47 protein-coding genes and 2 pseudogenes (1 of these 49 running past the window's edge) are annotated in these 57671 nt (G+C 65.7%); 14 read left to right on the forward strand and 35 right to left on the reverse strand.

Annotated features, from left to right (window positions below; genetic code table 11):
* Nucleotides 1-213 precede the first annotated feature (213 nt).
* Both JQ592_RS16825 and JQ592_RS16830 read right to left on the reverse strand, forming a co-directional pair.
* Complete coding sequence (locus tag JQ592_RS16825) at nucleotides 214-810, reverse strand: DUF2147 domain-containing protein (RefSeq protein WP_211403938.1); 597 nt, start codon at nucleotides 808-810, stop codon at nucleotides 214-216.
* 157 nt (nucleotides 811-967) lie between these two features.
* Complete coding sequence (locus JQ592_RS16830) at nucleotides 968-1996, reverse strand: NAD(P)/FAD-dependent oxidoreductase (RefSeq protein ID WP_211403939.1); 1029 nt, start codon at nucleotides 1994-1996, stop codon at nucleotides 968-970.
* Nucleotides 1997-2178: 182 nt separating this feature from the next.
* Between JQ592_RS16830 and JQ592_RS16835 the strand changes: the two are divergent.
* A pseudogene (locus JQ592_RS16835) lies at nucleotides 2179-2647 on the forward strand (acyl-CoA thioesterase).
* Between the two features lie 6 nt (nucleotides 2648-2653).
* Here JQ592_RS16835 and JQ592_RS16840 read toward each other — a convergent pair.
* Both JQ592_RS16840 and JQ592_RS16845 read right to left on the reverse strand, forming a co-directional pair.
* Nucleotides 2654-2974 carry a 2Fe-2S iron-sulfur cluster-binding protein gene (locus JQ592_RS16840; protein ID WP_018642875.1) on the reverse strand — a complete coding sequence of 107 codons (321 nt, stop codon included), beginning with the start codon at nucleotides 2972-2974 and terminating at the stop codon, nucleotides 2654-2656.
* A 174-nt stretch (nucleotides 2975-3148) separates the two neighbouring features.
* Entirely contained in the window at nucleotides 3149-3523 is a 375-nt protein-coding gene (locus tag JQ592_RS16845; protein WP_211403940.1) for an Hpt domain-containing protein, read from the reverse strand.
* A 398-nt stretch (nucleotides 3524-3921) separates the two neighbouring features.
* On the opposite strand from JQ592_RS16845, the gene JQ592_RS16850 reads away from it, so the two are divergent.
* Nucleotides 3922-9636 (forward strand): negative regulator of septation ring formation, encoded by a 5715-nt coding sequence (locus JQ592_RS16850; protein WP_211403941.1) that lies wholly within the window; start codon nucleotides 3922-3924, stop codon nucleotides 9634-9636.
* A 236-nt stretch (nucleotides 9637-9872) separates the two neighbouring features.
* On the opposite strand, the gene JQ592_RS16855 is transcribed toward JQ592_RS16850, so the two are convergent.
* The 3 genes from JQ592_RS16855 to JQ592_RS16865 are packed head-to-tail and all read right to left on the reverse strand — an operon-like array spanning nucleotide 9873 to nucleotide 12668.
* A complete protein-coding gene (locus tag JQ592_RS16855) occupies nucleotides 9873-10745 on the reverse strand; it encodes an MlaD family protein (protein WP_211403942.1) in 873 nt (290 codons plus the stop codon).
* 16 nt (nucleotides 10746-10761) lie between these two features.
* On the reverse strand, nucleotides 10762-11532 hold the full coding sequence (locus JQ592_RS16860; protein ID WP_211403943.1) for an ABC transporter ATP-binding protein: 771 nt from the start codon (nucleotides 11530-11532) through the stop codon (nucleotides 10762-10764).
* 2 nt (nucleotides 11533-11534) lie between these two features.
* Nucleotides 11535-12668, reverse strand: a complete 1134-nt coding sequence (locus tag JQ592_RS16865) for an MlaE family ABC transporter permease (protein WP_211403944.1) — start codon at nucleotides 12666-12668, stop codon at nucleotides 11535-11537.
* A 143-nt stretch (nucleotides 12669-12811) separates the two neighbouring features.
* Between JQ592_RS16865 and dgcA the strand changes: the two genes are divergently transcribed.
* Nucleotides 12812-13807 carry an N-acetyl-D-Glu racemase DgcA gene (gene dgcA, locus JQ592_RS16870; RefSeq protein WP_211403945.1) on the forward strand — a complete coding sequence of 332 codons (996 nt, stop codon included), beginning with the start codon at nucleotides 12812-12814 and terminating at the stop codon, nucleotides 13805-13807.
* Here dgcA and JQ592_RS16875 read toward each other — a convergent pair.
* On the reverse strand, nucleotides 13777-14973 hold the full coding sequence (locus tag JQ592_RS16875) for an MFS transporter (RefSeq protein WP_211403946.1): 1197 nt from the start codon (nucleotides 14971-14973) through the stop codon (nucleotides 13777-13779). The two genes, dgcA and JQ592_RS16875, sit on opposite strands and share 31 nt — an antisense overlap.
* A gap of 75 nt (nucleotides 14974-15048) precedes the next feature.
* On the opposite strand from JQ592_RS16875, the gene JQ592_RS16880 reads away from it, so the two are divergent.
* Nucleotides 15049-16449 carry a hypothetical protein gene (locus JQ592_RS16880; RefSeq protein ID WP_211403947.1) on the forward strand — a complete coding sequence of 467 codons (1401 nt, stop codon included), beginning with the start codon at nucleotides 15049-15051 and terminating at the stop codon, nucleotides 16447-16449.
* Between the two features lie 114 nt (nucleotides 16450-16563).
* On the opposite strand, the gene JQ592_RS16885 is transcribed toward JQ592_RS16880, so the two are convergent.
* Both JQ592_RS16885 and JQ592_RS16890 read right to left on the reverse strand, forming a co-directional pair.
* The gene (locus JQ592_RS16885) at nucleotides 16564-16959 is read right to left on the reverse strand and encodes a hypothetical protein (protein WP_246820465.1); all 396 of its coding nucleotides are present in this window, start codon (nucleotides 16957-16959) and stop codon (nucleotides 16564-16566) included.
* A gap of 101 nt (nucleotides 16960-17060) precedes the next feature.
* The gene (locus tag JQ592_RS16890; RefSeq protein WP_211403948.1) at nucleotides 17061-17504 is read right to left on the reverse strand and encodes an RbsD/FucU family protein; all 444 of its coding nucleotides are present in this window, start codon (nucleotides 17502-17504) and stop codon (nucleotides 17061-17063) included.
* A gap of 184 nt (nucleotides 17505-17688) precedes the next feature.
* Here JQ592_RS16890 and JQ592_RS16895 point away from each other — a divergent pair, with 184 nt between their 5' ends.
* Nucleotides 17689-19479, forward strand: coding sequence for a caspase family protein (locus JQ592_RS16895; protein WP_211403949.1), 1791 nt, complete (start codon nucleotides 17689-17691; stop codon nucleotides 19477-19479).
* Between the two features lie 74 nt (nucleotides 19480-19553).
* On the opposite strand, the gene JQ592_RS16900 is transcribed toward JQ592_RS16895, so the two are convergent.
* The 4 genes from JQ592_RS16900 to thiD form a co-directional block, all read right to left on the reverse strand.
* Nucleotides 19554-20537 carry a threonine/serine dehydratase gene (locus JQ592_RS16900; protein ID WP_183240052.1) on the reverse strand — a complete coding sequence of 328 codons (984 nt, stop codon included), beginning with the start codon at nucleotides 20535-20537 and terminating at the stop codon, nucleotides 19554-19556.
* Between the two features lie 63 nt (nucleotides 20538-20600).
* Nucleotides 20601-21644 (reverse strand): glycosyltransferase family 4 protein, encoded by a 1044-nt coding sequence (locus JQ592_RS16905; RefSeq protein ID WP_211403950.1) that lies wholly within the window; start codon nucleotides 21642-21644, stop codon nucleotides 20601-20603.
* A 13-nt stretch (nucleotides 21645-21657) separates the two neighbouring features.
* The gene (locus JQ592_RS16910) at nucleotides 21658-22470 is read right to left on the reverse strand and encodes a UDP-2,3-diacylglucosamine diphosphatase (protein WP_183240050.1); all 813 of its coding nucleotides are present in this window, start codon (nucleotides 22468-22470) and stop codon (nucleotides 21658-21660) included.
* A gap of 217 nt (nucleotides 22471-22687) precedes the next feature.
* Nucleotides 22688-23488 (reverse strand): bifunctional hydroxymethylpyrimidine kinase/phosphomethylpyrimidine kinase, encoded by an 801-nt coding sequence (gene thiD, locus JQ592_RS16915; protein WP_211403951.1) that lies wholly within the window; start codon nucleotides 23486-23488, stop codon nucleotides 22688-22690.
* A gap of 273 nt (nucleotides 23489-23761) precedes the next feature.
* On the opposite strand from thiD, the gene JQ592_RS16920 reads away from it, so the two are divergent.
* Nucleotides 23762-25741, forward strand: a complete 1980-nt coding sequence (locus JQ592_RS16920) for a PAS domain S-box protein (protein ID WP_211403952.1) — start codon at nucleotides 23762-23764, stop codon at nucleotides 25739-25741.
* A 197-nt stretch (nucleotides 25742-25938) separates the two neighbouring features.
* Nucleotides 25939-26184, forward strand: coding sequence for an Lrp/AsnC ligand binding domain-containing protein (locus tag JQ592_RS16925; protein ID WP_018642903.1), 246 nt, complete (start codon nucleotides 25939-25941; stop codon nucleotides 26182-26184).
* Between the two features lie 9 nt (nucleotides 26185-26193).
* Here the strand turns inward: JQ592_RS16925 and JQ592_RS16930 are convergent, their stop codons facing one another.
* On the reverse strand, nucleotides 26194-27126 hold the full coding sequence (locus tag JQ592_RS16930) for a c-type cytochrome (RefSeq protein ID WP_211403953.1): 933 nt from the start codon (nucleotides 27124-27126) through the stop codon (nucleotides 26194-26196).
* Between the two features lie 154 nt (nucleotides 27127-27280).
* On the opposite strand from JQ592_RS16930, the gene JQ592_RS16935 reads away from it, so the two are divergent.
* The gene (locus JQ592_RS16935) at nucleotides 27281-27700 is read left to right on the forward strand and encodes a CHRD domain-containing protein (RefSeq protein WP_211403954.1); all 420 of its coding nucleotides are present in this window, start codon (nucleotides 27281-27283) and stop codon (nucleotides 27698-27700) included.
* A gap of 111 nt (nucleotides 27701-27811) precedes the next feature.
* Here the strand turns inward: JQ592_RS16935 and JQ592_RS16940 are convergent, their stop codons facing one another.
* From JQ592_RS16940 to JQ592_RS16985, 10 genes and pseudogenes are all read right to left on the reverse strand, one after another.
* Nucleotides 27812-29095, reverse strand: coding sequence for a cystathionine gamma-synthase family protein (locus JQ592_RS16940; RefSeq protein WP_211403955.1), 1284 nt, complete (start codon nucleotides 29093-29095; stop codon nucleotides 27812-27814).
* Between the two features lie 379 nt (nucleotides 29096-29474).
* Entirely contained in the window at nucleotides 29475-29924 is a 450-nt protein-coding gene (locus JQ592_RS16945; protein ID WP_211403956.1) for a cytochrome c, read from the reverse strand.
* Nucleotides 29925-30051: 127 nt separating this feature from the next.
* Entirely contained in the window at nucleotides 30052-32361 is a 2310-nt protein-coding gene (locus JQ592_RS16950; RefSeq protein WP_211403957.1) for a xanthine dehydrogenase family protein molybdopterin-binding subunit, read from the reverse strand.
* Between the two features lie 105 nt (nucleotides 32362-32466).
* Entirely contained in the window at nucleotides 32467-33402 is a 936-nt protein-coding gene (locus tag JQ592_RS16955; protein ID WP_211403958.1) for a DUF1152 domain-containing protein, read from the reverse strand.
* Between the two features lie 26 nt (nucleotides 33403-33428).
* Nucleotides 33429-33704 carry a DUF1127 domain-containing protein gene (locus JQ592_RS16960; protein WP_211403959.1) on the reverse strand — a complete coding sequence of 92 codons (276 nt, stop codon included), beginning with the start codon at nucleotides 33702-33704 and terminating at the stop codon, nucleotides 33429-33431.
* A gap of 304 nt (nucleotides 33705-34008) precedes the next feature.
* The gene (gene murJ / locus JQ592_RS16965) at nucleotides 34009-35535 is read right to left on the reverse strand and encodes a murein biosynthesis integral membrane protein MurJ (RefSeq protein ID WP_211403960.1); all 1527 of its coding nucleotides are present in this window, start codon (nucleotides 35533-35535) and stop codon (nucleotides 34009-34011) included.
* A 214-nt stretch (nucleotides 35536-35749) separates the two neighbouring features.
* Nucleotides 35750-36901 (reverse strand): DegT/DnrJ/EryC1/StrS family aminotransferase, encoded by a 1152-nt coding sequence (locus JQ592_RS16970; protein WP_211403961.1) that lies wholly within the window; start codon nucleotides 36899-36901, stop codon nucleotides 35750-35752.
* A 39-nt stretch (nucleotides 36902-36940) separates the two neighbouring features.
* Entirely contained in the window at nucleotides 36941-37945 is a 1005-nt protein-coding gene (locus JQ592_RS16975) for a Gfo/Idh/MocA family protein (RefSeq protein WP_211403962.1), read from the reverse strand.
* A gap of 183 nt (nucleotides 37946-38128) precedes the next feature.
* On the reverse strand, nucleotides 38129-39541 hold the full coding sequence (locus tag JQ592_RS16980) for a mannose-1-phosphate guanylyltransferase/mannose-6-phosphate isomerase (RefSeq protein ID WP_211403963.1): 1413 nt from the start codon (nucleotides 39539-39541) through the stop codon (nucleotides 38129-38131).
* A 7-nt stretch (nucleotides 39542-39548) separates the two neighbouring features.
* A pseudogene (locus JQ592_RS16985) lies at nucleotides 39549-39959 on the reverse strand (NAD-dependent epimerase/dehydratase family protein); the annotation flags it as partial.
* A gap of 340 nt (nucleotides 39960-40299) precedes the next feature.
* Between JQ592_RS16985 and JQ592_RS16990 the strand changes: the two are divergent.
* Nucleotides 40300-41259 (forward strand): lysylphosphatidylglycerol synthase transmembrane domain-containing protein, encoded by a 960-nt coding sequence (locus JQ592_RS16990; RefSeq protein WP_211403965.1) that lies wholly within the window; start codon nucleotides 40300-40302, stop codon nucleotides 41257-41259.
* Nucleotides 41256-42275, forward strand: coding sequence for a glycosyl transferase (locus JQ592_RS16995; protein ID WP_211403966.1), 1020 nt, complete (start codon nucleotides 41256-41258; stop codon nucleotides 42273-42275). The genes JQ592_RS16990 and JQ592_RS16995 overlap by 4 nt, the downstream gene beginning before the upstream one ends.
* On the opposite strand, the gene JQ592_RS17000 is transcribed toward JQ592_RS16995, so the two are convergent.
* The 6 genes from JQ592_RS17000 to rfaD form a co-directional block, all read right to left on the reverse strand.
* Complete coding sequence (locus JQ592_RS17000) at nucleotides 42263-43210, reverse strand: NAD-dependent epimerase/dehydratase family protein (protein ID WP_211403967.1); 948 nt, start codon at nucleotides 43208-43210, stop codon at nucleotides 42263-42265. The genes JQ592_RS16995 and JQ592_RS17000 overlap by 13 nt on opposite strands.
* The gene (locus JQ592_RS17005) at nucleotides 43207-44427 is read right to left on the reverse strand and encodes a glycosyltransferase family 4 protein (protein WP_211403968.1); all 1221 of its coding nucleotides are present in this window, start codon (nucleotides 44425-44427) and stop codon (nucleotides 43207-43209) included. Before JQ592_RS17005 ends, JQ592_RS17000 begins: the two co-directional genes overlap by 4 nt.
* Before the next feature lie 2 nt (nucleotides 44428-44429).
* The gene (locus tag JQ592_RS17010; RefSeq protein ID WP_211403969.1) at nucleotides 44430-46343 is read right to left on the reverse strand and encodes an SDR family NAD(P)-dependent oxidoreductase; all 1914 of its coding nucleotides are present in this window, start codon (nucleotides 46341-46343) and stop codon (nucleotides 44430-44432) included.
* Between the two features lie 84 nt (nucleotides 46344-46427).
* Nucleotides 46428-47714 (reverse strand): O-antigen ligase family protein, encoded by a 1287-nt coding sequence (locus JQ592_RS17015; protein ID WP_211404179.1) that lies wholly within the window; start codon nucleotides 47712-47714, stop codon nucleotides 46428-46430.
* A gap of 20 nt (nucleotides 47715-47734) precedes the next feature.
* On the reverse strand, nucleotides 47735-49219 hold the full coding sequence (gene rfaE1 / locus JQ592_RS17020) for a D-glycero-beta-D-manno-heptose-7-phosphate kinase (protein ID WP_211403970.1): 1485 nt from the start codon (nucleotides 49217-49219) through the stop codon (nucleotides 47735-47737).
* A gap of 12 nt (nucleotides 49220-49231) precedes the next feature.
* On the reverse strand, nucleotides 49232-50212 hold the full coding sequence (rfaD, locus tag JQ592_RS17025) for an ADP-glyceromanno-heptose 6-epimerase (RefSeq protein WP_211403971.1): 981 nt from the start codon (nucleotides 50210-50212) through the stop codon (nucleotides 49232-49234).
* Between the two features lie 172 nt (nucleotides 50213-50384).
* On the opposite strand from rfaD, the gene waaF reads away from it, so the two are divergent.
* On the forward strand, nucleotides 50385-51449 hold the full coding sequence (gene waaF, locus JQ592_RS17030) for a lipopolysaccharide heptosyltransferase II (RefSeq protein WP_211403972.1): 1065 nt from the start codon (nucleotides 50385-50387) through the stop codon (nucleotides 51447-51449).
* Nucleotides 51450-51510: 61 nt separating this feature from the next.
* Here the strand turns inward: waaF and JQ592_RS17035 are convergent, their stop codons facing one another.
* Both JQ592_RS17035 and JQ592_RS17040 read right to left on the reverse strand, forming a co-directional pair.
* On the reverse strand, nucleotides 51511-51894 hold the full coding sequence (locus tag JQ592_RS17035) for a helix-turn-helix domain-containing protein (RefSeq protein ID WP_349630466.1): 384 nt from the start codon (nucleotides 51892-51894) through the stop codon (nucleotides 51511-51513).
* Nucleotides 51895-52121: 227 nt separating this feature from the next.
* Nucleotides 52122-53159 carry a glycosyltransferase family 4 protein gene (locus tag JQ592_RS17040; RefSeq protein WP_211403973.1) on the reverse strand — a complete coding sequence of 346 codons (1038 nt, stop codon included), beginning with the start codon at nucleotides 53157-53159 and terminating at the stop codon, nucleotides 52122-52124.
* A gap of 126 nt (nucleotides 53160-53285) precedes the next feature.
* Between JQ592_RS17040 and galE the strand changes: the two genes are divergently transcribed.
* The 3 genes from galE to JQ592_RS17055 all read left to right on the forward strand — a co-directional run bounded on the left by galE (nucleotide 53286) and on the right by JQ592_RS17055 (nucleotide 56957).
* On the forward strand, nucleotides 53286-54299 hold the full coding sequence (gene galE, locus JQ592_RS17045) for a UDP-glucose 4-epimerase GalE (RefSeq protein WP_211403974.1): 1014 nt from the start codon (nucleotides 53286-53288) through the stop codon (nucleotides 54297-54299).
* A gap of 116 nt (nucleotides 54300-54415) precedes the next feature.
* Nucleotides 54416-56218: an ABC transporter ATP-binding protein gene (locus tag JQ592_RS17050; RefSeq protein ID WP_211403975.1), complete on the forward strand. Its 1803-nt coding sequence runs from the start codon at nucleotides 54416-54418 to the stop codon at nucleotides 56216-56218.
* A 37-nt stretch (nucleotides 56219-56255) separates the two neighbouring features.
* Nucleotides 56256-56957, forward strand: a complete 702-nt coding sequence (locus JQ592_RS17055; protein ID WP_211403976.1) for a fumarylacetoacetate hydrolase family protein — start codon at nucleotides 56256-56258, stop codon at nucleotides 56955-56957.
* Between the two features lie 58 nt (nucleotides 56958-57015).
* Here JQ592_RS17055 and JQ592_RS17060 read toward each other — a convergent pair whose 3' ends face one another.
* Entirely contained in the window at nucleotides 57016-57474 is a 459-nt protein-coding gene (locus JQ592_RS17060) for a YybH family protein (protein WP_211404181.1), read from the reverse strand.
* 141 nt (nucleotides 57475-57615) lie between these two features.
* Nucleotides 57616-57671 carry the 3' portion of a sulfite exporter TauE/SafE family protein gene (locus JQ592_RS17065; protein ID WP_211403977.1) on the reverse strand. It continues 676 nt past the right edge of the window, so only the last 56 of its 732 coding nucleotides appear in the window; its start codon lies beyond the right edge, outside the window; it ends in the stop codon at nucleotides 57616-57618.

Consider the following 57671-nt stretch of genomic DNA (forward strand, 5'->3'; position numbering starts at 1 on the left):
CATCGATCGACTTGACCAATGACCAACCTGTCAGTGATGTGTCCGAACAGGTGTCAGCCATGTCTCCGGTCTAAACAGAAGGCGGGCAATCCAGTATTCCAGAGAAAGTGCGGGGATACGGAGGAGCCGGGGCGTACTGGATTCCCCGCCTTCGCGGGGAATGACGGTAGTGTCCACGGCAACAGCCGTGACGACTACAGCAGTCGCGCAGCGCTACTGCTTCGGCGCCGGCGCCATCATCGCGCCGCCCTTCTTGGCTGCGGGCGCGGGTGCGGGCTTGGTCGCGGCGGCCTGGGCCGGCAGATACTTCGCGACGATAGCGGGATCGACCTGGGCGATGTTGGCGTCGGGCAGGCGCGTCCAGGTTTCGTCCTTGCCGAGCAGCGCGATGCCGAGATAGCCGCGCAGCGTCAGGGTCTGGCCATCAGGACTGACCTTCATGTTGGCCTTCCAGATCTGGCCGTCGCGCGGATTGAGCACGTTGCCGCCTTCGTACTTCAATCCCTCGCGCTTCATGTTGCGGACGAAGGAGATGCCGAGCACCGGTGCATTCTTGCGATCGTCGGTGCACTTGCTGCAGACCTCGTTCGGATCGTCGCCGGGCCGCGGGAAGGTCTTGGCGATCACGCCTTCGAAGACGCCGTTGTGGTCGATGAAGAGGAACCACCCGACCGTCTTGCCGTCCTCGACCTTCTGCCAGAGGCCCGCAGCCGTCGGCTCCGCGGTCTGCGCGGCAGCCGGGCTCACCACGCCGAGCAGCGCAAGCGCGAGGAAGGGAAGCAGCCGAAAGCTGGAAATGAGAGTCCGCATTATCATCACCTTGCTGAGCCAATCGCCTTTGCCAAGCCAACCGCCTTCCAAGCCGATCGCCTTCCAAGCCAAGTCGGGGATGGCCGCACACTACGGCGATTTCGCGAACGGTTCCAGCACCAGAAACATGGGGCATCGCCTTGCCGCCCCCTCGGCGTCAGTTGACTCCGAGTTTCTTTTGCAGGCTGGACGACGAGGTCGTGTACTGGAACACGAGCCGCTTCTCCGGATAGACATAGCGATGGGCTTTTTGCGACATCAGCGCGCCCTCGTGGAAGCCGCACAGGATCAGCTTGATCTTGCCGGGATAGGTGTTGATGTCGCCGATGGCGAAGATGCCTGGCACGTTGGTCTCGAACGCTGACGTCTCGACCGGCACGAGGTTGTTCTCGAGCGCAATGCCCCAGTTCGCGACCGGACCGAGCTTCATGGTCAGCCCGAAGAACGGCAGCATGGTGTCGCAGGCGACCTCTGTGATGCTGTTGTCGTTGCCCTTGACGGTCGCACCGGCGAGCTTGCCATCGGCGCCGGAAAGCGCGGTGACCTGGCCGAGCCGCAGATCCATCTTGCCGCCCGCGACCAGCGCCCGCATCTGCTCGACGCTGTGGGGCGCGGCGCGAAACTCGTCGCGCCGGTGCAGCAGCGTGATGCGCTTGGCCAGCGGATGCAGATTGAGCGTCCAGTCGAGCGCGGAATCGCCGCCGCCGACGATGAGCACGTTCTTGTCGCGGAACGTCTCCATCTTGCGCACGGCGTAGTGCACTGAGGTGCCTTCATAGGCCTCGATCCCCGGCACCGGCGGGCGCTTGGGCTGGAACGAGCCGCCGCCGGCCGCGATCACCACCACCTTGCATTCGAACACCTTGCCGGTGTCCGTGGTGCAGCGGAATGCGGGATCGCCGATCTTCTCCACGGTCTCGATCATCTCGCCGAGATGGAAGGTCGGGTGGAACGGCTTGATCTGCTCCATCAGCGCGTCGGTGAGCCCCTGCCCCGAAACCTGCGGAATGCCGGGAATGTCGTAGATCGGCTTTTCCGGATAGAGCTCGGCGCACTGGCCGCCGACCTTGTCGAGGATATCGACGAAATGCACCTTCATGTCGAGAAGGCCGAGTTCGAAGGCGGCGAACAGACCGCAGGGGCCGGCGCCAATAATCAGCACATCGGTTTTGATCACGTCGCTCATGTCGTCTCTTTATCGGTCGTTATCGGTTGGACGGCGCCCGTTGGGCAGAGGTGACCCTGCCTGTCTAGCCAACGGGGATGGAACAGGGAAGGCATAAAAGCGGGATCGCCCCGCAGCCGCACCCACTTGCCGGGCCAAAATAACTGGGCTGTAACGAGGGTGGATATGACGGAGATCAATCGGTGAACGCACCAGCCCGCCTCGACACGACGCCGCGCCTTGAGGACTTTCCGTTTCGCCTCAGCGACAACGTGCGCTTCGGCGATCTCGATCCCAACCAGCACGTCAATAACGCGGTCTACGCCACCTATTTCGAGACCGGCCGTGTCACGCTGATGAAGCTTCCCGAATACGGGCTGACCCCGCCCGGCCTCGCCTGGATCATGGTGCGGCTCGACATCCATTTCCGCGCCGAGCTGCACTGGCCGAACACGATCGAGCTCGGCCTTGGGGTCGTGAAGCTGGGACGAACGTCCGTGACCTTCGAACAGGTCGTGTTCTCGAACGGGAAGTGCATTGCGTCAGCGACGTCGGTCGGCGTCCTGCTCGACGAGGCGGCCGGCGCCGCTGACCCCAGAGGTGATCGAGAAGTTCAGCCCCTGGCACAAGCGCGGCATCGAGGTCGCGCCGCCGGTTATCCAAGCTATTTAGAGACGATCAGGCCTGACGTTCCGGCGTCGCCACGACCAGCCCGTCGAGGTCGTCGGAGACCTTGATCTGGCAGGACAGGCGCGAGTTCGGGCGCACGTCGAAGCCGAAATCGAGCATGTCCTCTTCCATCGGCGTCGGGCTGCCGACCTTCTCGCGCCAGGCTTCGTCGACATAGACATGGCAGGTCGCGCAGGCACATGCACCGCCGCATTCGGCTTCGATGCCGGGAATGCTGTTGCGGATGGCGGCTTCCATCACGGTCGCGCCGTTCTCGATTTCCACCGTGCGGGTTTCGCCCTTGTGGTCGACAAAGTGAATCTTGGCCATGTGTGCTCGTGCTGCCGCGATGTTGGGAATGAAGGAGGGTCCGGGCTGTCCTATAACGGGTCGGTTAGCCCGGCGCCATAGCGTTTTCGAGCGGCCTGGATCCCGGTTCGCGCGCAGAAAACGCGTCAAATCAAACGACTAGTGCGCAGGCCCCATATTTGTGGGGGCGTCGGCCTAATGCTTCAGGATCGCCGCGATCGCGGCACGGACCTCGGCCACCGCCTCTTTCAGCGCGGCAAGTGCATGGAGCCGGTTGTGGCCGGTCCGAACCGCCGTCTCGAGGCTGGCGGCAGCATCGGCCACCGCGAAGGCGCCGATCCCGCGGGCCGAGCCCTTGAGCGTGTGCGCGAGCGCGCCGGTCTCGGCCGGCAGCGCCGCCATTGCGGCGAGCAGGCGGACCGCCTGCTCGGCGAACATCGCGAGCACTTCCTGTTCCAGCTCAGTGTCGCCGAGCGTCATCCGGGAGAGGTGGTCGAGATCGAGCGGGCTGTCGATGGGCGCAAGCGGGGGCGAAGGCATCCAGTCCATCCGTTGCAGTTCAGGCGTCATGGCGCAGGCCCCGGCATCGCGCGACGGTTCCGCCGGTCCGGCGGGTACGGTTCGCCTCAGCCAAGCACGAAAATGGTTAACGAAATGTTTGGGCTGTTTTACGTAATTCCGCCCGTTTATTGACGAAAAGTCGCCGCAATTGGCCGGGTTCCGTGGAGAATTTCATTTATTGCTAAGGCGTTACGGCCCGATCCTGTTAACGATGATTAAGATTGTCTTAATCGCAGGCATTTCATTCGCGACGCTCTGCCAATAGGATGTTGCGGAAATTAGCGGACAAGCCGTCCGGGTGGGGACGGCTCGGAGATCCGCATAAGCGGCATGATCCGGTCTGTGGGCTTGCGTAGCGCGCAGGGCTCGCGGGGGGCGTGTACAAGTAACGAGGGCTCGGACTGAACATGGCGAACACTCCCAAAAAGGTCAAAGACCCCACAGAAGTTGCGCTTTCTGCGATCCAGGAAGCCCTGAACATCAGCGACACCGCTGCGGACACCAGCCGCAACGCCTCGATGCGGAGCGAAACGGCGCCTCAGGTGGAGCCTCCGCCGCCCCCGGTCTTCGACGATCCGAGCTTCGAGCCGCGCCCCGCTGCCAACGAACGGTCGACCGTGTTCGATCCGATCGAGGAGCCGCGCACCACACGCCGCGCCGCCAATGACGACCGCGAGACCATCGGTCAGCTGCTCCAGGCGCTTCAGAGGGGCCGCCCTGCCCGCAGCGTCTACACCTTCGCCACCATCTTCGCCGGCGTCTGGCTCGCCGCCTGTGCGGCGCTGACGGTCGGCTTCCTGCCCTCGATCCAGGCCGCCATGGGCCAGAGCGGCGGCGTGCTCGTCATCGCCGGCCTGATCGCGATGTTCTTCGCGCCGATCATGCTGTTCTACTTCCTGGCCAGCCTCGTCTGGCGCGGCCAGGAAATGCGCATGATCGCGCAGGCGATGGCGCAGGTCGCGATCCGCTTCTCCGAGCCCGAAGGCTCGGCGTCCGATTCCATGGTCACCGTCGGCCAGGCCATCCGCCGCGAGGTCGCGGCGATGGGCGACGGCATCGAGCGCGCGATTGCGCGCGCCGGCGAGCTCGAGACGCTGGTCGCCAACGAGGTCGCCGCGCTCGAGCGCGCCTATAGCGACAACGAAGTGCGCATCCGCGCCCTGCTCCAGGACATCGCGCATCAGCGCGACAATTTGGTCGGCCAGGCCGAGCAGGTCCGCAGCGCCATCTCCGGCGTGCAGATCGATCTGCGCCACGACATCGCGCTGATCTCGGACGCGATCGCCTCGCGCGTCGACGAGGTCGCCAAGTCCATCACCGGCGCGCTCGAAGAGCGCGGCGCCCACATCACCCAGGCGCTGAGCAATGCCGGCGACAACATGATCCTGGCGCTCGGCGAGCGCGGCGGCGACCTGCTCGACCGCCTCGAGGAAGCCAGCAACGAGACCACGCGCGCCGTGCTCGACGCCAGCGAGCGGCTGACCACCAGCCTCAACTTCAAGACCGGTCACGTCCACGACGAGTTCGTCGACCTCGCCGACCGCGTCCACGAGATGCTGAACGAGCGCATCGACCGCATCACCGGCGAGTTCGAGCAGCGCTCCGCCGCGATCGTCGACGGCATCTCCGAGCGCACCGAGCAGGTGCACGACAGCTTGAAGAACTCGTCGGACTCGCTGCTGCTCGAGCTCGAGCTGCGCTCCAGCGACATCTCCGCCAAGATCGACGACGCCGGCAGCCGCCTCGCCAACCAGATCATGACGAGCGGCGACAAGGCGAGCGAGGCGCTCGACGCCACGGTCAACACCCTCGTCGCCAAGGTCGTGAGCCAGACCGAGACCGCGCACGACTCGCTGTCGCTGCAGATGAGCGCCTTCGACGAGCTGGTGAAGAACCAGGGCACCGAGCTGGTCGAGAAGTTCGCCCGCGACTCCGGCACGCTCGGCGCGCTGATCACCCGCCACATCTCCGAGTTCGACCGCACCGTGAAGACGTTCGGCGGCGAGATCGTCGAGCGCATGGGCCAGCGCACCCAGGACATCCATGAGTCGCTGAAGACCTATGTCGACAATTTCGACACCCGCTTCACCTCCAACGGCGGCGAGATCACGGCCCTGCTCGACCAGCGCCTCGTGCAGTTCGAGACCACGATCGGCGAACGCGTCAACCATCTCGATGCCTCGCTGAACGGCAAGATCGCCGGCCTCGACGGCACGATCGAAGGCCACATCAAGACCTTCGACGACCAGCTCAGCGGCCGCGTCGCCGCGCTCGAACAGTCGTTCGACAGCCGCGCGAAGTCGATGACCGAGACCATCGACGGCCGCCTCAACACGCTCGCCACGTCGCTTACCGACGGTGCCGCACAGGCGATCCAGTCGGTCGATTCCCGCCTCACCCACCTCACGACGTCGCTCACCGACGGCGCTTCGCAGGCCATCGAGACCATCGATGCGCGCCTCAACCACCTGACGTCCTCGTTGACCGATGGCGCGTCGCAGACCATCCAGTCGATCGACACCCGTCTGACCCACCTCACGACGACGCTGACGGGCGGCGCGACGCAGGCGCTCGAATCCATCGATACCCGCCTCACCTACCTCGCCACCGCCGTGACCAACGGCGCCTCGCAGGCCGTGCAGTCGATCGACACGCGCCTCACGCTGCTGACCTCGACGCTCACCGACGGCACCGCGCAGGCGATCGAGGCGGTCGACCGCCGCATCACCGGCGTCACCGAGATGATCGACGGCCGCAGCACACACCTGACCGACACGGTCACGGCGCGCTTCCAGGACATCCACCAGACCATCGAGACCAAGGTCGGCTCGGTCGCCAACGACATCGACGTGCGCGTGGCGCAGTTCGAGGACCTGCTCGGCTCGCGCGTCGAGGCCGTCGCCGGCCGCATCGAGAGCAGCGGCCGCCAGGCCAGCGAGGACATGATGTCCCGCGCCGAGATGATCTCGACCGCGATCCGCTCGCATGTCGAGGACGCCGAGCGCTCGCTCACCAACCTCGTGGTCAACACCAGCGAGACGATCCAGACCGGTGCGCGCACCGCCCAGCAGTCGCTGATGACGGTCTCCTCCGACGTCAACGCCCAGCTCAAGATGACCGCGACCGAGGTCGAACACGCGCTGACCTCGGTCGGCACGGGTGCCGCCAACGCGATCCTGTCCAGCGCCCGCGAGGCGCAGTCGACCCTGGTCGCGGCCTCGGGCGATGCCTCCACCCAGATCAAGGGACTCGCAGCCGACGTCGAACGCACGCTGTCGGCGGCCGGGTCTGCGACCGCAGCCTCGATCCTGGCCGGCGCCCGCGAGGTGCAGACCACGCTCGTCACGGCGTCCTCGGACGCGGCCAACCACGTCAAGACGCTCACCGCCGACGTGCAGCGCTCGCTGTCGATGGCCGGCGTCACCACGGCGGAATCGATCACCGCCGGCGCCCGCGATGCGCAGTCCGCGCTTGTCGCGGCCTCGACCGAGACCGCCAACCAGATCAAGGCGCTGTCCTCGGACGTGCAGCGCTCGCTCACGATGGCGGGCACCGCGACGGCCGAGACCATCATGTCCGGCGCCCGCGAAGCCCAGAGCTCGCTGGTCACGGCGTCCTCGGATGCGGCAAGCCAGGTCAAGTCGCTCGCGGCCGAGGTGCATCGTTCGCTCTCGCAGGCCGGCCAGACGACCGCCGAGACCATCACGACCAGCGCCCGCGACGCCCAGAGCACCCTTCTTGCTGTCTCCGCAGAGCAAACCGGCCAGGTCCGCTCGCTCGCGGCCGAGATGCAGCGCGCGCTGGCGACCGCCGGCGGCGCCACCATCGAGGCGCTCACCAGCGGCGTCCGCGAGGCCCAGGGCACGCTGATCTCCGCCTCGACCGATGCGGCCAGCCAGATCAAGTCGCTGACCACGGACATCGAGCGCACGTTGACCGCAGTCGGCGCCGACACCGCCTCGACCATCCTCAACAGCGCGCGTGAGGCCCAGACCTCGCTGACCTCGACTTCGGCGGATGCCGCGAGCCAGATCCGCACGATCTCGACCGAGATCGAGCGCGCCCTGAGCACGGCCACGACGAACGCGACCAGCGAGATCCAGACCAGCGCGCTCAACGCCCAGAACGCGCTGATCTCCGCCTCGAACGAGGCGAGCTCGCGGGTCAAGTCGAGCTCGGCCGACGTCGAGCGCTCGGTGCTCGCCGCCAGCTCCAGCTTCGGCCAGGCCATGACCGGCAAGACCGACGAGATCGTCACCTACGTGCAGCAGCAGGCCGACCGTCTGTCGAACATGATCGACGCCAAGCGCGGCGCGCTGGTCGATGCGATCGGCTCCAAGACCAGCCAGCTCACGCTCGACATCGACCGCGTCACCTCCGACGCGCTGAAGTCGATCGAGACGCGCGGCCATGCCTTCTCGCAGACCATGATGGGCAACGGCTCCGAAGTCGCCCGCACCATCAATGCGGCGAGCGAGATCGCCACGAGCGCGGTCGGCAAGTCGCTCAAGGACCTCGAGCAGTCCTCGCGTTCCGCGATCGACCAGTCGCGCCAGGTCTCGATCGCGGCCGTCACCGAGATGCAGGAGACCAGCAAGATCCTGCGCACCGATACGGTCGCCCTGTTCGAGCGTCTGCGCGAAGGCAACATCCTCCTCCAGGAGGTGCTGACCGGCGCGCACGACAACCTCAACTCGCTGGAGCGGGCGCTGGTGACGCGCGTTGCCGACTTCGTCTCGGCGATGAACGACGTCACCTCACGCAACGGCGCGGCGACGCAGAACCTGGAAGACCAGCTCAACGTGTTCAACAGCAAGACCACGAAGGCGCTCCAGGATCTCGGCGAGCTGTCGACCCAGTTCGACAAGCACGGCAAGGCGCTGGTCGATGCCGCGCAGGTCGTGGAGCAGAGCAACAAGAACACCACCGCCTCGCTCGCCGAGCGCAAGCAGGCGCTGGAATCGCTCGTCACCACGATCGACCTGCGCACGGCCGACCTCGACCAGCGGCTGTCGCGCTTCACCGGCCTGCTCGATGAATCGCTGGCCGCGGCCGAAGAGCGTGCCCGCGACATCGCCCGCGTCGTCGCCGAGACCGCCGGCGCAGGCTCGGCCGCGATCACCCGCCAGTTCGAGGCGGTGCGCGCGGCGTCCGAGGAGGAGCACCGCCAGACCATCGAGGCGATGCACGACATCTACCGCCAGACCACGGACGAGGCGGATACGATGTTCAAGCAGTCGACCGAGAAGTTCACCAACCTCGTCTCCAGCATGAAGCAGATGGCGTTCGAGATGCACAACGAGCTCGAAGCCACCCGCAACGAGCTGCGCCGCGGCGTGCTCGAAATGCCGCAGGAGGCCGCCGAGAGCACTGCGCAGATGCGCAAGGTGATCGTCGACCAGATCGAGGCGCTCGCCGAGCTCAACCGCATCGTGGCCCAGCACGGCCGTGGTCTCGACGTCTCGACGGCGGGCCGCGCTTCTGTCGCCGTCCAGCGTCAGGAAGAGCCGATGATGGCGACCGTCGGCGGTCGTGGTGCCGAGACCCGCATGCGCGACACCGGCAGCGCCTCGACGCTGCCGCCGCCGGACCTCGGCATGCCCGCTCCCTCGCGCCGCACCGAAGCGCCGCCGGTCGCGCCCGGCGGCAACGACCAGGGCCGCGACGGCTGGCTGTCGGACCTCTTGAACCGCACGGACGCCAACCAGGGCGCCCCGGCCGGACGTGAGGCTCCCCGTGCCCGCCAGGCACCTGCACCGCAGCCGCAGGCCCCGCAGGCGAGCAGCAATCCGCTGGAATCGCTGTCGCTCGACATCGGCCGGCTGATGGACCGCAACCTCGCCGCCGAGATGTGGGACCGCTACCAGCGCGGCGAGAACAAGGCCTTCACCAAGCGCCTCTACACGCCCGCCGGCCAGAAGGCCTTTGACGAGGTCGCCCGCAAGTACCGCGCCGACCGCAACTTCAAGGGTACCGTCGACCGCTACGTCGCCGAGTTCGAGCGCCTGCTCGACGAAGTCGCCCGCGACGGCCGCGGCCCGCAGGAGCTGCGCGGCCACCTGACCTCGGAGACGGGTCTGGTCTACACGCTGCTCGCACACGCGGCGGGCCGGCTGGGGTGAGCGACGGATAGCGAATAGCGAATGAAAACGGAGGCCTCGCGGCCTCCGTTTTTGTTTGGACTTGTCATCAGGAGCGAAACGCTCGACCACAAATTCGCTGTCGTCCTGGCGAACGCCAGGACCCATACCGCGAGGTCCATCGATCGCGCTCGGTGGGCGTACCGAACGACCGGTCTTCGCCAAACTCCTCCCTGGGGTAATGGGTCCTGGCGTTCGCCAGGACAACAGCGGAGAAGCTACTGCCGCCTGCGCTCCTGCGCCGCCGGCTTCGGCGGCTCGGGCGGCGGGGCCGCTTGCGAGGAGTTGCTGGCGCCGAACAGCACGCGGGTCGGATTGCGATCGAAATTGTTCACGGCGCGGCTGATGTCGCCGAGCGTACGGCGGCCGTCGCTGATCAATGCGCCGGAGCGCTTGTCGAAATCGTCGGCGAGTTCGCGGATCGACTTCACCGCCTGGAACAGCTCGCCGCCGTCCTTGCCGCCGGCCAGCGTGTTGAGACCGAGCATGAGGCTGTCGGCCTTGAGCATGACGCCGTCGACCTTGGCCATCACGCCGTCGATCTTTTCGGAGTTGCGCGCCAGTGAGTTGGTGAAGGTCTCCAGATTCTTCAGCGAGTTCTTCACCGATTCCTGATTGTCGGCGACGATCTTGTTGATGTTCTGCAGCGTGCCGCGGATCGCCTCGGTGACGTCCTGAAGCTTGTTGGGGTCGGCGGTCAGCGTCGGGATGCCGTCCTCGTCGAGCGGCGGCGGCGGTGCCGCCTCCTCGCCGCCCTTGAGCGAGATCGCGGCAACGCCCGTGAGGCCCTGGAATTCGAGGCCGACCAGGGTGTCCTTGCGGATCGGGGCGTTGTTCTCGACCATGGCGAGTGCGACAACCCGCCGCGGGTTGTCGAGTTTCACCGAGACCACCTCACCTACCCTGATACCGTTGAAATTGACGCTGCCGCCGTTGCGCAGGCCCGCCGCCGGGCCTTCGAACACGACGCGCAAGGGGCTGCGCTGCTTGGTGGTGTGCAGCGACTGGAACCAGAGCACGAAGCCGATCGCCGCGGCGATCACCGCCAGCGTGAACGATCCGATCAGGACGTAATTCGCCCGCGTTTCCATCAAGTGCTCCGGCTACTCAACTCATGACCGCGCGGGCGCGCTTGCCATGGAAATACTGCCTCAGCCAGGGATGCTGCGAGGCCTGCATGTCGGCGATCGACCCTGCCGCAATGATCTTACCGTTCCCTAAAACGGCGATGCGGTCGCAAGCGGTGTAAAGGCTGTCGAGATCGTGGGTTACCATGAAAACGGTCAGACCCAAAGTGCGCTGGAGCGTCCGCACCAGTTCGTCGAAATCACCGGCGCCGATCGGATCGAGCCCCGAGGTCGGCTCGTCCAGGAACACGAGGTCCGGATCGAGCGACAGTGCGCGCGCCAGCGCGACGCGCTTGATCATGCCGCCTGACAGTTCCGACGGGAAACGCTCGGCGACTTCGGGCTTGAGCCCGACCATGGTCAGCTTGGCCATGGTGATCTCGTCCATCAGCCGCTGCGACACGCGAAGATATTCGCGCATCGGAAACTGGATGTTCTGCCGAACGGTCAGCGAGGAGAACAGCGCGCCCTGCTGAAACAGCACGCCCCAGCGCCGCTCGACGTTGCGGCGCTGCGACGTGCTCGAGGAATCCAGATCGACGCCGAACACTTCGATGCTGCCCGCGACCTTCGGCACGAGACCGATGATGGTGCGCGTCAGCACCGACTTGCCCGCGCCCGAGGGGCCGACGAAGCCAAGAATCTCGCCGCGCTTGACGTCGAGGTTGAGCCCGTCGAGCACGCGCGTTGCGCCGAACTGCACAGTGATGTCGCGGACGCGGATGATGGGATTTTGAATCTCGCCTGCCATCGTCACATCCCGATCGAGGCGAAGAAGATGGCGAACACGCCGTCCATGACGATCACGAAGAAGATGCCCTTCACCACCGATGCCGTGGTGTGCTGCCCCAGCGATTCCGCGCTGCCCTGCACGGCGAGCCCCTCGACGCAGGCGACGATGCCGATCACGGCGGCCATCACGGGCGCTTTCACGATGCCGACGATGAAGTGGTCGATCGAGATGGCGTCGCGCAGCCGCAATAAAAACGCTTCGGGATCGACGCCGCCATAGAGCCAGGCGACGAGGCCGCCGCCATAGAGCGCGGCCATGGCGCCGAGGAAGGCGAGGATCGGCAGCGCCAGCACCAGGGCCAGCATGCGCGGCAGCACCAGCACCTCGATCGGGTCGAACCCCATCGTACGCAGCGCGTCGATCTCCTCGCGCATCTTCATCGAGCCGAGCTCGGCGGTGTAGGCGCTGCCCGAACGGCCCGCGACCATGATCGCGACCAGCAGCACGCCGATCTCGCGCAAGACCAGCACGCCGAGCATGTCGACCACGAAGATGTCGGCGCCGAAGCGGCGGAAGTGGAAAATACCCTGTTGCGCGATGATGCAGCCGATCAGGAAGGTGATCAGCACGATGATCGGCACCGCGCGCCAGCAGACCTGCTCCATGTGGTGCACGGTCGAGGTCAGGCGGAACGCGCGCGGGTGGATCAGCACGCGAAAGCCCGCCGCCAGTACCGCGCCGAGCATGTCGATCAGGCCGGCCACGGTGCCGCCGACGCCGGCCACGGCGCGGCCGATCTGCTCCAGCATGCCGGTGATGGTGATCGTTGAGGTCTCGACCACGGGCGTCGCCCGGACCCGACGCACCTCGTCGACGAGGCTCGAATAATTGGCCGACAGCCCCGCGATCTGCGCCTCGACCGCGCCTTGCGTCAGGCTGCGGCGCAGCCGCTCGATCAGCCAGGCGCCGAACGTGTCGAGCTTGGCGACCTCGGAGACGTCGATGAAGATGCTCTGCGGACCGCCGGCGAGCTTCTCGGCATCCGCCACCATCCGCTCCAGGACCGGCGCGAAGCTCGCGGTCCAGGTTCCGGTGGCGCAGAGTGCCAGCGCGTTGCCCTTCGCAATCCGCTCCAGCTTCGGATCGCTGTTCAAGATGTCCGCTCCCGCGCCGGGGCGCAAGAAACAGATGAATTCAGATAGTTGCGCACGCGCCCTTACCCAGAGAAGGTATCCCCAAGTGGTTAATGTTAGTTGCTACAGGTAACCAGCAGGTTCAGATTTCGCCAGAGTTCAAAATGACTTCCAGCAAAGTTCCGGCCCTCCTGGCGCGAATCGAGCGCTTTCCCATCGCCGGCAGTTTCACGATCAGCCGGGGCGCCAAGACCGAGGCGGTGACGGTTGTGGCCGAAGTGAGCCATAACGGCCTCACCGGCCGCGGCGAATGCGTGCCCTATCCCCGTTATGGCGAGACACCCGAGGCGACCTTTGCCGCCATTGAGGCCATGCAGGGCGCCGTGGCCGGCGGCCTGACCCGGCAAGCCCTGCAGGCCGCCATGCCCCCGGGCGCGGCCCGCAACGCGCTGGATTGCGCCCTGATCGACCTGGAGGCCAAGGCGGCCGGCCGGCGGGCCTGGAGCCTGCTCGACCGCCCGGCCCCCGTCGAGCGCATCACGGCCTACACGATCTCGCTGGGCACGCCCGACGCCATGGCTGCGGCCACCACCAAAGCGGCGCACCGGCCGCTGCTCAAGATCAAGCTCGGCGGCGAGGGCGACGACGCTCGCATCGCGGCCGTGCGCAAGGCGGCGCCGGAGTCCGAGCTGATCGTCGATGCCAACGAGTCCTGGACCGAAGCCAATCTGGCGCACAATCTCGCCGCCTGCGACGCTGCCGGCGTCACCCTGGTGGAGCAGCCGCTGCCATCAGGCAAGGATGAGGCGCTGGCGCGGATCAGGCGCCCGCTCGCGGTCTGCGCCGACGAGAGCGTGCATGACCGCTCCTCGCTGGCGCCGCTGCGCGAGCGCTACGACGCCGTGAACATCAAGCTCGACAAGACCGGCGGCCTCACCGAGGCGCTCGCCATGGCCGACGCCGCGCAGGCGCTCGGCTTCGAGATCATGATCGGCTGCATGGTCGCGACCTCGCTGTCGATGGCCCCCGCAATGCTGGTGACGCCGCAGGCGCGCTTCGTCGATCTCGACGGCCCCCTGCTGCTGGCGCGCGACCGCGATCACGGCCTGCGCTATGACGGCAGTCTGGTCTATCCGCCGGACTCTTCGCTGTGGGGCTGAGCCGTGAGCCGGTGCCGCGCCGACCAGATCACGATCGCCCCGGCCGCGGCCATCGCGGCCATGACGTAATAGAGGCCATCGCCGATGCGGGCGTAGATCGCGCCTGACGCGATCGAGGTCGTCGCGCCCAATAACCCGCTGCATGCGGCGTAATAGCCCTGCCCCCGCGCGAGCTGATGCGAGGGCACGCGCTGCACCAGGAGGTTCATGGTGCCGGCGATGGTCATGCCGAAAGTGAGGCCATGGCCGAGCTGCACGATCGCGAGCAGCGCCAGCGGCGGCTCGTTGGCGGTGACGATCCAGCGTACCACGGCGCTTAAGCCACCGATCGCCATCATCGTGGACGGATGCAGCGAGAAACGTGGCGACAGCGCGAACACGACGATCTCGGCGATCACGCCCAGCGTCCACAGTCCCGCGATCGTCAGCCCACTGATGCCATGGAGCTGCCAGTTGATGGCGGAGAACGTGTAGTAGGCGACGTGGCTGCCCTGGATCAGCGCCGCGGAGGCGATCAGCGCCCAGAAGCCGGCATCGCGCAGCAGCGCCGTGTCGGCACGCGTCCCGGCGCTCTTGCGCCTGATGTCGTCGAGGGGCTGGAGCAGCAGGCTGGCGAGCACCGCAACGACCGCCCAGGCCACGATCACCCAGATCAGGTCGCGGCCTGCGATGACGTCGACGAGATAGCCGCAGGCGAGCGAGCTGGCGGCGAACGCCGCCGAGCCCCACAACCGCAACGGTCCGTAGTCGAGCCCGTAGCGCGCGACACCGCGCAGCGCGTAGGCATCGGTGAGCGGGGTCGACGGCGTCCACATCATGCAGGTCAGTGCGTAGATCAGGAACAACGCCAGCGGCTGCTGCTGCACGCCCACGGCCGCAAAGCCGATCGCCGTTGCCAGCACCGACAGCATCATGCCGGCGCGAATGGCATGCCGCTTTTCGGCAAAGGCGGTGATCTGCGGCAGCGTGGTGAAGCGCGTGATCGCCGGCAGCGCGTTGATGAGACCGATCCAGGCCGCGTCGATGCCGATCGCCTTCAGCCAGACCGGGAAGAACGGCAGCTGCGTGCCCGATACCGCGAACAGTGCCGAATAGAACAGCGCCAGGCTCACGGCGAATCGCCGCTTCACGGCGGCTGGCGTGGGGATTTGTGATTCGGACTGCATCAAACCAATTGCGATTCGGTCGATATCGTGGTGATCGTTACTGTAACGCGCACTGATTTGCGCGACGAGATTGTCATGGCCAACGAAGCATTCGCCCTTTCGCCCATGTCTGCCCGTGCGGCCGAGCCGAACGAGCAGGATTACGACGCGATCCGCGAAGCCTTCATGGAGACCGCGCGCGGCCGCTGGTTCCTCGGCGAATACGCCAAGCGCAACCGCAATGCCGACACCCGCATGGTGCTGGATGCGGTCGCGAAAATCGAAGAAACCCTTGCGGCACAGCGACAACCCGTCGTCGAGGACCGCCTGCCGGAGGCGCTGGTCGAGATCCGACACGCCATCCGCGAAGCCGAGACGATCGCGCTCGCGGCGTTCGATCCCGCCGCGATCGAGGCGAGCCTCGCGCCGATCCCGCGCGGCGTGCGCATCATCAAGGAGATCTCCTGGCGCTGGCGCGAGATCGGCGCCGACGGGCGAATCTGCGACCTCATTGATTCGCAGCTCGCCTCGATCGAGGCCGCCTGCGGACAGATTTCGACCATTGCCCCCCGCGTCGAGCTCAAGGTCGCATTCGATCTGCTCAGGGATCGGATCGACCAGACCGACGGCGCCGCATCGCCGCAGGCGGAGCGTCCCTCGCCGGCGCCGGTGCAGGACACGCCGCCCACCGCGGAAGCTCCGCCCGTGGAGGCCACGCCTGCCGCGATGGCGAGCGAAGCACCCGTGGCTTTTACGGAGACGCCGCAGGACGTCGCAGCGACTGGCGAGCCCGAAACAGCCGTTGAGGAAGCCGGCAGCGCCGCAGCATTCGCGATGGCCGAGCAGGCCATGGATGCGACCGTCGCGCCGGAGGCCGCTGCCGACAGCGAGATCGCGCCCGACAATATCGCGGTTGAGGACGTCACCCTTGAAGAGCCGGTCGCAGAGCCGACCGCGGCCCTTGAGGTCACCGACGAGTTCTCGCTCGACGCCGCCGCGGAAGCGGAGGACGAAGCCATCCTCGAGGCCATCGCGCTGGAGATGGCCGCGCCCGATCCGGAGTTCGACGAGATCATCGAGCCGGTTGAGATCGCCGTCGCAAGTCCGGAGCCGATGGCTGCGGAGGCCGCAACGCCAGTTGCGGCCGAGCTTCCGGAGCCGGTCGCACCGGCGCCCGCAGCGATCGCGGAAGAGCCCGCAGCCCATGCACCGATCGCGATGGACTCGCTCGCGCGCCTCACCGATGCCATCGCCGAAGCCGCGGCCGAAGTGATGGAGCAGCAGGCCCCGGCGATGGCGGCCACGGCATCATCGGCCGCCGCGCCGACCGCGGCGCTGCCGATGCCATCTCCCTTGCCCACCTCCTCGCCCGAGCCCTCGCTCGGCGCCACCATCCTCGCCAGCGGCATCCTGCAAAAACCCCGCGCGCCCGCCATCGACCCGCTCGCGCCGATCCGCCGCATGACCCAGGCCGAGAAGATCGCGTTCTTCTCGTAAGGCGCGAGCTCTCTCCACCCCGTCATTGCGAGCGCAGCGAAGCAATCCAGAATCCCTCCGCGGAAAGACTCTGGATTGCTTCGCTACGCTCGCAATGACGGCGCGATCAGTCGATCATCCGCAATTCCACACCGCCCCGATCGGCGTCCGCGTCCAGCACGGGCCAAAACTGCCGCCGTTGTAGCGGCCGCCGCCGAAGCTGGGGCGGCCGAAATAATGCCACTCACCATCCCAGCGGTAATACTGAGGAACCGGGTCGATGTACCAGTGGCGGCGTTCACTTCGCGCGAGGCGCCGCATGGCGTCCTTCTGCTTGTAGAGCGGAATGCTGTTGCTCAGCGGCTGACGATAGCCCGGCAGGAAACCGTAGCCCTTCCAGACCGGCTTGGGACGCTTTTGCACGGGCTCAGCGGGCGCGACAGCAGGCAGCAGCGACAGGATGACAGCAACGAATAGACACACAAGGCGAGACATGGATCGACCATAGACGCTCGCCTGCTCGAAGACCATTCAAATTCGAGTGCTGGCCGAACGCAGCCATGCGCAGGATGGTCGCACAGATGACCGCATCCAGTTTGCGTCAAGCCGTGCGTCGATCGAACGCAGCCCCGCTAGCTGATCACGCCCTTGCGGATCAGGAAGCAGCCATAGCCCCTGCTGTCGCCGACCTGCACCACGCCAAACCCCGCAGCCGCCGCGCGATAAAACTCCGGACGCGACAGCTTGCCGGGACTGACAGTGCGGCCAACAGCGCGCGCGATCTCCGCGAGCACGGCGCGTTGCACATCGGGCACGCGATCGGGATCGTCGACCGGCATCATCACGCGCACCGGATCCGGATCGAAATCGTCGAGCGGATAGACCGACATGACAGCGCGTATCGCAGTCTCCATGCTCATGCCCGGCAGCTGGATCAGGCGCTGCGACGTCGTGCTCTGGGCAATGCGGGTCGCGGGGTGATTGGCATCCACGAAAACGAGGTCGTCGCCATGGCCCATCGCGGCGAGCAGCCAGAGCAGGTCGGGCGTGAGGATCGGATCGATCGATTTCAGCATGTGACGGCATTTCCTCGGGCACATGTCATTGGCCGGCAACCGGCCATTCACCATAGCAGGTTCCAAGCGTGATTCAGATCACGCAGCCTATCATGGTGACAGGGATCACGGACCCCGAACTCGAACGCGGCCAGTCTGCCTCGCAACCAATCTCGTATCGAGATCAGTGCCAGAGGAGCACGCCATGTTCCGCCTAAAGCCTTTCCTGATGACGGCTAGCCTCGTGGGAAGCCTGTTCGGCTTCGCCTGCGGCCCGGTTTCCGCGCAAGTCGCCCCGGTCCAGCCTCCCCCCACCGCCCTGCAAGGGCCCGAGCAGCGCGTCGCGCTGGTGATCGGCAATTCGAACTACCAGAACGCGCCGCAGCTCGCCAATCCCGACAATGATGCCCAGTCGATGGCGCAGTTCCTGAACTCCGCCGGGTTCGAGGTGGTCGCCGCGACCGACCTCGGCCAGAACGACATGCTCCGCGTCGTGCAGGACTTCTCCGCAAAGGTGTCCGCGCGCGGTCCGAACACGGTCGCGATGGTCTATTACGCCGGCCACGGCGTGCAGCTCGCCGGCGAGAACTATCTCGTCCCGGTCGATGCGAAGGTGTCCAGCCAGACCGAGCTCGTCAACAATTCGGTGCGCCTCGTCGACGTGATGTCGACGCTGGAGACGATCCCGAGCCGCATGCGCATCGTCATCCTCGATGCCTGCCGCAACAACCCGTTCCCGAACGTGAACGACGCCGGCCGCGGCTTGGCAATCGTCGATGCGCCGAACGGCTCGATCGTCGGTTACTCCACCGCCCCGGGCGCCGAAGCGCTTGACGGCACCGGCGGCCACAGCCCCTACACGCAGGCCTTCCTGAACGTCGCACGCGAGCCCAACGTGCCGATCGAGCAGCTGTTCAAACGCGTGCGCCTTCAGGTGAACCAGAGCACCAGCGGCGCGCAGATCCCCTGGGAGAGCTCCTCGCTCACGAGCGACTTCACCTTCTTCGGCGACACCGCGGTTGCCGCCAACCGCATGCCGGTGAATGCGCCCGTGGTGCAGATGGCCTCCAATTTGCCGAGCCGCTCGACCCGCCAGGCCTATGACTACGTCGTGTCCGAGGGCCGGCCGGAATACTATCAGGAGTTCATCCGGATGTATCCGCACGACCCGCTGTGCGACCACATCCGCTGGCTGCTCAACAACCTCCTGATCTCGCAGGCCTGGCACAAGGCGGTGCTCGCGAACTCGCCGCTCGGCTACAAGAGCTTCTACGACAGCTACGGCAGCAGCCCCTATGCGCAAGTCGCGCTGAAGCTCGAGGCGCAGCCGAAGCAGATCCCCCTGATGCAGCCGACCAAGTTCCTGGCGCCGCAGAACATTGCCCCGGTCTTCAAGATGGGCAATCTCGGCCAGCCCAAATACATGCCGCTGCAGCAGGGCAATGGTGGCGCGCCGGTCAATGGCAATCTGCCGGTCGTGCAGAAGCCGGTCGACGGCAACGTCATCGGCAAGCTCGGCAATGGCGGCCAGATCGTCAACCTGCCGGCGGGCAACAACCAGCCGAACGGCACGCCGTCGCAGGCCCCGGGCAAGATCGTCACCCTGCCTGCGCCGACCAACACCAACACTGGCGGCACCGGCAAGATCGTGACCCTGCCCGTGACCAACACCAAGCCGAACGGCGGCAACGCCAACGGCAATCCGGGCAAGATCGTCAGCATGCCGGTGAATGTCGGCAAGGGCGGCACGACTGTCGACGTGAAGCCTGTCCAGACGCAGAACAACCCGATCCGCGTCAACAACGGCAACACCGGCGTCGTGAAGCTCAACAACAATCCGGTGAACAAGGTGCAGATCCAAAACCAGCAGAACAGCCGCCCGCAGATCAACCCGATGCCGAACCGCATGGTCAACAGCAACAACAACTTCCGCCAGTCGATGAACCAAGCCCCGAGCATGGGTGGCGGCAACAACCACCGCGGCTTCATGCACTGATCGCGGCGAGCGAAACGACAAAAGGGGCAGAGCGGAAACGCTCTGCCCCTTCGTCGTTTCAAAATCTCAAGAAATCAGGCCACCAACTCGGCGAACAGGTCGGCATCAACGTTGCCGCCTGACAGCACGATGACCACGTTCTTGCCCGCGACATCAAGACGTCCGGCAAGCAGTGCGGCAAGGCCCACCGCACCGCCCGGCTCCACCACCAGCTTCAGCTCGCGATAGGCGAACGCCACGGCCGCGCCGACTTCCTTGTCCGACGCCGTGACGCCGCGCGCCAAGAGCTTGCTGTTGATCGCAAACGTCATCTCGCCCGGCATCAGGGCCATCAGCGCGTCGCAGATGGTGCGGCCCGCCGGCGGATGCGGCTCGCGGTGACCTGCGGTCAGCGAGATGCCGTGATCGTCGAACGCCTCGGGCTCGGCCACCACGATCTCGGCTTGCGGATAGCGCGCCTTCACGGCCGTCGCGACGCCCGCGATCAGGCCGCCGCCGGAGGCTGGCGCCACCACGATGTCGGGGCTGAGGCCGAGCGTTGCCATGTCTTCCGCGATCTCGCGACCGGCGGTGCCCTGCCCTGCGATCACGAAGGGATCGTCATAGGGTTTGACAAGCGTCGCGCCGCGCTTCTCGGCGATGCCGCGCGAGATCGCCTCGCGATCGTCCTTGTCCCGGTCATACAGCACGACCTCGGCGCCATAGGATTTGGTGCGCTCGCGCTTCGACAGCGGCGCATCCGCCGGCATCACGATGGTCGCCTGCATGTCGAGGATTTTTGCGGCGGCCGCCACGCCCTGCGCGTGGTTGCCGGAGGAGAACGCGACGACGCCGCCGGCGCGCTTGTCCTGCGGGATCGAGAACACCTTGTTGAAGGCACCGCGGAACTTGAAGGAGCCGGTGCGCTGGAGCATTTCCGGCTTCAGGAACACTTTGGCACCGACACGCTCGTTGAGCACGGGAAAGGACAACAGCGGGGTGCGGATGGCGTAGGGCGCAATCACGCGCGCTGCGGCATCGATGTCGGCGGGGCCGACCGGAAGGAGCTGTTCGGTCATGGCCGACTGTATCGCGGCCATCGAGCCCCCGGCAAGACACCTCCACGCGAGGGTTCTGGGTTCTCAGGCCACGAAGCGCGGCTGTTCCGCGCCGTTCCGGCCTGGCAGCACCGCCCCGACCGCCTGGATGCTGTCGATAAAGACCCGCGCCGAGGCCTCCCAGGTGTAGTTGGCTGCGAATTCGACGCAGTCCTGCCGGCAGACGCCGAGCGCGGCGAAGCAGGCATTGCGCAGATCGTGATCGAGCGCGCCGACCGGCGCATCGCCGATGACGTCCCGGGGGCCCTTCACGGGGAAGGCCGCGACCGGCAGGCCGCTGGCGAGCGCCTCCAGCAGGACCAGGCCGAACGTATCGGTCTTGCTGGGGAACACGAACACGTCGGCCGCAGCATAGATTTCCGCCAGCGCCTCGCCCTGCTTTTCACCGAGGAAGATCGCGTCGGGATAGGCCTCTTCGAGCGCGGCGCGCGCCGGGCCGTCGCCGACAATCACCTTGGTGCCGGGCAGATCGAGGTCGAGGAAAGCCTCGAGATTCTTCTCCACCGCGACGCGGCCGACCGACAGGAACACCGGCGCCGGCAGACAGAGATCGACGGCGCGGGGATGGAACAGCTGGGTATCGACGCCGCGCGGCCACAGCACGACATTGTCGAAACCGCGCTCGGTCAGCTCGCGGGCGAGCGCCGGCGTTGCCGCCATCACGGCGCTGCTGGGCGCATGGAAGCGCCGCAGCGCCCGCCAGATCAGCGAGCCCGGGACCGGCACGCGGGCGCGAACATATTCGGGAAAGCGGGTGTGGAAGCTGGTCGTGAACGGCAGCTTGCGCTGGCGGCAATAGCGGCGGACCATCAGGCCGATCGGCCCCTCGGTCGCGATGTGGATGCTGTCGGGACGCGCCTCCTCGATCAGCCGCGCGATTCGCGCCGGCCGCGGCATCGCGAGGCGCACGTCGCGATAGCTCGGCATGGCGAAGGTGCGGAACGATTGCGGCGTCAGGAACGTGAATTCGACACCGAGCCCCTTGCCGGCATCAGCCAGCTTGGTCAGCGTCCGAACCACACCGTTGACTTGCGGGTGCCAGGCGTCGGTCGCGACCAGGATGCGCATCAAGTGGCCCTTGTTATGCAGCTCTGGCTGCGACCTGCGGCACCTGTGCGGGCTTCTGCAACTGATCCGCCCAGGTGATGATCTCGAAATGGCCGTCGTCGTGCTCGACCAGAGCCGTGCAGCTCTCAACCCAGTCGCCGCAATTCATGTAGCGGATGCCGGCCTCGTCGCGGATCACGGCGTAGTGGATGTGGCCGCAGATCACGCCGTCGGCCTCGTGCCGCCGCGCTTCGGCGGCGAGCGCCTGCTCGAACGCGCCGATATAGTTGACGGCGTTCTTGACCTTCTGCTTGGCCCATTGCGACAGCGACCAATAGGGCACGCCGAACATGCGCCGGAAGAAGTTGACGAAGCGATTCATCTGGATCGCGAAGTCGTAGGCCTTGTCGCCGAGATGGGCGAGCCAGCGCGCGTTCTGTACCACGAGATCGAAGATGTCGCCGTGGATGACGAGATAGCGCTTGCCGTCCACGCCGGTGTGGACGGTGTTCTCGACCACGTCGATGCCGCCGAAATGCGTGCCGTAATAGTTGCGCAGGAACTCGTCGTGATTGCCGGGAATGTAGATGATCTTGGCGCCCTTGCGCGCCTTGCGCAAAAGCTTCTGGACGAGGTCGTTATGCGATTGCGGCCAGTGCCAGCTCGATTTCAGCGCCCAGCCGTCGACGATGTCCCCGACGAGATAGATCGTATCGGCATCATGGTAGCGCAGGAAGTCGAGCAGAAGGTCGGCTTGAGAACCGCGAGCTCCGAGATGAACGTCGGAGATGAACAACGTGCGAAAGCGCCGCTCCGGGCTCTCGTCACTCACATCGTAACTTCCCATGCGCCAGCCTGTAACAATGTCCCGTGACAGGGGGATGACCGATTGAACCCTTGAGGCACCTTCAAATACGAATCACGCCTTGCCTCGCCTCCCCCGCGAATATCAGTCGCATGCGACAATCAGGCGACACGGCGCCGCAGGCCGCCTCCGCAAAACCACGGAACCGCATGGCCTTATTGGTTAACGGGGGAGCGACTGCGCCGCGCGAAGGCCGCCGTCAGTAGAATTTGTGGAAATGATGGATCGGCCCGTGGCCATGGCCGACGGTGAAGCGGTCGGAGGCTGCGATCGCAGCACTGATCCATGCCTTGGCGTTGCGCACGGCAAGCTCCAGATCCTCGCCTTTGGCGAGCCCCGCGGCGACCGCCGAGGACAATGAGCATCCGGTGCCATGGGTGTTGCGGGTGGCGACGCGGGGCGCGGCGAGCGCGGTCGTGTGTCCGGACGTGACGAGATAGTCGATGCTCTCGGCGCCCTTGCCGTGCCCGCCCTTGATCAGGACCGCGCCGCAGCCGAGCGCCAGCAGCCGGCGCCCCTGGGCTTCGATCTCGGCCTCGCTCACTGCAACGGGCTCGCCGAGAAGAGCCGCAGCCTCCGGCAGGTTCGGCGTGATCACCGAGGCCAGCGGCATCAGTCTCGTGTGCAAGGCGTCGACGGCTTCGGACGCCAGCAGGCGATCGCCCGAGGTCGCCACCATCACGGGATCGAGCACGATGTGGCGCGGCGTCCAGCGCGACAGCGCGGCCGCGATCGCATCGATGCTGTCCGCCTGGCCGACCATGCCGATCTTCACCGCGCCGATGTCGAGATCGGAGAACACCGCATCGATCTGCGCGGTGACGAACTCGGCCGGCACGGCGTGAATGCCGGTGACGCCGCGCGTGTTCTGGGCCGTCAGCGCCGCGATCACGGAGGCGCCGTAGACGCCGAGCGCGGCAAAAGTCTTCAGATCCGCCTGGATGCCGGCGCCGCCGCTGGAATCCGAGCCGGCAATGGTGAGGGCTGTGGGCGTCGTCATCGCCGGATACGTTCGTTTGAGAAGGACACCGCCATACCCTGTCCTAGCGCGCCCCCGATGGGCCAGCAAGCCGGGCCGGCCATGGACCAGCGAATCAGGCGGAGAGCGCCCCCCGGGGGCCCGTCTTCCCGCAACCGTGCACATTCCGCGTATGACATCGGCGTCGCCCGGCCTTGGCATCGATTCCGATGAATGAGAGGTTGGCCCGTGGATTCGTCCACAACGCCATGTTGCGGGCCGACCTCGGCTCGCAATCCTCTCGGGAACCCGATCATGTGGGCCTATTTCGAACGTCTCCTCGACTCCTCGATGTTCTCGCCGCACGGCATCTGCCTGCTGTGGGAGCCCGAGCTGATATGGCTGCACGTCGTCTCGGACGCCAGCATTGCACTGGCGTATTTCTCGATCCCGTTCGCGCTTGCGATCCTCGTCACCAAACGGCGCGACCTCAAGTTCGGATGGGTGTTTTGGGCATTCGCCGTCTTCATCATGGCCTGTGGCCTGACGCATGTGCTGTCGATCTACACGCTCTGGGTCCCGGTCTACGGCATCGAGGGCATCGTCAAGGCGCTCACCGCCGTTGCGTCGGTCTTCACCGCGGGAGCGCTCTGGCCGCTGCTGCCGAAGATCCTGACCATTCCCTCGCCGTTCGAGCTCCGCCAGGTCCAGGCCGCGCTCGAGGAGCAAGAGACCAAGAACCGGGACGCGGCGCAGCTGCTCGGCCAGGTCAGTGAAGCCCAGCGCGCGCTGCGCGAGAGCATGACGCGTCTCACCGCCGTGGTCGAGACCGCGGTTGACGGCGTCATCCTGTTCGACGCGCAAGCCCGCATTCTTCTGTTCAATCCCGCCTGCGAACGGCTGTTCGGCTATCGCGCCGCCGAGGTCATGAATCGCGACATCGGCATGCTGATGTCCGACGAGAAGCGGCCCCCATCCACCGCTCAAGAACGGCGCCTCGCAACCGGGGAAGCGGTCGGCCTGCGCAAGGACGGGTCGAGCTTTCCGATGAATCTGTCGGTGGGCCAGGCATGGCAGGACGGCGAGCTGATCTATGTCGGCATCGTTCACGACCTGACCAGGCGCAAGCTGACCGAGCAGCAGCTGCAGCAGGCGCAGAAGATGGAGACGGTCGGCCAGCTCTCCGGCGGCATTGCCCACGACTTCAACAACCTGCTCACCGTCATCATCGGCAACGCGGAATTTTTGAGCGAGCAGCTCAGCGAGCGTCCTGACCTTCGCCGCTTCGCAGACGACATCTGCCAGTCGGGCGAACGCGGCGCGGAGCTGACGCAACGGCTGCTGGCCTTCAGCCGGCGCCAATTGCTGCAACCCCGCGCGATCGAGTGCCGCGAGCTCCTGACCTCGATGCACAAGCTGCTCAAGCGTACCTTGCGCGAGAACATCGAGATCAGGACGGCGTTCGGCTCCGGCTCGATCCTGGCCTTCGCCGACCGCGCCCAGCTCGAATCCGCCGTGCTCAATCTCGCGCTGAATGCGCAGGATGCCATGCCATCGGGCGGGCATCTCACCCTCAGCACCGAGCTCACGGCGATCGACGAGCACTATCGCATGCAGCATCCGGAGGTGGCGTCCGGCAGCTACGCCCTGATCTCGGTCACCGACGACGGCGAAGGCATGGCACCTGATGTCATCGAGCGCGCCTTCGAGCCGTTCTTCACCACCAAGGAGGTCGGCAAGGGGTCTGGACTCGGCCTCAGCATGGTCTATGGCTTCGCCAAGCAATCAGGCGGACATGTCTCGATCTACAGCGAGCCGGGCCTCGGCACGACGGTCCGCATCTACCTGCCGCATGCCGGCGGCGAGCAATCGCTCGCCGACATCGAGGCGCGCGAGGAAGCCGCGCCCCGCGGCCACGAAACGATTCTGATCGCCGAGGACGATCCGTTCGTCCGCTCCTCCGTCACGCTGCGCGTGGAAGCGCTGGGATATCGCGTGATCTCGGCCGTCAACGGCAAGGAGGCCCTGCAGCTGCTGCGCACCAACTCGGCCATCGACCTGTTGTTCACCGACATCGTGATGCCCGGCGGAATGAGCGGCTGGGAGCTCGCCGACCAGGCCCGGCGCATCCGCCCCGGCCTGCCGGTCGTGTTCTCGTCCGGCTACGCCCTGGAGACCCTGGTCGAGCAGGGCCGCGCGCACGCCCAATCGATCGTCCTGACCAAGCCCTATCGCAATGCCGAGCTCGCCCATCGGCTCAGGGAAGCGTTCGCCGCCGCGCCCCTGCCTTCCTAGAGCATGATCCGGAAAAGTGCGAAGCGGTTTTCCGAAAAGATCATGCGTAAACAACAACCTAAAGCGCGATGACGATTTATCCAAATGTCATCGCGCTTTAGAGACGGTCCCGGCTAACCGCAAGGCGGCAAGTTCGCTTGCCAAGCCACCCCGGTTTTGGCCTATTAGCCGCCAGATGCGCTTTCGGAGTGACTGCAATGGTTCCCTTTTTCGTCCAGATCAAATGCAAGCTCGGCCAGTCCTACACGGTCGCCAATGCGCTCGCCGAAGCCGAGATCGCCTCCGAGATCTACTCGACCGCCGGCCAATACGATTTGCTGGTGAAGTTCTACGTCGACAAGGACACCGACATCGGCCACTTCGTCAACGAGAAGGTGCAGGTGCTGCCGGGCATCCAGGACACCCTCACCATCATCACCTTCAAGGCATTCGGCACGGGCTAGAGCTCGCTGCTAGCCGCCCTCCTTGCGCTTGGGCGGTGTCGGTCCTTGCACCGGTGGCAGCGATTTCAGATAGGCAGCCATCGCGGCGCGATCTTCCGCCGTCAGTTGCGCCAGATTCTTGATCACCGGCCGCATCGCACCCGAGGCGCTGTCGCCCTCGGGCATGTCGCCGGTCTCGAGGAAATCGGCGATATCCTTCTCGCTCCAGCTGCCGATGCCCTGCTGCGTGATGTTCGGCACCCAGCCCTCGCCGTCCGGATTGGGGCCGCCGGCGAAGCGCTGCGCCGCGACGATGCCGCCGAGCAGATTGCGCGGGCTGTGGCATTCGGCGCAATGGCCGAAACCGTTCACGAGATAGGCTCCGCGATTCCATTGCGGCGAGCGTGAAGCATCCGCGACGAACGGCCCGGTGTCCATGAACAGCAGTTTCCAGATGCCGACATTGCGGCGGATGTTGAACGGAAACGGCAGCGCGTGGTCGCGCACTCTGCCTGATACCGGCGGCAGCGTCTTCAGATAGGCGAAGAGATCGCGGACGTCATCGATCCTTGCCAGATGATAGGACGTGTAGGGAAACGCCGGGAAGTAATGCGTGCCCTCAGGCGAGATGCCGCGCATCACGGCGTTGACGAAGTCAGCCTCGCTCCACCGGCCGATCCCGTCGGTCGGATCGGGGGAAATATTGGGGGCGTAGAACGTGCCGAACGGCGAGCCGAGCGCGAGGCCCCCGCCGAGCCGCAGGCGATCGGGCTGATTGGGCACGGCATGACATGACGAGCAGCCGCCGGCATTGAACATCTCCTGCCCGTTGGCGAGATCGGGGTTGCGTGTCGGCGCCGGCAAGGCCAGCGCCGCAGGAGCGACCGGGGCGGACAACCACCAATAGAGGCCGAACGCCGCGACGGCGGCGATCAGGGCGGCAAGAAGCGTTCGTCGCAGCATTCAATCATTCCATCGTGAGCGCGCGAACTTAAGGGTCATGCCGCGCCCGATCCAGCCACGAATATTTTAGATGGTCCGGCTGTAATGCGGGAATAAACTGCAAGGCGTACTGTTTGGAAGTTGACAGCAATCAGGCGTCAACAGGGAGAGACCCATGACCAAAGCCGTTTTTGCCACACTGGCCCTCGGAGCTGCCGTTGCGTTCGCCGCCCCGGCCAGCGCGGAGAAACTGAAGGCGACGCTGGACGGCAAAGCCGAAGTACCCGCCAACGCCAGCAGCGGCACCGGAACGGCCGAGCTCGACTATGACGCTGCGAGCAAGAAGCTGTCGTGGACCGTCAACTATTCCGGGCTCTCCGGCCCTGCCACCGCCGCGCATTTCCACGGCCCCGCCGAAGCCGGCAAGAACGCCGGCGTTGCGGTCCCGATCCCGAATGCGGCGACGAGCCCCGTCAAGGGCGAAGCGACGCTCACCGACGCGCAGGCCGCCGACCTGCTCGGCGGCAAGTACTACATCAACATCCACACGGCGGCGAACCCGGGCGGCGAGATCCGCGGCCAAGTGACGAAATAGGGCGACGAAATAGGGTGACGAAGTAAAGCGAAAACGCGGCTTCGTCGCGGAAAGGCCGGACGCAAGGAGGGAGCGTCCGGCCTTTTCGATTCGGGCGAGGACCTGCCCCGCTCAAGCCGCGTTCAGCGCCTGCGCGAGATCCGCGATCAGATCCGACGGATTCTCGATGCCGATCGACAGCCGAATGGTGGAATCGAGCACGCCGATTTTTTGGCGGATGTCGGCGGGAACGCCGGAATGGGTCATCGTTGCAGGCAGGCTCGCGAGCGACTCGGTGCCGCCGAGGCTCACCGCCAGCTTGAGGATCTGCAGCGCGTTGAGGAATTTCACCGCCGCTTCCTTGCCGCCGACGATATCGAACGAGAAGGTCGATCCCGCGCCCAGGCATTGCTGCGCGAACACGCGGCCCAGGGCTGAGTCCTGCTCGTGATGACCGAGATAATGCACCTTGGCGACCTTGGGGTGGTCACGCAGATAGCTCGCCACCAGGCGCGCATTCGCATCGGCCTTTTCCATGCGCAGGCTCAGCGTCTCGAGCGAGCGGTTGATCATCCAGCAGGAATGCGGATCGAGCTGGGTGCCGATGGCGCCGCGCAGCGCCTTGATGCCCTTCATGATCGCCTTCGATCCGAGCGCGGCGCCCGCGATCAGATCGGAGTGGCCGCCGACATATTTCGTCAGCGAATACAGCGACAGGTCCGCGCCGTGCTCGATTGGCCGCTGAAACACCGGGCCGAGCAGCGTGTTGTCGCAGGCGATGATCGGCGTGTGTCCCTGGGCCTTGCCGATGGAATCGGCGATGCGGCGGATCATCGCGACGTCGACGAGGCCGTTGGTCGGGTTGGCCGGGGTCTCGATCAGGATCATCGAAACCCGCCCCCTACCCATCGCCTCCTCCGAGGCCTGCCTGACGGAGGCTTCATCGATGCCGTCGGCAAAGCCGACCGCGCCGATCGACAGGCGCGCAAGCGTGTTCGTCAGCAGCGTTTCCGTGCCGCCATAGAGCGGCTGGGAGTGCAGGATGACGTCGCCGGGACGGACGAAGGCGAGAATTGTGGTCGCGATCGCCGCCATGCCCGAGGAGAACAGCGCGCAGCTCTCGGTGCGCTCATAGACCGCGAGCCTGTCCTCGACGATTTCGCTGTTGGGATGGTTGAAGCGCGAATAGACGAGGCCCGCGCCCATGCCTTCCGGCGGCTCGCGCCGGCCGGCGACATAATCGAAGAAGTCCTGCCCGTCCTCGGCGGTCCTGAACACGAAGGTCGAGGTCAGGAACACCGGAGGCTTGATGGCGCCTTCCGACAATTGCGGATCATAGCCATAGGTCAGCATCAGGGTTTCCGGATGCAGCATATGGTTGCCGATATGGGTCTTCGACGGGAACGGTTTTACCATGGCCTGCCTCGCTGTGGTTCAGCTGCCCGCCGCGCGTTGGAACTCCCGACGTCGTGAGGCTGTCGGAGGAAGATGCGTCGACTCGTGTCAGCGCACGGCCGTTGGCGCAAAGATAGCCGCTCTCACGGCGATCCGTCAGGCCTTGCGAACAGAAATTCCCACGAGTCGACTCATTGGCCGGTCAGGAGTCCTGTAGCCCGGATGAGCGACTCGTCCGCCGTAGCTCGAAGAGCGAAGGCGGAAGCGACATCCGGGACAGACTATCAGCTCGGCTCCCCGGATATCGCTTCGCTCATCCGGGCTACGAGACTTGAGGTTGACGTAACAAAAAAGGCGGTTGCTTTCGCAACCGCCTCCTCACTGATTCCTCGTCGCCCGGTTATTTCAACTTCAAGCGATAGGTTTCGTGACAATCGTTGCAGCGGTCGTTGATCGCGGTGTAGGCGGCCTTCAGGCTCGCGACATCGTGGATCTTGCCCTTGACGTCCGCGATCGCCTTCTGCACCGGCGGGATCTTGGAGTCGAAATCGGCCTTGTTCTGCCAGACCTTCGGCGAGGAGCCGTAGGACGCATTCACGACGTCCTGCTTGGGATTGACCTCGAAGGTCTTGGCGATCTTGGCGACGTCCGCCTCCAGATTGGCAATCGCCTCGTTGACGGCCTTCTGGTTGTAGGGAATGTCGCCCTTGGTCATCTTCTGAATGACCGAGTACAGGCTCTTTGCCTGCGAGCGCATCAGATTGTCCTGCTGGACGGCAATCTCCTGTTGCGCCATGACGGCGCCCGCGCCCAGCACGAGGGCGCCCGCGACAATCATCGTCCGTTTCATTGGTCCGTTTCTCCGGCTCTCGAGACGTTCAGGGAATGAGACTTCGCCGGCTTCAGGCGAAGCCGGGACCCATCATGGGTAGAACCCCGCGCGGCGCGTTTATTCCCGTGCGCGCGAAGATCGCGCTTTAGAGGCTGTGGCGGCGACGGTGCTCGCTGATGGCGATCCACACCCGCTCCGGCGTGGCCGGCATGTCGATGTGGTCGATCTTGTATTCGCGCCAGAGGGCGTCGACGATGGCGTTGACGACGGCCGGACAGGAGCCGATCGCGCCGGCCTCGCCCGCCCCCTTCACCCCCAGCGGATTGGTCTTGCAGGGGATGTTGTGGGTCTCGAACACGAAGGACGGACCATCCGCCGCCCGCGGCAGCGCGTAATCCATGTAGGTGGCGGTGATGAGCTGGCCGTCGGTGGCGCCATAGACCACCTGTTCCATCAGCGCCTGGCCGATGCCCTGCATGGCGCCGCCATGGACCTGGCCGGCCAGCAACAGCGGATTGAGCGTCTTGCCGAAATCATCGACGATCACGTAATTGACGATTCTGATGATGCCGGTGGCCGGATCGATCTCGACCTCCGCCAGATGCGTGCCGTTCGGATAGGTGCCGTCGGCGCTGGCGAAGGTCGCGCTGCCGTTCAGCTTCGACGGATCGACGCCGGGCCGCTTGGCGAGATCGGCGAACGAGATCGAACGGTCGGTGCCGGCGATGCGCACGATGCCATCGGTGATCTCGATATCGCCGGCGCTGGCTTCCAGCGCCTGCGCCGCGATTTCTTTCAGCCTCGAGCCGAGCTCGCGCGTGGCGCGCTCGACGCTGACGCCGCCCGAGGGAATCGAGGCCGAGCCGCCGGTGCCGAGGCCCGTGGCGATCTCGTCGGTATCGCCTTGACGGACGTGCACGCGCTCCGGCGCCAGGCCGAACTGTTCTGCGACGATTTGCGCATAGGCGGTCTGGTGCCCCTGCCCGCTCGACTGCGTGCCGATCAGGACGGTGACGTCGCCATTGGGATCGAGGCGGACATTGGCCGTCTCCTCACCCATCACGCCGCAAATCTCGACATAGCTCGCAAGGCCGATGCCGCGGATGAGCCCCTGCTTCTTGGCCGCCTTGGCACGCTTGGGAAACTCCTTCCATTCCGCGATCTCCATCGCGCGCTTGAGATGCGCGGCGAAGTCGCCGGAATCATAGACCTTGCCTGTGGCGGTCTTGTACGGCAGCGCCTTCGGCGGAATGAAATTCTTGCGGCGGATGGCGTCCGGCGTCATGTCGAGTTTTCGCGCGCACGCGTCAACGAGCCGCTCGATCACATAGGCGGCCTCGGGCCGGCCCGCGCCGCGATAGGCATCGACCGGCACGCTATGGGTGAAGATGGTGCGCACCCGGCAGTGGAAGGCCTGGATGTCGTAGAGGCCCGGCAGCATGCCGGCGCCGCCATGCGGGATGTAGGGCCCGAAGGTCGACAGATACGCGCCCATGTCGCCCATCAGGTCGCAATCCATCGCAAGGAATTTGCCGTCCTCAGCCAGCGCCATCTTCGCGGTGGTGACGTTGTCGCGGCCCTGCGCATCGCCCATGAAATGCTCGGAGCGGTCGGCCGCCCATTTCACCGCCTTCTTCAGCTTGCGCGCCGCAACCGCCATCAGCGCGTATTCGCGATACGGAAACAGCTTCGTGCCAAAGCCACCGCCGACGTCGGGGCAGATCACCCGCATCTTGTCGGTGGGGATGTTGAGCACGTTCTGGCACAGGATGTCGCGCAGGCGGTGGCTGCCCTGGCTGCCGACCGTCAGCGTCAGATGGTCGCGCTTGGCGTCGTATTCGCACACCGCCGCGCGCGTCTCCATGAAGCTTGCGACCACGCGCGGATTGACGATGGAGATTTCGGCCACCGCATGGGCCTTGGCGAAGGCAGCTTCCGTCGCCGCCTTGTCGCCGATCGAGACGTCGAACAGCACATTGCCGGCCTTGTCCGGCCAGACCTGCGGCGCGCCCTTCTTCACGGCATTGACGACGCCGGTCACCGCCGGTAGCGGCGACCATTTGACCTCGATCGCCTCGATCGCGTCGCGGGCCTGGTCGATGGTCTCGGCGACCACGAAGGCGATGGCATCGCCGACATGACGCACCTCGTCCTTGGCGAGGATCGGGTAAGGCGGGCCGGTGAACGGATCGGTCTCGAGATTGAACAGGCAGGGCAGATTGCCGAGATCCTTGACATCGTCGGCGGTCAGGATCAGCGCGACGCCGGGCAGGCTGCGGGCACGGCTCGCATCGATGGTGTATTTGGCATGCGCATGCGGCGAGCGCAGCATCAAGCAGCGGAGCGCGGCCTGCGGCGCGTAATCGTCGGTATAGCGGCCCTTGCCGCGGATGAGCGCGTCATCCTCCTTGCGCAGCACGCTTTGGCCAACGCCGAACTTGATGGGAGCCGCCATTGTCTTGACCCGTCCTATGGTTGTTTTGCCGGCATATTGCCGTGGAAAAAGTGGCAAGGCAAACGGGTTTAGGCAGGCAGCGTCAGTGGAGCTTGCCTTCGATCGTCAGAGCGGAATAGGACGGAAGGGGCGCAGGTCGCTCACCTCCCTGTGAAGATCGATGATTCTGCGGGCGTCCTCCGCACGCTCAGTCTCGGCCAGCTGGCCCGCATAGGCCATGCGACGAACCACCGCTGAGGACTGGAACGTCCAATATTGCGTCATCAGCGGGTTGATAAAAAGTTCATTTCCGCTGGTTCGATTGGTGGCATGATAGTTGCCTAACTCGCCCCGCAGTGCACTCGCGATCGAATTGCACACGATGCTCGGATGCTGCGGCTGGCGCTGGTTGGCGTATTCCACCAGATCGAGGAACGCCTCGGCCTCCCTGCTGCCCTGCGACAGCGAGAACATGCCGAGAAACCCGCCATCGCGAATCAGCTGGGCTGTGTTCTCCAGGAACGCGTGATGCGAGACACCGTGATAATGGTCTACGCCGAAACCGATTGCGGCGAGCAGCACGTTTTCGCCCGCGGCCTGATCGGCAGCCACGAGCGAGACAGCGTCTTCGACGACGCTTCCGACGCCGGGCTCATCGCCGAATACGAGACTGTCAGTCCCGCCGTCAACCAAGACCACGGTATCGATGTCATGGGCATCGATGATCCAGCGATACGCCGCCGCGAGCGGTCGAACACCGCTTTTCGCGAAGGCGTAGATCGGCACGAGCTGCTCGCGGCGACCGAGCCATTCGGCCAGCCACTTCTCCGGGAAGTAAGGAATTTCGGCGGCGCGCTGATCGACGCGCCAGATCGCCTCCCCGACACGCTCGCCGCCGCATAGCCATAAGTTCGTGAAGGAGAAGCTGGCGAATACCACCTCCTTACCCCGCGCCGTCAGATGCTGGGCGAGCGGGACCCCGGCGAAAACGTCGAAGCCGCCGCCACAGCCTGCAACAAGCACTTTGCTTGAGCGGTCGAGTCGTTCAAGGAACGGAATCATGCCTGAAGAACTCTACGGTTGATCACCTACATCGCGCCTCGGCTCCATAGATCCGTCGTGCGACCTCGCAGCCTGTCGATAGCACGTTCAGGCGCGATGGAGTCGATCTCGCCACGCGTCAAGCCGATGTCCATCAGCTCCCTGTCGCTCAGGTCGTGCAAGGTGACTCGTGAACGCTGGCGCCAGCCCTGAAACGCGCGCCAGTATCGCTTGAGCAGACTCAAGGCGATGGAGAAGTCGAAGCGAAGCCGGGCGGCGTCGACCTCCGGCTCGCTCGTACTGTTCGTCAATTGTGGTGGCATCGGATGCTCCTGCTGTTGTGCCGGCAGGGAGCGTGGCCAATGAAAAGGCCCCGTCCGATGCCGGCGGGGCCTGGTGGAAAAGATGTCGACGTCGAATTCCTAGCGTGCGACTCCTCCCACGGCCCAGCCGAAGCGGGTCATGTTCGAGAGGTCAACTTTGCGCACGGATTTGATCATGAGCCGTCACTACCACGGCAATCGCATAAAATCAAGGGATGTGTAGAGGCTGACTACATCCTGGAGGCGAGCACCTCACTCGGGCGCATTCGTCCTCCGTGAGGAGGACACGAGGAATGAAGTTCGCCTAGCCGCGCACCAGCGAGACCAGCCACTTGCGTCCGAACAGCACGAGGATCGCGAACGCGTAGACGATGGAGCCCCCGACGGCGAGCAGGACCAACAGCAATTCATCCCGGAAGTGCATCGAGCCCAGCATGGAATTGCCGAAACGCGCGATCAGCCAGAACGCCGCGGCCAGGATGATCCCGGTCAGCAGGAATTTGCCGAGCGACATCAGCCAGGCGCGGTCGAGCACGAGAAAGCCGCGCCGCACAGCAAAGAACAGCACCAGCAGCAAATTGGTCCAGACACCGACGGCGGTTGCCAGCGCGAGGCCGATCTGGGCGAGCGATCCCATCAAGGCGACTTTCAGCGCGACGTTGACGGCGATGCCGGTCAGCGACGCCCGCACCGGCGTTGCGGTGTCCTTGCGGGCATAGAAGGTCGCAACCGCGCTACGGATCAGCACGAAGGGAATCAGGCCGATGGCATAGGCCGCGAGCGTGGCGCCGGCGGCTGCGGCGTCCGCCTTGGAGAACGCGCCGCGGGCGAACAGCGCGCGCATGATCGCGTCAGGCACGGTGATGAAGGCTGCGACGAACGGCACCGAGAACAGCAGCGTGAAATCGAAGGCGCGGCGCTGCGCCTTCATCGCGCCGTCATGGTCGTTGGCGGTGATGCGCCGCGACATCTCGGGCAGCAGCACCGTGCCGATGGCGATGCCGATGACGCCGATCGGGAGCTGGTTGAGCCGGTCGGCGTAATAGAGCGCCGACAGCGCGCCTGCGGGCAGGAAGGTCGCGATGATGGTGTCGGCGAACAGCGCGACCTGCGTGCCCATCGAGCCCAGCGTTGCCGGGCCCAGCGCCTTGAAGAAGCCGCGGACGTCCTCGTCGAGCTTGAGCGGGGCAAAGCGCGGCAGGCCGCCATGGCGGGCGAGATCGCCCGCGAGCAGGAAATATTGCAGGAAGCCCGAGATCAGGACGCCCCAGGCGGCGGCATGGCCCGCGGTCGGAAACCAGACGGCAACCGCCAGCGTCATCATCATCGCGACGTTGAGGAAGATCGAGGCGGCCGCGGCGCTGGCAAAGCGCTGCATCACGTTGAGCATGCCGCCATAGAGCGTCACCAGCGTGATCAGCAGCAGATAGGGAAATGTGATCCGCGTCAGCTCGATCGCGAGCTTGCGCTGCTCGGCATCCTCGGAGAATCCCGGCGCCAAAATGCTCATGGCCTGCGGCATGAACAGCCAGGCGACGATCAGCAGCATCGCCTGCGAGGCCAGCAGCAGCGTGAAGATGCGGTCAGCGAACAAATGTGCGGCCGCCTCCCCCTTCTCGCCATGGACATGCGCATAGGCCGGCACCCAGGCGGCGTTGAAGGCGCCCTCGGCGAAGATCGCGCGAAAATGATTGGGCAGCCGCAGCGCCACGAAAAAGGCGTCGGCCACCGGGCCGGCGCCGAGGATCGCCGCGAGCATGATGTCGCGGGCAAACCCCGTCAGCCGCGAGAGCAGCGTGTAACCACCGACCGTGAAGATGCGTCCGAGCATGCGTCTGTTCTAAAGACTTATCGGACGGAGGTCGATTGCATCTTGCGATGCGCATTGCTGCGCCCTCTCCCCTTGCGGGAGAGGGCAGCGACGCCGGTAGATACAAACTCAATCGGGTGAGGGGTCTCTCTCCCAGCATACCGTGCAGAGAGAGACCCCTCACCCGGCTTCGCTTCGCGAAGCCACCCTCTCCCGCAAGGGGAGAAGGAAGAAATCAGCCGGCGAGCGCGCCGCGGACGGCGGCGATGATTCGCTCCTGGTCGGCTTCGGTCAGGTAGGCGTGCATCGGCAGGCTGATGACGTCCTGCGACAGGCTCTCGCAACCCGGCAGGCCGCCTTCGGCGACCGGATACTGCTTGTAAGCGGTCTGCTGGTGCATCGACTTGCCGTAATAGATCGCGGTCGGCACGCCCTGGGCCTTCAGCGCGGCGGCAAAGCCGTCGCGATCGGTGCCTTTGGGCAGGCGGATCGTGTACTGCGCCCAGACCGACGTATTGCCGGGCGCGAGCCGCGGCACGGTGACCACATTGCTGAGCCCGCGCGCATAACGTTCGGCAACACGGTTACGGGCAGCGATCTCGTCGTCAAAAATCTTCAGCTTCTCGATCAGGACCGCGGCCTGCATGGTGTCGAGCCGGCCGGTGAGGCCGAGGCGGACGTTATCGTATTTGTCGACGCCCTGCCCGTGCACGCGGATGCTGCGCAGCGTCGCCGCGAGCTCGTCGTCATCGGTGAGGATCGCGCCGCCGTCACCGAAGCAACCGAGCGGCTTTGCCGGGAAGAAGCTGGTCGCGGTGGCGAGCCCGAAGGTGCCGAGCTTGCGGCCCTTGTAGCTCGCGCCAAAGCCTTGCGCGGCATCGTCGAGCACGAACAGGCCTTCCGCCTTGGCGATCTCGGCAATGGCGTCGTGATCGGCGGGCTGGCCGAACAGGTCGACCGGAATGACCGCGACCGGCTTGAGGCCGGCCTTGCGGGCGGTCGCGATGCCGCGCTTGAGCGACTCCGGGCTCATGTTGAAGGTCGTCTCGTCGACGTCGACATAGACAGGCGTCGCGCCGGTCCGCGCCACCGGCGAAGCCGTTGCGATGAAGGTGAAGGACGGACACAGTACGGCATCGCCGGGCCCGACATTCTTCGCCATCATCACCATCAGGATCGCGTCGGTGCCGCTGGCGCAGCCGATCACGTGCTTGGCGCCTGAGTAGGCCGCCAGCTGCTTCTCGAGCTCGAAGACCTCGGGCCCATTGACGAACTGGCAATGGTCCATCACGCGCTTGACGGCCGCATCGAGCGAGGCGCCGAGCCGGCGGCGCTGCGAGGCCACATCGATGAAGGGAATGGGTTCGGAACGCAGATGCTGGTTCATGGCGCCTTGCGAAGTTTGAGAAGTCGACATGGAAACGGATCAGCCGGCGACGCGGCGCGGCTCCTTGCGGGCGGGCGCCGCCGCGGCGGGACGCGAGGGCGTCTCCAGGCACTGCGTGGCGATCTCGAGGCTGGCGACACCTTCATCGCCCGTGACCGCCGGCGTCTCGCCATGGCGCACCGCCTTGAGGAACGCAATCAGCTCGGCGCGCAGCGGCTCGTCATGTCCGACCGGCAGATGCCGCATCGAATAGCTGCCGTCCGGCTTGAAGCCGAAGCATTCGGTGACCTGGCGCGTCAAGAGATCGCCCATCACGTATTTGCCGCGGGTCGCGACCGTGACGCTGCGCGCCTTGAATGGCGTCAGCCAGTTGGTGTTGATGTGGGCGAGCACGCCGTTGGCGGTGCGGAACTGCAGCAGCGCGATGTCCTCGCGCTCGGCGACCGCGCTCGACAATTGCGGCTGCACCTCGACGATGTCGGATTCGGTGAACCAGCGGATCAGGTCGATGTCGTGCACGGCGAGGTCGATGACGACGCCGACATTGGACATGCGCGGCGGGAACGGGCCGACTCGGGTGATCGCGATCGACAAAATATCTTCGCCCGCGATCGCCTGCTTGACCGCGGCAACCGCCGGATTGAAGCGCTCGACATGGCCGACCATCAGCGTCACGCCGGCCTCTCGCGCGGCGGCGACGATTTCACGGCCCTCTTCCACCGTGGACGCGATCGGCTTCTCGACCAGGACATGAATGTTCTTGGCGATGCAGGCGAGCGCGACCTCGTGATGCAGATGGGTGGGCGCAGCGATGGTGACGGCATCGACGCCGGCGGCGAAGAGCTGGTCGAGCGTCTCGAAGCTCGCGCAATCGGCGAGCTCCGTCGCGCGCGTGCGATGGGCGGGCGACGGATCAACGACGCCGACGAGACTGACGCCGGGCAGGCCGCTGAGCACGCGCGCATGGTTGCTGCCCATGACGCCTGCGCCAATTACGCCGACGCGCAAGCCGGCCTTTGCCGGTTGTGATCCTTTGGAACTCATCTGAGCAAACCCCGATTCAACGCAAATCCCCGGGCCGCTTCTAGCACGGGCGCCATATTTGTGGCGAATGCCGGCCTGACGGTCCGGACACGATTTGATTCAAAAAGTTACACGTTCCCCGGGCCTTAAGCCGGAAAAGAGACCGTCTTTCCGGCCCGGGTCGCGTGATTCGGAGCCTGCTGGTTACGACCTTTGATAGTCGTCTTCAATCCGGATGATGTCGTCCTCCCCGAGATAGGAGCCGGTCTGGACCTCGATCAGCTCCAGCATGATTTTACCGGGGTTCTCCATCCGGTGCACCGCGCCCATCGGGATGTAGATCGACTCGTTCTCGTGCACCGTCTTCACGGTCTCGTTCACGGTGACGCGGGCCGCGCCGCGGACCACGATCCAGTGCTCGGCGCGATGATGGTGCTTCTGCAGCGACAGCCGCCCGCCGGGCTTCACCACGATGCGCTTGACCTGGTGGCGCTCGCCGTTGTCGACCGACTGGTAGCTGCCCCAGGGCCGGTGCACCTTCAGATGCTCCTCGGTGACCTTCGGGGCAATCGCCTTGAGCTTGGTCACCAGGCGCTTCAGGCCGTTGGCATCCTTCTGGCGCGAGACCAGCACGGCGTCCGCAGTCGCGACCACGACGAGATCGTCGACGCCTTCGAGCGCGACCAGCGCCTGGTCGGTGGTGACGTTGCAATTGCGGGAATCCTCGAACACCGCGGTGCCGTGCGCGGCATTGCCCTGCGCGTCCTTCTCCGACAGCTCCCACACTGCGTGCCAGGAGCCGACGTCGGACCAGCCGCAGGACACCGGCACCACGGCGGCGCGCGAGGTCTTCTCCATCACGGCGTAGTCGATCGAGATCGCCTTGGCCGCGCCGAACGCCTCCGGCTCCAGCGTCACGAAACCGAGATCGCGGCCGGCATTGGTGACCGCATTGGACACCGCCTCCACGCTTGCCGCATCGACCTTGCGGTATTCGTCGAGCAGCACGGCGGCCGGGAACATGAAGTTGCCGCTGTTCCAGAGATAGCCCGAATTGACGTAATCGGTCGCCTTCACGGCATCAGGCTTCTCGACGAAGCGCGCGACCGCGTGCACCTGGCCGGAGATCACGTCGCCCGGGCAGATATAGCCGTATTCGGTCGCGGGCCGCTCCGGCTTGACGCCGAAGGTGACGATGCGCCCGGCGCTCGCAGCCGTGAGGCCCTCGCGGCACGCCGCGACGAAGGCGGCATTGTCCTGCACGACGTGATCGGCCGCGAGCGCGAGCACGATCGCTTCACTGGCGCGGTTCTGCGCGAACACGGCGCCGGCGGCGATCGCCGGGCCGGAGTCGCGCCGCATCGGCTCGAGGATCACGTCGGCCTCGATGCCGATCTCGGCGAGTTGCTCCAGCACCATGAAGCGGTAGGCCGCATTGGTGATGACGATCGGGCGATCGAACAGTGAAGCGTCCGAGACGCGCAGCAGCGTGTCCTGGAAGGTCGAGCGGGTGCCGAACAGCGGCAGGAACTGCTTCGGGCGCACCTCGCGCGAGGCGGGCCACAGCCGCGTGCCGGCACCGCCGCACATGATCAGGGGGATAATGCGTTTGTCCATCGTCATCTCAAACCTTGAAGTAGTCCCGATACCAGGTGACAAAATTGCGGACCCCCTGCGCGATCGGCGTTGACGGCGCAAAGCCGGTGTCGCGCATCAGGTCCTCGACATCCGCGAACGTTTCCAAAACGTCTCCCGGCTGCATCGGCAGCAATTCTTTGATCGCCGTCCGACCCAGCTCCTGCTCCAGGAGACCGACGACATGCATCAGTTCCTCGGGGCGGTGGTTACCGACATTGTAGACCTTAGACGGCGCATTTGCGGCAGCCGGATCATCCGCAGGCACCCGATCGATCAGCTTGGACACGACACGGGTGACGTCGTCAATACAGGTGAAGTCGCGGCGCATCCTGCCATGGTTAAAGAGCCGGATCGGCCGTCCCTCCATGATGGCATTCACAAACGGAAACATGGCCATATGCACGACGTGCGTGAATCGATGGCGCGCCAGCTGCCGGGCGAGGTGAAAGCCGATGAATCCGGCGGCACCCGTGACCAAAGTCGCCTGATCCGTCATCCTGTTCCCGGGGACCCGATCCCCGGCCTTTCTGCGCCTCTTTAGCCGCCGCATCGCGAGGGTCGCAAGTGCCGCCCGGCCCGTCATAACGGCCGTTCATGACCGCCGCTTATAACCGCTCCTATCACCCCTCCTATCACCGCTATTGCAAGATCGGCGCCAAGACCATACCAAAGCGGCCGAATTCGGCGCCTCGCGTCGGGTTGCCACAATCTTCGCAAACCCTGTTCATGCGGGCGAGATGCGCCGAATCCTGCTGTCGACGGCCAAGATCCTGATTTCCGGGGCGCTGCTCTATTTGGCGCTGCGCAAGGTCGATCTATCCGAACTGTTTTCGCGTTTCACCGTGACCAGCCTGTTCTGGATCGGTCTCGCGATCGCGATCACGTTCCTGCAGATCTTCGTCGGCGTGCTGCGCTGGCGCGAGATCAGCGCCGAATGCGGCGCGCCGCTCGAGCTCGCCCGTGCGATGCGCTACAACGTGATCGGCTCGTTCTTCAACCAGACCCTGCCCTCCGCGATCGGCGGCGATGCGGTCCGGCTGTGGCTGGTCGCGCGTGCCGGCGCCGGCTGGCGCGCGGCGACCTACTCGATCTTCGTCGACCGCGCGATCGGCCTGATCGCGCTCGCGATCCTGATCGTCGCGAGCCTGCCCTGGAGTTACGCCCTCATCACCGATCCGCACGGGCGCTCGGCGCTGCTGCTGGTCGACCTCGCCGCGCTGGCGGGTGGTCTCGGCTTCCTGGTCTTCGGCGCGCTGAAGTGGCGCTGGCTGAAAACCTGGTGGGCCACGCATCACATCCACGCCTGCGCCGTGATCGCGAACCGCGTGATCTTCAGCCGCGCGCGCGGACCGATCGTCGCAATCCTGTCGCTCGCCGTGCACGTGCTCACCGTCGTCATCGCCTGGTGCGTCGTGCAGTCGATTGCCGCGCCGGTCAGCTTCGGCAACGTCTTCCTTCTCATCCCGCCCGTGATGCTGATCACGATGATGCCGATCTCGATTGCCGGCTGGGGCGTGCGCGAGGCCACCATGGGCCTCGCCTTCGGCTTCGCGGGACTTGCCGCAAACGAAGGCGTCAACATCTCGCTGCTGTTCGGCGCGGTGTACTTCATCGTCGGCGCGGTCGGTGGCCTCGTCTGGATCCTCAGCGCGGAGAAAGCCGCGCAAGGCTCGGCTCAGCTCGGAGTGCCGGAGTGAACCCGGCCACCGAAGCCGTCGCCGCCGCACCCTCGCTGCTGGCTGTTGCGATCGCCGCGCTGACATCGGCGCTCGTCACCTGGACCAGCCGCCCCCTGCTCCAGCGTTACGCGCTGGCGCGGCCCAATGCGCGTTCCTCGCACCGCATCCCGACCCCGCAGGGCGCGGGCATCGCGGTGATCTCGGCGACGCTGCTGGTCGCATCCGTATGGGCGGCCTGGGCGAACGTCGCGATCCCGCCGGCGCTGGTCATTGCGACGATCGCGATCGCCCTGGTCGGTTTCGCCGACGACATCGTATCGCTGCCGGTGACGGTGCGGCTCGTGCTGCAGGCGGCGGCCGTCGGCGCCGTCGTGTTCACTGCGCCCGAGACCGCGCGTATCGTGCCGGCGATGCCTCTTGCACTGGAGCGCGGACTCATCCTGCTCGCCGGAATCTGGTTCGTGAACCTCGTCAACTTCATGGACGGGCTCGACCTGATGACGGTCGCCGAAGTCGTGCCGGTCACCGCGGCGCTGCTGCTGCTCGGATGGCTCAGCGATCTGTCCTGGCCGGCCGCACTCGTCGCCACCACGCTGTGCGGCGCCATGCTCGGCTTCGCGCCCTTCAACAAACCGGTCGCAAAAGTGTTCTTAGGGGATGTCGGCAGCCTGCCGATCGGCCTCCTGCTCGGCTGGTGCCTGCTCGAGCTCGCCTGGCACGGGCAAGCGGCCGCGGCACTGCTGCTGCCGGCCTATTACCTCGCCGATGCCACCATCACGCTGTTTCGCCGCATCGCGCGCCGCGAGCAGTTCTGGTCGGCGCACCGTTCGCATTTCTATCAGCGTGCGACCGACAACGGCTTCGGGGTCCCGCGCGTGATTGCCGAGGTGTTCACGCTCAACCTCGTGCTGGCAATGCTTGCCATCGTCTCCGTTCGCGCCGGCTCGATGTCGGTCACGATCGCCTCGCTGCTCGCCGGCGCGATCGCGGTCGGCTTCGTGCTGCGGCGTTTCTCCCGCCCTCAAGTCTCCTGAGCCGACAGCGCAAGCAGCAGGCCCTCGTCGAGCGAGACCTCCGGCTGCCAGCCGGTTGCGATCGCCTTGGAGACGTTGAGCTCGAGCGAGCCGATCAGGCTGTCTTGCGTATCCCGCCGTCCCATCACGTTGAGCAGCATGCTGAGAAGACCCGGCGGCACGTGGAACAGTCGCGGGCTCTTGCCGGAGGCCCGCCCCAGGCGCTCGATGAACTCGGGCGTCGAGACCTGTTCCCTGTCCGCCACCAGGAAGATCTCGAAATTGCTGTCGGGGTCGGGATGGGCGAGCCGGCGCAGGATGAACGACGACAAGTTCTGCACGGCAAGGAAGGCGCGGTGATTGCGGATCGCGGCAAAGGGCAGCGGCAGCCCCAGGCTGACCGCACGCGTCAGCAGCGCGAAATTGCCCTTGGCGCCGGCGCCATAGACCAGCGGCGGCCTGATCACCGAGATCTTCATGTCGCCGTTGCGCGCCAGCGTCCTCAACCCCGCTTCGGCCGCGGCCTTGGACATGCCGTAGAGGCCGCGCGGCGTCAGGGTGTCGTCCTCGCTGAAGGGGGCACGGCCTTCGTTGCTGCGACCGTGCACGAGCACGGTACTGACGAAGATGAACTGGCGCACGCCGGCCGCCGCCGCCGAGCGCGCCAGATGCAGCGTGCCGGCGATGTTGACGTTGCGGTAGAGCTGAACGTCGTACTCGTCCTGCGTATGATGCACGCGCGCGGCGAGATGGACGACGGCGTCGACGCCTTCGAGCGCCGCCTGCCAGTTGGTCTCGGGACCGATCGTCTCGATCACGACCTCGTCCTCGGCGCCTCCAGGGCTGCGCACCGCGCGGCGCACCGACCAGCCCGCGCGTACGAGCGCGGGCACGACATGACGGCCGACAAAACCGCTCGCCCCTGTCACCAGCACGACTGGTTTGCTCTCGCTCATCGCGGCTCCGAAAGGTCCGGGTTGCGCAACAATTCGTCGACCAGAGCGGCATATGCGTTCATCGCGGTGGCGCGATCGAACCTCGCCGCCGCCTTCACCGCGCGCTCGGCCATGGCACCTTCGTCGGAACGGGACGCTGCACGAATTGCGTCTGCGAGCTGATCGGTGCGGCCAGGCGTCACGACCCAGCCCAGCCCGTTCTCCACCACCGTCAACGCGGCCTCGGCCTCCGGCTCCGAGACCAGCGCCACGGGACGGCCGACCGCCAGCAGATTGTAGAACCGGCTCGGCACCGACACCCCTGCAACGTCCTTGCGGTATGGAATAATCCAGAGATTGGCCGACGCCAGAAACGCCTCGAGCTCGGCGTCCTCGACCCGCGCCACGAAGGACACATTGGGCAGGTTTGCTTCTGCCTGCAACTGCTTCAGCCGCGCGAAGCCGATGCCCCAGCCCGACAGCAGGAAATGGATGTCCGGCTCACCCTTAAGCAGGCGCGCCGCCTCGAACACGATCTCCGGATCATGGGTGAAGCCGAGATTGCCCGACAGGCCGACGACGAAACGTGCGGAGAGTTCTTTCCGGAACGGATTGTCCTGCGACAGCGGACGCGGCCCGGGCACCAGCGTCGCCCAGTTCGGGATGAAGCGGATCTTGTTCCGCCTCATGCCGGAATAGCTCAGCAGCGGCCGCTCGGCGTCGCGGCCGATGGTGATGACGGCGTTGAGCGCGCGGAACATCAGGCTGTTGGCGAAGCGCATCGTCCGCGCCACGAGCGAACCCGGCTTCAGCAGGCCCGCCATCACCAGCACGTCGGGAAAGAGGTCGTGCATGATCAGCGCCGAGCGCGCGCCCTTGAGCCATGCGGCGGCGGCAACGGCATAGGGCAGCATGAACGGCGCGGTGACGGTGAGCACGACGTCACCTGCCTTAAGCTCCCGCATCAAGGCAAAGAATGTGCGCGCCACGAACAGCAGCTCGGACACCCCGCGCCGCACCAGCGCCGCCTTTCCCGCCATCCGGTTCTTGACCGCGACGACGCGCGGCTTGCCGGGGCCAGTCTGCGAGGCCGGCAGCGCGCCTGGCGAGCCCGACAGCACGACGACCTCGTGATCGACGGCGAGACGGCAAGCGATCTCCGCCATGATCGCCGCGGTCGTGCTCGGATCCGGCGGATAGTGCTGGCTAGCGACGACGATCTTGCCTTGGGTCTGCATGGTCAGGCCGCGGTCGACCCGAATTCCGGGACCGCATCCTTCAGGATGGTCCTGATCGTGGCGCGATCGTCGCGGGCGATCGCCTGCTCCAGCGCGGCGATCCATTTGCGCAGCGTCTGCATCGGCGGCTCGTTCGGCTGCGCCGCCATGATGCCGGCAACGCCGATCTCGCGGGTCGGCTCCTCGGAGGCGAACAGGATCTCGTGCAGCCGCTCGCCCGGCCGCATGCCTGTGAACACGATCTCGATGTCGTAGCCCGGCTGCAGGCCGGAGAGGCGGATCATGCGCTCGGCGAGATCGACGATCTTCACCGGCTGGCCCATGTTGAGCACGTAGACCGACACGTCAGGGCGCGCCGTTCCGAGCGCATGCGTTGCCGCCGTGATGACGAGGTCGCAGGCCTCGCGGATGGTCATGAAGTAGCGGACCATGTCGGGATGCGTCACCGTCACCGGGCCGCCGGCCTCGATCTGGGCCTTGAATTTCGGCACCACCGAGCCGTTCGACGCCAGCACGTTGCCGAACCGCACCGAGATCAGCCGCATCGGCGGCTTGGCACTGCTGCTGCCTGCGGCAAGATCGTGGTCGAGCGCCTGGCAGTACATCTCGGCGAAGCGCTTGGTGAGGCCGAGCATCGAAACCGGCTCGATCGCCTTGTCGGTCGAGATCATCACCATGCCCTCGGCGCCGGCGGCGTGCGCGGCATCGGCAACGTTGATCGAGCCGAAGATATTGGTCTTGACGCCCTCGCTCCAGTCGCGCTCGAGGATCGGCACGTGCTTGAGGGCAGCGGCGTGGAACACGATGTCAGGCTTGAACCCGGCCATCAGACGCATGATGCGCTCGCGGTCGCGGATGTCGGCGATCCGTCCTTCGATCGCGGCGGCTGTACCGTGCGCGGCGAGCGCCTCCGTGACCGCGTAGAGCGCGGGCTCGGAATTCTCGACGATCAGCAGGCGCGCGGCGCCGAAGGCGACGACGCGCTCGCAGATTTCGGAACCGATCGAGCCGCCGCCGCCGGTGACGATCACCGCCTTGCCCCTGATGAGGGCTTCGAGGCGCGCATAGTCGATGCTCTCGCTCGGCCGCAGCAGGAGATCCTCGACCGCGACGGCCGTGAGGCGCGGCGTATCGCCGCTCTCCAGCGACGGCATGCGGTTGACGATCACGCCCAGCTTGCGCGCCCGCATCAGGACCGATTCCGGATGCGCCTCCGGCTCGAACGCCGAGGGTGTCATCACGAGGCGCGCAATCGGCTTGTTGCGCTTGGCGAAGTCGGCGATGACGTCCTCGACGTCGTCGATGCCGCCGAGCACCGGCACGTTGCGGATCAGCTGGCCGCGATCCGAGCTCGACGGCGACAGCACGCCGACCGGCCAGATCCGCTTGATCGCCCCGCTCTCGATCCCGCGCAGCAGTACCTCGGCATCCGCGGCGCGGCCGATCAGCAGCGTCGGCGCCGCAGCGTCGGTGCGGGCATGACGCCGCACCCGCGTATAGCGGAAGTAGCGGTAGGCCATGCGCAGCGCGCTGAGGAAGGCGATCTCGAGGAACCAATAGAGGACGATCGTCACCTTGCCGAGGAAGAAGGCGCCGCGGACGTTGGGGGCGACGAAGATGTAGTCCAGCGCGAGCAGGGCCACCGTCAGCACGCTCGCGACGCGGATGATGTTCAGCGCGTCCGGCAGCGAGATAAAGCGCCATTTCGTCGTGGTCAGATTGAAGACGAAGAACACGACCACGCTGAAGGCGAGGAAGTAGGGCAGGATCTGGAACAGCAGCGGCAGACGGTCGTAGAAGCCTTCGCTACCCTCGAAACGCAGATAGAAGGCGACGAACAGCGCCGCCGTGGTCGCCAGCAGGTCGTGGAGCGCGATCATGAAATTGCGCAAAGTGAGATGCGAAAGACGCGTCATCCGCCGACCGATAAATATCCCGTTGGGTGCAACCTGACCGCGCTGATAGCCCATCTTAACAGGACTTGCCAGCCGCGCGGCCGTTCAGGAACCGGCTTCCCCCATCTTCGCCTCGGCCTGTTGTGCCCGGATCACCATGCCGCCGGCAACGCCGACGCCGATGACGTACATCCAGCCCTCGTGGAAATCGAACAGATGGGAGTTGAACAGCGAGGTGAAGACGTTCTGAACCACGACCAGCAGGCCGACCCAGTTGGCGAGGCTGTCGCCGCGAAACAGCAGGAGATGCAGGATCCAGATCGTGTAGAGACTGACGATGCCGATGACACCCCATTGCACGGCGACGTTCAGCGTCTGGTTATGCGGGTTTCCGATCACCTCGGCGGAGGCCAGGGGCTGACCACCGGGTGTGGCGGCGCGCTCGAACAATCCGCGCGTCGAGCCCGTGCCGTGCCCCACGATCGGCGCCTCCGCGAAGAAGCCGAGCGACTTCCGCCAGAATTCGAGCCGCAGGCCCGCCGAGGTCGGCGCGCCCTTCTCCACATAGCGCGTGTAGTCGCTGGCAAAGCTGTCAACGGTCCTGCGCAATTGCGGCGAGGCCTGCCAGGCGAGAGCTGCGCCGGCGAGCAGAGCCGCCGAGATGATCGCGATGTTGCGCCAGCTCAAATGAAGCAGCGCGAACACGGCGAACATGATCGGAACGGTGACGAGGGCGGTGCGCGACACCACCACGAAAGCCATGTTGACGAAGAAGCTGAGCGCCAGCGCGGTGAGCAGCCCGGCAAGCCAGTAGCGCTTCTCGCGCAGCAGCATCACGACCGGATAGGCGAGCGCGACCGCGCACAGCGCGAATTCCTGGCTCTGGTCGATGTAGTTCTTGACGAAGATGCCGCGCTCGGGCGGATCGTTCTTGAGCGCGAGGTTCGGGTGGAGGGCGACCAGCCAGGACATCACCGACAGCAGCGCGCAGGACACCAGGAAGGCGACGAATATCCAGCGTCCGCGCGGCGAGCGCTCGAAATGGTAGAGCAGGACCGGCAGCACCAGCAGCTTGACGGTCGGATTGACGGCATAGAAGCGCGCGCCCCAGGCCGCGTCCGACCACAGCGTGCCGACCAGCGCGAGCAGGACCAGCGCAATCGGCGCAGCGCAGATCGGACGCGTCAGCGATTGCAGGAACGCGCGGACGTCGAGAAACGGCACCATGCAGAGGAGCATCAGGGCATTGAAGATCCCCGCCAGCGACGTCGACCAGGGCAGCGAGGCCGCGGTCAGGATGGCGAACAGGTCGACCATCTCGCTCCAGGCTGCCGGGCTGCGCAAGCGGCGCGACAGCATCTGGCCGGCCGTCTCCCGGGCCAGCGTCGTCACTTGACCCGTCACCTGAGCGGTCACTTGGCCCCTCCCCGCGCGCGATGCACCAGGGCCGTCGTGCTGAAACCCTGGAGGATGTCGACCAGCACGACCACTCCGCCCGCGGCCTCGACCACGTCGTAGCCGACCACCTGCTCGCGGGTGTAGTCGCCGCCCTTCACCAGGGCGCTCGGCTTGATCCGGGTGATCAGGTCGATCGGCGTGTCCTCCTCGAAGATGACGACGAGATCGACCGCTTCCAGCGCGGCGAGCACCTCGGCGCGCGCACGTTCGTCCTGGACCGGACGATCGGCGCCCTTCAGCCGCCGCACCGAGGCGTCGCTGTTGAGGCCCACGATCAGACGATCGCAGGCGGCGCGCGCCGCGGTCAGCACCTTGACGTGGCCGGGATGCAGGATGTCGAAGCAGCCGTTTGTGAAGCCGACGCGCAGGTCCTGCCGCCGCCACTCGGCGAGTTGCGCATCGAGCCCGCCCGGCTCGAGCACGATCTTCTCCTCGGCCGCAAGATAGGCGTGCGGCAGGATCTTGCGCCGCAGCTCGGCCGTGCTCACGCTGGCGGTGCCCTGCTTGCCGACGGCGACGGCAGCGGCGGCGTTGGCGACGCGCAGCGCCGTGTCCCAGTCCGCGCCCGCCGCGAGCGAGACCGCAAGCGCGGCGGCGACGGTGTCACCGGCGCCGGAGACGTCGCGCACCTTCACCGGGACAGCCGGAACGTGAACCGCCTCGCCGCCACGCGGCACCAGCGTCATGCCGTGCTCGCCCTGCGTGACCAGGATCGCCTCGCAATCGGCGAGCCGCATCACGTCCTCGCTGGCGTCGACGATACTTTGCGGCGTGTCGGCGCGGCTGCGGGTGGCTTCCGCGAATTCCTTGCGATTGGGCGTGAGCAGCGTCGCGCCGCGATAGATCGCCCAGTTCAGGCTCTTGGGATCGACGATCACCGGCTTGCCGAGTTTTCGCGCAGCATCGATGGTGTGGCGGATCACGCGCGCGGTCAGCACGCCCTTGGCGTAATCGGACAGCAGCAGGACGTCGGCGCGCGCGATCTGCGGCAGGATCGCCTCGATCAGCTCGGTCTCGATCGCGTCGGAGGCAGGCGCCGCCTGCTCCCAGTCCGCGCGCAGCATGTGCGTGGAAAAATGCTCGGAGACGAAGCGGACTTTTCGCGTGGTCGGCCGCGACGGATCGCACACCAGCACGCTTTCGATTGCACCATGCTCGGCCAGCGCCGATGCCAGCCGCTTGCCCGCATCGTCCTCGCCGACGAGGCCGACGAAGATGCAGCGCGCGCCGAGGGACACGATATTGCGCGCGACGTTGCCGGCGCCGCCGATGTGGATCTCGCTGCGCTGGGCGGCGATGACCGGCGTCGGCGCTTCCGGCGAGATCCGCGACACCTCGCCATAGACGAACTCGTCCAGCATGATGTCGCCGATGCAGAGCACCGTGCGGGCTGAGATCGTTTGTGCAAGCGCGTCGAAATCGAGAATGGGCGTCGCCATGTTCAAAAAGCCTCAGCGGAAGCGGTCGGGCCGGTCGAGGTAGTCCCCGACATAGGCTTTCACCGCGTCCTCGAGCGGCGTGAAGCCGCCGTTATAGCCGGCGCGGCAGAGGCGATCGACCTCGCTCTGGGTGAAGTACTGGTACGCGCCACGGATGGTCTCGGGCATGTCGATGTATTCGATGTTGGGCCTGGTGCCGAGCGCGGCATAGGCAGCGAGCATCAAATCCTTGAAGCTGCGCGCCTTGCCGGTGCCGACATTGAAGAGCCCGGAGACCGAGGGCGTTGCCAGCAGCCACATGATGACGCGCACGACGTCGTCGACATAGATGAAGTCGCGGCGCTGGTCGCCGTCGGCGATGCCCTCGCGATGCGACTTGAACAGCTGCACGACGCGGCCCGCCTTGACGTCGTCGAAGCGGCGCGCCAGCACGCTCATCATCGAGCCCTTGTGGTATTCGTTCGGACCGAACACGTTGAAGAATTTCAAGCCCACGCATTGCGGCGGGAGCGGATCGCCGTTCGCGACGCGCCCGGCGACCGCGAGATCGAACATGTGCTTGCTCCAGCCGTAGAGATTCATCGGCCGCAGCTTCTTCAGTGCCGGCAACGAAGCGTCGTCGCCAAAGCCGGCCTCGCCGTCGCCATAGGTCGCGGCCGAGGAGGCATAGATGAACGGCACGGCGCCCGCCGTGCACCAGTCGAGCAGGCGCATCGACATCCGGAAATTGGTCTCGAACACGTGGTCGCCGTCGGTCGCGGTGGTCGCGGAGATCGCCCCGAGATGGATGATGGCATCTAACTTGCGGCCCTTCAGCCAGTCGAGCAGCTCGGCCGGCGGGACGATATCCACAAGCTGGCGCTTGGCGAGGTTGCGCCACTTGCCGTCGTTGCCGAGCAGGTCGCACACCACGACGTCGCTGCGGCCGGCGTCATTCAACGCGGCCACGACATTCGATCCGATAAAACCGGCCCCGCCGGTCACCAGCAACATTCCAACTACCTGCCCGATTTTCTTAAGGTCCGATCCTGCCGTAGCGCATCATCTGCCAAAGTGTAAGCATTTTGGGCAGGCGCTTTTGGGTTAGCGCTCTCCCTGCTTTACGTTCCGGCCCGGAGCGGCTAACCGAACCGCCATATCAGCTCGCCTTCGGCCCTATTAACGAATGAACCAAGATTCGCAACTTAGTGGACACGCAGATCGGGACGACACGCGCCCTATCCTGATCATTCCCTACATGTGGATCGGCGATTTCGTCCGGAATCACACCGTGGTGCGGGTCCTGAAGGAGCGCTGGCCGAATCGGCCGGTCGATCTCTTGACCACGTCCCTGTGCGCTCCCCTGGTCGATTACATGCCCGGCGTGCGGCAGGGGATCGTCTGGGACCTGCCGCGCAGCCGGCTGGCTGTGGGCCGGCAGTTCGGCCTGGCCAAGCTGCTGCGCGAGCGGACCTATGGCACCGCCCTGGTGCTGCCCCGGACCTGGAAGGCGGCCATCGCGCCGGCGCTGGCCGGTATCCCCGAACGGATCGGCTTCGTCGGCGAGTTCCGGTTCGGCCTGCTCAACCGCTGGCGCTGGGGCGAGAAGAAGTTGCCCCGCTTCATCGACAAGAACGCTGCGCTGGCCCAGCCCGACGGCGCCCCCCTGCCCCCGGAATGGCCGGTGCCGCAATTGCGCGTTCCCGCCGAGGAGATCGTGCGCTGGCGGCAGGCCAACGGCCTCAGCGCCGGCGCGGCGATCGCGCTCGCCCCCGGCTCGGTCGGTGTCTCAAAACGCTGGACCTATTATCCGGAGGCCGCGCGGCTGCTGGTCGAGCGCGGCCTCGAGGTCTGGGTGGTCGGCGGCCCCGCCGAAAAGGGCCTCGCCCAGGAGATCGTCGCGGCCGGCGGCCCGGGCGTCCGCGACCTCACCGGCAACGACCTTCGCAACGGTGTGCTGGCCATGGCCGCGGCGGGCGTCGCCATCTCCAACGATTCCGGCCTGATGCACATTGCAGCCGCGCTCGGCACGCCCACCATGGGCATCTTCGGCCCGACCAGCCCCTACCTCTGGGCCCCGTTGAACGGCCTTGCGGCAACAGTGCTGCAGGACAAGGAAGTGCTATCCTGCCAGCCCTGCCAGAACACGATCTGCAAGATGAACGACCATCGCTGCATGCGGGACATTGCGGCGAGCGAGGTGGTGGGGATTGCGCAGCGGGTGCTGAGGGAAGCGGGGGCGCCGGTTTAGCCGTCACCTGCGAGGACGGCTCGTATCTTGGGGACGTCAGCGTCAGAGTTCGCCGGCAGAACTATGCAGATGCACGCCCCAGCTCATATTGAGCTGTCAGAGCACCAATCGGAATATTCCATTCCTTGCTGATGGTCCGGATCATCTCCAGTGTCAGCGGGCGGACGCGATTCAAAATCTCGGACGCGCGATTGCGTCCAATCAACGCCGCCAATTCTGCCTGCGATCGCCCCATTGACTCGATTGCGAAATGGAGGACGTCGATCGGATCGCCGTGAGTGGTCGCGAAGTGATTGTCTTCGTATTCCCTGATGAGCGACGACAATACCTCGAAGCGATCACCATCAGGCGTACCGGGTGTCGGCTCGACCTCGAAATAGCGGGATACTTCGCGGATGGCCCAATCATAATCCTGTTCGTTGTGGAGCGGCTTTACGTCCATCATCACACGGTCTCCGCGTCTATTCCGTCATACTCTTCGTGCGTGCCGACAGGACAACTCGGAAAGTTTTTGGACGATACCAGTCTACAGGTGTTTTGCCCGACGGGTCAAACCTGCTTCGTAAAATCAGCAGACGATTGAACCACCCGCCAAGCCATTGATTCCCTTATGCCCGGCTACTGTGCATGGGGTTGTTTTCGCTGTTATTGTTTGCGACCGCCAACCGGCGCTCACAGCAGCGGCCGATAGACCCCGCCGATCCGCGCCGCTTCCGCATCGAGGCTGAATTTTTCGAGCACCCGCGCCCGCCCCCGCTCGCCCATCACTGTGGCAGCGGCCACGTCGCGCATCAGCGGCTCGAGTGCTGCCGCGAGCGCGTCGGCATCTCCCGTCGGGATCAGCACGCCGGTGACACCATCCTCGACCACGAGCTCGGCAGCTCCAGCGCGTGCGGCGACCAGCGCACTTCCCGTCGCCATCGCCTCGATCAGCGTCAGGCCAAAACCCTCGTTGCGTGAGGTGAAGGCGTAGATCGTCAGCCGCTGATACCAGCGCTGTACCGCTTCGATCGGCAGCTCGCCGGTGATGACGATGCGCGATTGCAGGCCGGCTGCCTCGATGCGCTTCTTCAGGTCATTGGCAAAGGGCGTCTGCTCGGGCGTGACCTGCCCGACGATGACGGCGGTAAAGTCCGGGTAGCGCGGCAGCAAGCGGCACATCGCATCGACGAACACGTCCGTGCCCTTCTGTGCCCGCACGCGGCCGAAGCAGCCGATGGCGTAGCGGCCCGGCAGCGCGGCTCCCGCGAAGGCCGCCGCGCGATCGGTCGGCGGCGCGTAGACGTCGGTGTCGACGCCATGCGGGATCACCGTCGCCTTCACCCTCAGGAACGAGGCCGAGATGTCACTCGTCGCGATGATCGCGTCCATGCGCCGGATCAGCCAGCGCGTGATCCAGCTGTGATGCCGCTGCGCCGCCGAGGTGAACACGAGTTTCAGCGGCCAGCCGAGCGCGCGCAGCACGACGCCCGCGATCATCTCGTTGTTACGGCGCGCATGCCAGATCAGCGGCGCCTTGCGGCGCCACAACCGCAGCAGATCAGCGCCGCTGAGCCGCGCGATCCCCTCCGGCGCGTCCGAGCCGAACCAGGCGGCGCGATACAGTTTCGCCAGCCGCGGCGCGACCATCCGGTTGGTCGCGGTGACCCCGGAATAGCGCCTGTGCAGATTTGGCACGATCACCTCGAGATCGCCCTGGGAATTCGCCACGTCATGCTCCGTTTCGAAAGGTCCCTATACGCAACATTAAGCATAGTGACCAGTTCGGGGCCGCCGATACCCCCTCTTCACCACGCAAGCGCTAGCTTTGTGCGTTGATCGAGGACGGGTGAGACCATGACTGTGCTAGTCACCGGCGGCGCCGGTTATATCGGAAGTCATACGGTCCTGGCGCTGGCGGAGGCCGGCGAGGACGTCGTCGTGATCGACGATCTCTCCACCGGTTTCTCTGCGTACTTGCCGGAAGGCGTGCCGCTGTTCATCGGCGATGCCGGCGACGAGAACCTGCTCGAGGGCGTGATCGCCCAGCACAACATCGAGAGCATCATCCATTTCGCAGGCTCGGTGGTCGTGCCGGATTCGATGCGCGATCCGCTCGGCTACTACCGCAACAATTTCGTCACCGCGCGCAACCTGCTCAGCGTCGCGGTCAAGCGCGGCATTGGCCGCTTCATCTTCTCCTCGACCGCGGCGGTGTACGGCAATCCGGACCAGGTGCCGGTGCCCGAGCACGCTCCGACGCGGCCGCTGTCGCCTTACGGCTCGTCGAAGCTGATGACCGAGATCATGCTGCACGACGTCGCCGCCGCCTACGGCATGCAGTACGTGACCTTGCGCTATTTCAACGTCGCCGGCGCCGATCCGCAGGCGCGCATCGGCCTTGCCACCGTCGGCGCCACGCATCTGCTCAAGATCGCGGTGGAGGCCGCGACCGGACAGCGCGCCAAGATCGACGTGTTCGGCACCGACTATCCGACCCCGGACGGCAGCTGCATCCGCGACTTCATCCACGTCACGGACCTGTCGCAGGCCCATCGCTCGGCGCTCGCCTACCTGCGCAACGGCGGCGCCTCGACGACGCTGAATTGCGGCTATGGCCGCGGCTATTCGGTGCTGGAGACCATCGACGCCGTGCGCCGGGTGTCCGGGCGCAGCTTCGCCGTCCAATATGCCCCGCGCCGGCCCGGCGACATCATGACCATGGTCGCCGACACCAGCCGCATCCGCGGCCTGCTCGACTGGAAGCCGCAATATGACGACCTCGAGACCATCGCGGCCCATGCGCTGGCCTGGGAGGACAAGCTGTTCCGAGAGCGCCATGGCGAGCTCCGCCAGGCCGTCTCGGCCTAGATTCCGTCCGGACGCAAGCCCTTAATTGGGCTTGAAAAACCCCGCTTGAGCGGGCACAGAGACCATTCGATCCCTGACGCGCGGGCAGGCTTCCCTGCGCCGTCAATGGACTACGGATGGCCCAGTTTCCAAAGAAAATCACCGACGATCCCTATGCGGCAGCGGTCCTGATTCGCCGCCTGGTCACCGAACAGGGCATCGTCTACTGGCGGCGCTACCTCGTCGCCTTCGCGCTGATGGCGCTCGCCGCGGGCTCAACCGCAGGCGCGACCTATGTGCTCGGCCAGGTCATCAACCAGGCCTATGTCGACAAGAACATCCCGGGCATCGCGATGTTCTCGGGGATCACGGTGCTCCTGCTCTTCATCAAGGGCGTGGCGACCTACGGCCACATGGTGATCCTGACCAAGATCAGCAACGCGATCCTCGCCACCAACCAGCGCCAGCTGTTCGCAAAGCTGATGCGCGAGAGCGTCGGCTTCTTCTCCGAGCGGCATTCGTCCGAGTTCCTGGCGCGGCTGACGGCCGGCGCAAAATCCATCACCGACGTGCTCAACATGCTGGTCAACGCCATCGGGCGCGACCTGTTGATGCTGCTCGCCATGATCGGCGTGATGGTGTGGCAGGATCCGCTGATGTCGTTCATCGGCCTCGTCGCGGTGCCGCCGGCGATGCTGGTGCTGCGCAAGCTGGTCAAGCGCATCAAGGGCCTCGCCTTCAACCAGTTCACCGGCACCGCCGACATCATGGAGACGATGCAGGAATCGCTGCAGGGCATCCGCACCGTCAAGGCGTTCACGCTCGAAGACACCATGCAGAAGCGCATCGACGAGAACATCGCGATCGTCGAACGCAACGCCAACAAGATGGCCCGCGTCGCCAACCGCTCCAACCCGCTGATGGAGATGTTAGGGGGCTTCGCGGTCGCCGGCTGTTTGCTTTACGGCGGCTACAGCGTGGTCGCGCTCAACGCCACGCCCGGCGCGTTCTTCTCCTTCATGACCGCGTTCCTGATGGCGACCGAGCCGGCCAAGCGGCTGGCGCGTCTCAACATCGACCTCAACAGCCAGCTCGTTGGCGCACGCATGCTGCTCGAAATCGTCGACAGCCCCGCGAGCGAGCAGTCCGACGACGACAAGCCGGCGCTGAAGCTCTCCGACGCCCGGATCGAGCTGCGCGATGTCAGCTTCTCCTATCGCTCGGGCGAAACCGTCCTCAACCGCATGAGCTTCGTCGCCGAGCCCGGCAAGGTGACCGCGCTGGTCGGCCCCTCCGGCGGCGGCAAGTCGACCGTGCTGGCGCTGCTCTTGCGCTTCTACGAGGTGATGCAAGGCGACATCGCAATCGACGGCCAGTCGATCGCTTCGGTCTCGCGCAAATCGCTGCGCGCCCAGACCGCCTATGTCGGCCAGGACGTCTATCTGTTCCGCGACACCATCCGGAGCAACATCGCCTTCGGCAAGCCGGGCGCGAGCGAGGACGAGATCATCGCGGCGGCGAAGGCGGCCTGCGCGCATGATTTCATCATGGGCTTCCCGCTCGGCTACGACACGCCGGTTGGCGAGCACGGCACGCAGCTCTCCGGCGGCCAGCGCCAGCGCATCGCGGTGGCGCGCGCGCTGCTCAAGAACGCGCCGATCATCCTGCTCGATGAGGCCACCGCCGCGCTCGATTCCGAATCCGAGCGGCAGGTGCAGGAGGCGATCGAGCATCTCTGCCAGAACCGCACCACCATCGTGATCGCGCACCGCCTGCACACCATCATGCACGCCGACAGCATCCTGGTGGTCGAAGGCGGCGAGATCGTCGAGCAGGGCCGCCACGACGAGCTGCTGCGCCGCGGCGGGCGCTATGCTTCGTTCTTCCGCCTGCAACATCGCGACGCCGGCGCTCTGGCGCCGATCAGCGCAACCGCATAGAGTTCCTTATCAACCTCAAGAGCAGCGAGACCGCTCCATGAACGCCGCCTCCTACGTCATCCCGCTTCCGCCCCAGGCTTCGCTTCCCGTCGTCGGAGAGAGTGGCCGTTTTCCGGTGCGCCGCATCTGGTGCGTCGGCCGCAACTATCTCGAGCACATCCGCGAGATGGGCAATGACGAGCGCGCCCCGCCGTTCTTCTTCGCCAAGCACGCCGACATGCTGGTGCCCGACGGCGCCACCATTCCCTATCCGCCGCTGACCAAGGACCTGCATCACGAGGTCGAGCTGATCGTCGCGCTGAAGAGCGGCGGCCTCAACATCCCCGCCGACAAGGCGCTGGACCACGTCTACGGCTATGCCGTCGGCATCGACCTCACCCGCCGCGACCTCCAGATCGCCTCGCGCAAGAAGGAGCGCCCCTGGGAGATCGGCAAGTCGTTCGATGGCTCCGCGCCCGCCTCGGCATTGCAGCCTGCCTCGAAGATCGGCCATCCCTCCAAGGGCAAGATCTGGCTCACCGTGAACGGCAAGGAAGCCCAGACCGGCGATCTCGAGCAGATGATCTGGAACGTGCCGGAGACGATCTGGCAGCTCTCCCAGCAGGTGAAGCTCGCCGCCGGCGACATCATCATGACGGGCACGCCGGCCGGCGTGTCGCAGCTCCAACCCGGCGACAAGCTCGAATGCGGCGTCGACGGCGTCGGCACGCTGAAGGTGAGCATCGGCCAGCCGGAATAGGCTGCACGACATATCGAAATCGAAAGGCCCCGGACGTATCCGGGGCCTTTTGCATTTTCTACCAGGCCTTCACCGGCCGATTGGCGTGGCTGGCCTGCGGGACGCCGCGATTGAGCGACATGTGCGAATGCACGCACAGCCAGCCGTCGCCATCTCTTGAAAACACCATGGTGGCGCGGCCGGGGCGTGGAAACGCGCTGCCGTCGGGATGATAGCCCGTGCTCGTCCACGGCGCGATCACGGTCGCCATCGTGCCGTCCGCAGATGCGAGGATCGAGGTCTGATCGAGGACGAAACGGAAGTCCGCCGTCTTCGGCCAGACATTGTCCCATTGCGTTGTGACCCATTGATCGAGGCCGGGAATGACGTCGTTGTGCGTGCCGAAGGCGAGCACTTCGGGGTGGAAAAGCGGCCTCGCCGAGGCATAGTCGACCTCGCGGACATAGCCCGCGAAGGTGTCCAGCCACTGGCGGAAGAACTGCGTGATCTCTGCATTCGCGGTCGGCAAGGGCGCCATCGCCTGCTCCATGTTGGCCACAAGGCCTCCACCCTTACATCACAGCGCGTCTGATGTCCGCCATGTTGCTGGTAGCGGAGGCAAGCCCATCGTTTCTGGCGTTGCCCGCAGCCAAGCAATCGACGCCGTGCCGATGCCAGTTTACGTTCGCAAATAGGGTAGGAGCAAAAGCTGAAGGCCAGCCATGCCCAGGATCG

It is taken from the genome of Bradyrhizobium iriomotense (assembly GCF_018129405.1).
Lineage (GTDB): Bacteria > Pseudomonadota > Alphaproteobacteria > Rhizobiales > Xanthobacteraceae > Bradyrhizobium > Bradyrhizobium iriomotense_B.

Coding starts and splice junctions, on each gene's coding strand:
- JQ592_RS17055 (WP_211403976.1), top strand. CDS start 56,256: ATGAACGCCGCCTCCTACGTCATCCCGCTTCCGCCCCAGGCTTCGCTT.
- JQ592_RS17005 (WP_211403968.1), bottom strand. CDS start 44,427: ATGCAGACCCAAGGCAAGATCGTCGTCGCTAGCCAGCACTATCCGCCG.
- JQ592_RS16850 (WP_211403941.1), top strand. CDS start 3,922: ATGGCGAACACTCCCAAAAAGGTCAAAGACCCCACAGAAGTTGCGCTT.
- JQ592_RS16880 (WP_211403947.1), top strand. CDS start 15,049: ATGGCCAACGAAGCATTCGCCCTTTCGCCCATGTCTGCCCGTGCGGCC.
- rfaE1 (WP_211403970.1), bottom strand. CDS start 49,219: ATGGCGACGCCCATTCTCGATTTCGACGCGCTTGCACAAACGATCTCA.
- JQ592_RS17000 (WP_211403967.1), bottom strand. CDS start 43,210: ATGAGCGAGAGCAAACCAGTCGTGCTGGTGACAGGGGCGAGCGGTTTT.
- JQ592_RS16990 (WP_211403965.1), top strand. CDS start 40,300: ATGCGCCGAATCCTGCTGTCGACGGCCAAGATCCTGATTTCCGGGGCG.
- JQ592_RS16825 (WP_211403938.1), bottom strand. CDS start 810: ATGCGGACTCTCATTTCCAGCTTTCGGCTGCTTCCCTTCCTCGCGCTT.
- JQ592_RS16970 (WP_211403961.1), bottom strand. CDS start 36,901: ATGAACCAGCATCTGCGTTCCGAACCCATTCCCTTCATCGATGTGGCC.
- waaF (WP_211403972.1), top strand. CDS start 50,385: ATGAACCAAGATTCGCAACTTAGTGGACACGCAGATCGGGACGACACG.
- JQ592_RS17050 (WP_211403975.1), top strand. CDS start 54,416: ATGGCCCAGTTTCCAAAGAAAATCACCGACGATCCCTATGCGGCAGCG.
- JQ592_RS16935 (WP_211403954.1), top strand. CDS start 27,281: ATGACCAAAGCCGTTTTTGCCACACTGGCCCTCGGAGCTGCCGTTGCG.
- JQ592_RS16845 (WP_211403940.1), bottom strand. CDS start 3,523: ATGACGCCTGAACTGCAACGGATGGACTGGATGCCTTCGCCCCCGCTT.
- JQ592_RS16905 (WP_211403950.1), bottom strand. CDS start 21,644: ATGCGCATCCTGGTCGCGACCGACGCCTGGCACCCGCAAGTCAACGGT.
- JQ592_RS16860 (WP_211403943.1), bottom strand. CDS start 11,532: ATGGCAGGCGAGATTCAAAATCCCATCATCCGCGTCCGCGACATCACT.
- JQ592_RS16945 (WP_211403956.1), bottom strand. CDS start 29,924: ATGAAACGGACGATGATTGTCGCGGGCGCCCTCGTGCTGGGCGCGGGC.
- JQ592_RS16955 (WP_211403958.1), bottom strand. CDS start 33,402: ATGATTCCGTTCCTTGAACGACTCGACCGCTCAAGCAAAGTGCTTGTT.
- JQ592_RS17010 (WP_211403969.1), bottom strand. CDS start 46,343: ATGACGCGTCTTTCGCATCTCACTTTGCGCAATTTCATGATCGCGCTC.
- JQ592_RS16950 (WP_211403957.1), bottom strand. CDS start 32,361: ATGGCGGCTCCCATCAAGTTCGGCGTTGGCCAAAGCGTGCTGCGCAAG.
- galE (WP_211403974.1), top strand. CDS start 53,286: ATGACTGTGCTAGTCACCGGCGGCGCCGGTTATATCGGAAGTCATACG.
- JQ592_RS16890 (WP_211403948.1), bottom strand. CDS start 17,504: ATGCTGAAATCGATCGATCCGATCCTCACGCCCGACCTGCTCTGGCTG.
- JQ592_RS17060 (WP_211404181.1), bottom strand. CDS start 57,474: ATGGCGCCCTTGCCGACCGCGAATGCAGAGATCACGCAGTTCTTCCGC.
- murJ (WP_211403960.1), bottom strand. CDS start 35,535: ATGCTCGGACGCATCTTCACGGTCGGTGGTTACACGCTGCTCTCGCGG.
- JQ592_RS16885 (WP_246820465.1), bottom strand. CDS start 16,959: ATGGTCTTCGAGCAGGCGAGCGTCTATGGTCGATCCATGTCTCGCCTT.
- thiD (WP_211403951.1), bottom strand. CDS start 23,488: ATGACGACGCCCACAGCCCTCACCATTGCCGGCTCGGATTCCAGCGGC.
- JQ592_RS16855 (WP_211403942.1), bottom strand. CDS start 10,745: ATGGAAACGCGGGCGAATTACGTCCTGATCGGATCGTTCACGCTGGCG.
- dgcA (WP_211403945.1), top strand. CDS start 12,812: ATGACTTCCAGCAAAGTTCCGGCCCTCCTGGCGCGAATCGAGCGCTTT.
- JQ592_RS16960 (WP_211403959.1), bottom strand. CDS start 33,704: ATGCCACCACAATTGACGAACAGTACGAGCGAGCCGGAGGTCGACGCC.
- JQ592_RS16940 (WP_211403955.1), bottom strand. CDS start 29,095: ATGGTAAAACCGTTCCCGTCGAAGACCCATATCGGCAACCATATGCTG.
- JQ592_RS16920 (WP_211403952.1), top strand. CDS start 23,762: ATGTGGGCCTATTTCGAACGTCTCCTCGACTCCTCGATGTTCTCGCCG.
- JQ592_RS16910 (WP_183240050.1), bottom strand. CDS start 22,470: ATGGGAAGTTACGATGTGAGTGACGAGAGCCCGGAGCGGCGCTTTCGC.
- JQ592_RS16830 (WP_211403939.1), bottom strand. CDS start 1,996: ATGAGCGACGTGATCAAAACCGATGTGCTGATTATTGGCGCCGGCCCC.
- JQ592_RS16980 (WP_211403963.1), bottom strand. CDS start 39,541: ATGGACAAACGCATTATCCCCCTGATCATGTGCGGCGGTGCCGGCACG.
- rfaD (WP_211403971.1), bottom strand. CDS start 50,212: ATGTTGCTGGTGACCGGCGGGGCCGGTTTTATCGGATCGAATGTCGTG.
- JQ592_RS16925 (WP_018642903.1), top strand. CDS start 25,939: ATGGTTCCCTTTTTCGTCCAGATCAAATGCAAGCTCGGCCAGTCCTAC.
- JQ592_RS16975 (WP_211403962.1), bottom strand. CDS start 37,945: ATGAGTTCCAAAGGATCACAACCGGCAAAGGCCGGCTTGCGCGTCGGC.
- JQ592_RS16875 (WP_211403946.1), bottom strand. CDS start 14,973: ATGCAGTCCGAATCACAAATCCCCACGCCAGCCGCCGTGAAGCGGCGA.
- JQ592_RS17035 (WP_349630466.1), bottom strand. CDS start 51,894: ATGATGGACGTAAAGCCGCTCCACAACGAACAGGATTATGATTGGGCC.
- JQ592_RS16840 (WP_018642875.1), bottom strand. CDS start 2,974: ATGGCCAAGATTCACTTTGTCGACCACAAGGGCGAAACCCGCACGGTG.
- JQ592_RS16930 (WP_211403953.1), bottom strand. CDS start 27,126: ATGCTGCGACGAACGCTTCTTGCCGCCCTGATCGCCGCCGTCGCGGCG.
- JQ592_RS16900 (WP_183240052.1), bottom strand. CDS start 20,537: ATGACCGAACAGCTCCTTCCGGTCGGCCCCGCCGACATCGATGCCGCA.
- JQ592_RS16895 (WP_211403949.1), top strand. CDS start 17,689: ATGTTCCGCCTAAAGCCTTTCCTGATGACGGCTAGCCTCGTGGGAAGC.